The 54,376-nt window shown below is 59.5% G+C and carries 63 protein-coding genes and 3 tRNA genes (1 of these 66 cut by a window edge); 30 read left to right on the top strand and 36 right to left on the bottom strand.

Going from position 1 to position 54,376, the window contains the following annotated elements; translation table 11 throughout:
- From HAT86_RS08885 to HAT86_RS08865, 5 genes are all read left to right on the top strand, one after another.
- A protein-coding gene (locus tag HAT86_RS08885; RefSeq protein WP_167196043.1) for a type I restriction-modification system subunit M crosses the window boundary here: on the top strand, positions 1-562 show its final stretch. It extends 1,448 nt beyond the left edge of the window; 562 of the gene's 2,010 nt are visible here — the last part of the coding sequence; its start codon lies beyond the left edge, outside the window; it ends in the stop codon at positions 560-562.
- A complete protein-coding gene (locus tag HAT86_RS08880; RefSeq protein ID WP_167196040.1) occupies positions 559-1,821 on the top strand; it encodes a restriction endonuclease subunit S domain-containing protein in 1,263 nt (420 codons plus the stop codon). The genes HAT86_RS08885 and HAT86_RS08880 overlap by 4 nt, the downstream gene beginning before the upstream one ends.
- Positions 1,818-5,051, top strand: coding sequence for a type I restriction endonuclease subunit R (locus HAT86_RS08875; protein WP_167196037.1), 3,234 nt, complete (start codon positions 1,818-1,820; stop codon positions 5,049-5,051). The genes HAT86_RS08880 and HAT86_RS08875 overlap by 4 nt, the downstream gene beginning before the upstream one ends.
- A gap of 90 nt (positions 5,052-5,141) precedes the next feature.
- Positions 5,142-5,414, top strand: coding sequence for a DUF4236 domain-containing protein (locus HAT86_RS08870; protein WP_167196033.1), 273 nt, complete (start codon positions 5,142-5,144; stop codon positions 5,412-5,414).
- Positions 5,415-5,831: 417 nt separating this feature from the next.
- A complete protein-coding gene (locus HAT86_RS08865; protein WP_167196030.1) occupies positions 5,832-6,365 on the top strand; it encodes a hypothetical protein in 534 nt (177 codons plus the stop codon).
- A gap of 22 nt (positions 6,366-6,387) precedes the next feature.
- On the opposite strand, the gene HAT86_RS08860 is transcribed toward HAT86_RS08865, so the two are convergent.
- The 19 genes from HAT86_RS08860 to HAT86_RS08770 form a co-directional block, all read right to left on the bottom strand.
- Positions 6,388-6,588 (bottom strand): hypothetical protein, encoded by a 201-nt coding sequence (locus HAT86_RS08860; protein ID WP_167196027.1) that lies wholly within the window; start codon positions 6,586-6,588, stop codon positions 6,388-6,390.
- Positions 6,551-6,736: a hypothetical protein gene (locus HAT86_RS08855; RefSeq protein ID WP_331272521.1), complete on the bottom strand. Its 186-nt coding sequence runs from the start codon at positions 6,734-6,736 to the stop codon at positions 6,551-6,553. The genes HAT86_RS08860 and HAT86_RS08855 overlap by 38 nt, the downstream gene beginning before the upstream one ends.
- A 71-nt stretch (positions 6,737-6,807) precedes the next feature.
- On the bottom strand, positions 6,808-7,488 hold the full coding sequence (locus HAT86_RS08850; protein ID WP_167196021.1) for a YcbK family protein: 681 nt from the start codon (positions 7,486-7,488) through the stop codon (positions 6,808-6,810).
- Positions 7,489-7,571: 83 nt separating this feature from the next.
- Positions 7,572-7,886, bottom strand: coding sequence for a hypothetical protein (locus HAT86_RS08845; RefSeq protein ID WP_167196018.1), 315 nt, complete (start codon positions 7,884-7,886; stop codon positions 7,572-7,574).
- Between the two features lie 49 nt (positions 7,887-7,935).
- Complete coding sequence (locus tag HAT86_RS08840; RefSeq protein WP_167196016.1) at positions 7,936-8,265, bottom strand: hypothetical protein; 330 nt, start codon at positions 8,263-8,265, stop codon at positions 7,936-7,938.
- Between the two features lie 6 nt (positions 8,266-8,271).
- A complete protein-coding gene (locus tag HAT86_RS08835; protein WP_167196013.1) occupies positions 8,272-10,800 on the bottom strand; it encodes a hypothetical protein in 2,529 nt (842 codons plus the stop codon).
- A gap of 6 nt (positions 10,801-10,806) precedes the next feature.
- Positions 10,807-11,274: a tail fiber assembly protein gene (locus tag HAT86_RS08830; protein ID WP_167196009.1), complete on the bottom strand. Its 468-nt coding sequence runs from the start codon at positions 11,272-11,274 to the stop codon at positions 10,807-10,809.
- A 32-nt stretch (positions 11,275-11,306) separates the two neighbouring features.
- Positions 11,307-12,005, bottom strand: coding sequence for a hypothetical protein (locus tag HAT86_RS08825; protein WP_167196006.1), 699 nt, complete (start codon positions 12,003-12,005; stop codon positions 11,307-11,309).
- Positions 12,005-12,637 carry a hyaluronate lyase N-terminal domain-containing protein gene (locus HAT86_RS08820; RefSeq protein ID WP_167196003.1) on the bottom strand — a complete coding sequence of 211 codons (633 nt, stop codon included), beginning with the start codon at positions 12,635-12,637 and terminating at the stop codon, positions 12,005-12,007. The genes HAT86_RS08825 and HAT86_RS08820 overlap by 1 nt, the downstream gene beginning before the upstream one ends.
- Positions 12,637-13,005 carry a hypothetical protein gene (locus HAT86_RS08815; RefSeq protein ID WP_167196000.1) on the bottom strand — a complete coding sequence of 123 codons (369 nt, stop codon included), beginning with the start codon at positions 13,003-13,005 and terminating at the stop codon, positions 12,637-12,639. The genes HAT86_RS08820 and HAT86_RS08815 overlap by 1 nt, the downstream gene beginning before the upstream one ends.
- 3 nt (positions 13,006-13,008) lie before the next feature.
- Complete coding sequence (locus tag HAT86_RS08810; protein WP_167195997.1) at positions 13,009-13,425, bottom strand: hypothetical protein; 417 nt, start codon at positions 13,423-13,425, stop codon at positions 13,009-13,011.
- A gap of 84 nt (positions 13,426-13,509) precedes the next feature.
- Positions 13,510-13,794, bottom strand: a complete 285-nt coding sequence (locus HAT86_RS08805; protein ID WP_167195995.1) for a hypothetical protein — start codon at positions 13,792-13,794, stop codon at positions 13,510-13,512.
- On the bottom strand, positions 13,787-13,978 hold the full coding sequence (locus HAT86_RS08800; protein WP_167195992.1) for a hypothetical protein: 192 nt from the start codon (positions 13,976-13,978) through the stop codon (positions 13,787-13,789). The genes HAT86_RS08805 and HAT86_RS08800 overlap by 8 nt, the downstream gene beginning before the upstream one ends.
- The gene (locus HAT86_RS08795) at positions 13,975-14,826 is read right to left on the bottom strand and encodes a hypothetical protein (protein ID WP_167195989.1); all 852 of its coding nucleotides are present in this window, start codon (positions 14,824-14,826) and stop codon (positions 13,975-13,977) included. Before HAT86_RS08795 ends, HAT86_RS08800 begins: the two co-directional genes overlap by 4 nt.
- Complete coding sequence (locus tag HAT86_RS08790; protein WP_167195986.1) at positions 14,816-15,559, bottom strand: hypothetical protein; 744 nt, start codon at positions 15,557-15,559, stop codon at positions 14,816-14,818. Before HAT86_RS08790 ends, HAT86_RS08795 begins: the two co-directional genes overlap by 11 nt.
- Complete coding sequence (locus tag HAT86_RS08785) at positions 15,559-16,212, bottom strand: NlpC/P60 family protein (protein ID WP_167195983.1); 654 nt, start codon at positions 16,210-16,212, stop codon at positions 15,559-15,561. The genes HAT86_RS08790 and HAT86_RS08785 overlap by 1 nt, the downstream gene beginning before the upstream one ends.
- Positions 16,209-18,710: a phage tail protein gene (locus tag HAT86_RS08780; protein ID WP_167195980.1), complete on the bottom strand. Its 2,502-nt coding sequence runs from the start codon at positions 18,708-18,710 to the stop codon at positions 16,209-16,211. Before HAT86_RS08780 ends, HAT86_RS08785 begins: the two co-directional genes overlap by 4 nt.
- Positions 18,710-19,102, bottom strand: coding sequence for a DUF6950 family protein (locus HAT86_RS08775; RefSeq protein WP_167195977.1), 393 nt, complete (start codon positions 19,100-19,102; stop codon positions 18,710-18,712). The genes HAT86_RS08780 and HAT86_RS08775 overlap by 1 nt, the downstream gene beginning before the upstream one ends.
- Positions 19,102-19,713 carry a hypothetical protein gene (locus HAT86_RS08770; protein WP_167195974.1) on the bottom strand — a complete coding sequence of 204 codons (612 nt, stop codon included), beginning with the start codon at positions 19,711-19,713 and terminating at the stop codon, positions 19,102-19,104. The genes HAT86_RS08775 and HAT86_RS08770 overlap by 1 nt, the downstream gene beginning before the upstream one ends.
- Positions 19,714-19,775: 62 nt before the next feature.
- Between HAT86_RS08770 and HAT86_RS08765 the strand changes: the two genes are divergently transcribed.
- Genes HAT86_RS08765 through HAT86_RS08755 form a run of 3 tightly spaced genes read left to right on the top strand, consistent with a single transcriptional unit; the run spans position 19,776 to position 20,474 of the window.
- Entirely contained in the window at positions 19,776-20,048 is a 273-nt protein-coding gene (locus HAT86_RS08765) for a BrnT family toxin (protein WP_167195971.1), read from the top strand.
- A complete protein-coding gene (locus HAT86_RS08760; RefSeq protein ID WP_167195968.1) occupies positions 20,023-20,283 on the top strand; it encodes a BrnA antitoxin family protein in 261 nt (86 codons plus the stop codon). The genes HAT86_RS08765 and HAT86_RS08760 overlap by 26 nt, the downstream gene beginning before the upstream one ends.
- Positions 20,280-20,474, top strand: a complete 195-nt coding sequence (locus HAT86_RS08755) for a hypothetical protein (protein WP_167195965.1) — start codon at positions 20,280-20,282, stop codon at positions 20,472-20,474. Before HAT86_RS08760 ends, HAT86_RS08755 begins: the two co-directional genes overlap by 4 nt.
- Here the strand turns inward: HAT86_RS08755 and HAT86_RS08750 are convergent.
- Together HAT86_RS08750 and HAT86_RS08745 are read right to left on the bottom strand one after the other, a co-directional pair.
- The gene (locus HAT86_RS08750) at positions 20,467-21,120 is read right to left on the bottom strand and encodes a hypothetical protein (protein WP_167195959.1); all 654 of its coding nucleotides are present in this window, start codon (positions 21,118-21,120) and stop codon (positions 20,467-20,469) included. The genes HAT86_RS08755 and HAT86_RS08750 overlap by 8 nt on opposite strands.
- Positions 21,120-23,618 (bottom strand): phage tail tape measure C-terminal domain-containing protein, encoded by a 2,499-nt coding sequence (locus HAT86_RS08745; protein ID WP_167195957.1) that lies wholly within the window; start codon positions 23,616-23,618, stop codon positions 21,120-21,122. The genes HAT86_RS08750 and HAT86_RS08745 overlap by 1 nt, the downstream gene beginning before the upstream one ends.
- 66 nt (positions 23,619-23,684) lie before the next feature.
- Here HAT86_RS08745 and HAT86_RS08740 point away from each other — a divergent pair, with 66 nt between their 5' ends.
- Together HAT86_RS08740 and HAT86_RS08735 are read left to right on the top strand one after the other, a co-directional pair.
- The gene (locus tag HAT86_RS08740; RefSeq protein WP_196780560.1) at positions 23,685-23,903 is read left to right on the top strand and encodes an AbrB/MazE/SpoVT family DNA-binding domain-containing protein; all 219 of its coding nucleotides are present in this window, start codon (positions 23,685-23,687) and stop codon (positions 23,901-23,903) included.
- A complete protein-coding gene (locus HAT86_RS08735) occupies positions 23,903-24,280 on the top strand; it encodes a type II toxin-antitoxin system VapC family toxin (RefSeq protein ID WP_167195954.1) in 378 nt (125 codons plus the stop codon). The genes HAT86_RS08740 and HAT86_RS08735 overlap by 1 nt, the downstream gene beginning before the upstream one ends.
- Here HAT86_RS08735 and HAT86_RS16845 read toward each other — a convergent pair.
- Together HAT86_RS16845 and HAT86_RS08725 are read right to left on the bottom strand one after the other, a co-directional pair.
- Positions 24,274-24,423 (bottom strand): DUF7697 family protein, encoded by a 150-nt coding sequence (locus HAT86_RS16845; RefSeq protein ID WP_231125861.1) that lies wholly within the window; start codon positions 24,421-24,423, stop codon positions 24,274-24,276. The two genes, HAT86_RS08735 and HAT86_RS16845, sit on opposite strands and share 7 nt — an antisense overlap.
- An 83-nt stretch (positions 24,424-24,506) precedes the next feature.
- A complete protein-coding gene (locus HAT86_RS08725; RefSeq protein WP_167195951.1) occupies positions 24,507-24,983 on the bottom strand; it encodes a hypothetical protein in 477 nt (158 codons plus the stop codon).
- A 122-nt stretch (positions 24,984-25,105) separates the two neighbouring features.
- On the opposite strand from HAT86_RS08725, the gene HAT86_RS08720 reads away from it, so the two are divergent.
- Positions 25,106-25,426, top strand: a complete 321-nt coding sequence (locus HAT86_RS08720; protein ID WP_167195948.1) for a hypothetical protein — start codon at positions 25,106-25,108, stop codon at positions 25,424-25,426.
- On the opposite strand, the gene HAT86_RS08715 is transcribed toward HAT86_RS08720, so the two are convergent.
- Positions 25,420-26,361, bottom strand: coding sequence for a phage tail tube protein (locus HAT86_RS08715; RefSeq protein ID WP_167195945.1), 942 nt, complete (start codon positions 26,359-26,361; stop codon positions 25,420-25,422). The genes HAT86_RS08720 and HAT86_RS08715 overlap by 7 nt on opposite strands.
- Before the next feature lie 32 nt (positions 26,362-26,393).
- Complete coding sequence (locus HAT86_RS08710) at positions 26,394-26,819, bottom strand: acyl-CoA transferase (protein WP_167195942.1); 426 nt, start codon at positions 26,817-26,819, stop codon at positions 26,394-26,396.
- A 44-nt stretch (positions 26,820-26,863) separates the two neighbouring features.
- Here HAT86_RS08710 and HAT86_RS08705 point away from each other — a divergent pair.
- The 3 genes from HAT86_RS08705 (at position 26,864) to HAT86_RS08695 (ending at position 27,121) form a co-directional block, all read left to right on the top strand.
- Positions 26,864-26,939 (top strand) — tRNA-Ile (locus tag HAT86_RS08705).
- A gap of 2 nt (positions 26,940-26,941) precedes the next feature.
- Positions 26,942-27,028, top strand: a tRNA-Leu gene (locus tag HAT86_RS08700).
- A gap of 3 nt (positions 27,029-27,031) precedes the next feature.
- Positions 27,032-27,121: transfer RNA gene (locus HAT86_RS08695), tRNA-Ser, on the top strand.
- Positions 27,122-27,128: 7 nt separating this feature from the next.
- On the opposite strand, the gene HAT86_RS08690 is transcribed toward HAT86_RS08695, so the two are convergent.
- The 5 genes from HAT86_RS08690 to HAT86_RS08670 form a co-directional block, all read right to left on the bottom strand.
- Positions 27,129-27,761 carry a DUF6441 family protein gene (locus HAT86_RS08690; RefSeq protein ID WP_167195939.1) on the bottom strand — a complete coding sequence of 211 codons (633 nt, stop codon included), beginning with the start codon at positions 27,759-27,761 and terminating at the stop codon, positions 27,129-27,131.
- 15 nt (positions 27,762-27,776) lie between these two features.
- Positions 27,777-28,121, bottom strand: a complete 345-nt coding sequence (locus tag HAT86_RS08685; protein ID WP_167195937.1) for a head-tail joining protein — start codon at positions 28,119-28,121, stop codon at positions 27,777-27,779.
- A gap of 6 nt (positions 28,122-28,127) precedes the next feature.
- Positions 28,128-29,150: a major capsid protein gene (locus tag HAT86_RS08680; RefSeq protein ID WP_167195935.1), complete on the bottom strand. Its 1,023-nt coding sequence runs from the start codon at positions 29,148-29,150 to the stop codon at positions 28,128-28,130.
- A gap of 42 nt (positions 29,151-29,192) precedes the next feature.
- Entirely contained in the window at positions 29,193-29,573 is a 381-nt protein-coding gene (locus HAT86_RS08675) for a head decoration protein (protein ID WP_167195932.1), read from the bottom strand.
- A 94-nt stretch (positions 29,574-29,667) separates the two neighbouring features.
- Positions 29,668-31,089, bottom strand: coding sequence for a S49 family peptidase (locus tag HAT86_RS08670; protein WP_167195929.1), 1,422 nt, complete (start codon positions 31,087-31,089; stop codon positions 29,668-29,670).
- An 80-nt stretch (positions 31,090-31,169) separates the two neighbouring features.
- On the opposite strand from HAT86_RS08670, the gene HAT86_RS08665 reads away from it, so the two are divergent.
- Together HAT86_RS08665 and HAT86_RS08660 are read left to right on the top strand one after the other, a co-directional pair.
- On the top strand, positions 31,170-31,421 hold the full coding sequence (locus tag HAT86_RS08665; RefSeq protein WP_167195926.1) for an AbrB/MazE/SpoVT family DNA-binding domain-containing protein: 252 nt from the start codon (positions 31,170-31,172) through the stop codon (positions 31,419-31,421).
- The gene (locus HAT86_RS08660) at positions 31,418-31,816 is read left to right on the top strand and encodes a PIN domain-containing protein (RefSeq protein WP_167195923.1); all 399 of its coding nucleotides are present in this window, start codon (positions 31,418-31,420) and stop codon (positions 31,814-31,816) included. The genes HAT86_RS08665 and HAT86_RS08660 overlap by 4 nt, the downstream gene beginning before the upstream one ends.
- 6 nt (positions 31,817-31,822) lie before the next feature.
- Here the strand turns inward: HAT86_RS08660 and HAT86_RS08655 are convergent, their stop codons facing one another.
- The 4 genes from HAT86_RS08655 to HAT86_RS08640 are packed head-to-tail and all read right to left on the bottom strand — an operon-like array spanning position 31,823 to position 36,073.
- Positions 31,823-33,313, bottom strand: coding sequence for a phage portal protein (locus HAT86_RS08655; RefSeq protein WP_167195920.1), 1,491 nt, complete (start codon positions 33,311-33,313; stop codon positions 31,823-31,825).
- The gene (locus HAT86_RS08650; RefSeq protein ID WP_167195917.1) at positions 33,313-33,522 is read right to left on the bottom strand and encodes a phage head-tail joining protein; all 210 of its coding nucleotides are present in this window, start codon (positions 33,520-33,522) and stop codon (positions 33,313-33,315) included. The genes HAT86_RS08655 and HAT86_RS08650 overlap by 1 nt, the downstream gene beginning before the upstream one ends.
- Before the next feature lie 3 nt (positions 33,523-33,525).
- Positions 33,526-35,565: a phage terminase large subunit family protein gene (locus tag HAT86_RS08645; RefSeq protein ID WP_167195914.1), complete on the bottom strand. Its 2,040-nt coding sequence runs from the start codon at positions 35,563-35,565 to the stop codon at positions 33,526-33,528.
- Entirely contained in the window at positions 35,513-36,073 is a 561-nt protein-coding gene (locus tag HAT86_RS08640) for a hypothetical protein (RefSeq protein WP_167195911.1), read from the bottom strand. Before HAT86_RS08640 ends, HAT86_RS08645 begins: the two co-directional genes overlap by 53 nt.
- A 121-nt stretch (positions 36,074-36,194) precedes the next feature.
- On the opposite strand from HAT86_RS08640, the gene HAT86_RS08635 reads away from it, so the two are divergent.
- The 4 genes from HAT86_RS08635 (at position 36,195) to HAT86_RS08620 (ending at position 37,781) form a co-directional block, all read left to right on the top strand.
- On the top strand, positions 36,195-36,377 hold the full coding sequence (locus HAT86_RS08635) for a hypothetical protein (RefSeq protein WP_167195908.1): 183 nt from the start codon (positions 36,195-36,197) through the stop codon (positions 36,375-36,377).
- A 10-nt stretch (positions 36,378-36,387) separates the two neighbouring features.
- Positions 36,388-36,672 (top strand): hypothetical protein, encoded by a 285-nt coding sequence (locus HAT86_RS08630; RefSeq protein WP_167195905.1) that lies wholly within the window; start codon positions 36,388-36,390, stop codon positions 36,670-36,672.
- A 102-nt stretch (positions 36,673-36,774) separates the two neighbouring features.
- Positions 36,775-37,176 carry a hypothetical protein gene (locus HAT86_RS08625; RefSeq protein ID WP_167195902.1) on the top strand — a complete coding sequence of 134 codons (402 nt, stop codon included), beginning with the start codon at positions 36,775-36,777 and terminating at the stop codon, positions 37,174-37,176.
- Positions 37,177-37,211: 35 nt separating this feature from the next.
- Positions 37,212-37,781: a DUF3489 domain-containing protein gene (locus tag HAT86_RS08620; protein WP_167195899.1), complete on the top strand. Its 570-nt coding sequence runs from the start codon at positions 37,212-37,214 to the stop codon at positions 37,779-37,781.
- A 9-nt stretch (positions 37,782-37,790) separates the two neighbouring features.
- Here the strand turns inward: HAT86_RS08620 and HAT86_RS08615 are convergent, their stop codons facing one another.
- Positions 37,791-37,997, bottom strand: a complete 207-nt coding sequence (locus HAT86_RS08615) for a DUF7220 family protein (RefSeq protein WP_196780559.1) — start codon at positions 37,995-37,997, stop codon at positions 37,791-37,793.
- Complete coding sequence (locus HAT86_RS08610) at positions 37,997-39,259, bottom strand: site-specific DNA-methyltransferase (protein ID WP_167195894.1); 1,263 nt, start codon at positions 39,257-39,259, stop codon at positions 37,997-37,999. Before HAT86_RS08610 ends, HAT86_RS08615 begins: the two co-directional genes overlap by 1 nt.
- A 706-nt stretch (positions 39,260-39,965) precedes the next feature.
- Between HAT86_RS08610 and dndB the strand changes: the two genes are divergently transcribed.
- The 10 genes from dndB (at position 39,966) to HAT86_RS08560 (ending at position 54,028) form a co-directional block, all read left to right on the top strand.
- Entirely contained in the window at positions 39,966-41,072 is a 1,107-nt protein-coding gene (gene dndB / locus HAT86_RS08605; protein ID WP_167195892.1) for a DNA sulfur modification protein DndB, read from the top strand.
- Positions 41,069-42,532: a DNA phosphorothioation system sulfurtransferase DndC gene (gene dndC / locus HAT86_RS08600; RefSeq protein WP_167195889.1), complete on the top strand. Its 1,464-nt coding sequence runs from the start codon at positions 41,069-41,071 to the stop codon at positions 42,530-42,532. The genes dndB and dndC overlap by 4 nt, the downstream gene beginning before the upstream one ends.
- The gene (gene dndD, locus HAT86_RS08595) at positions 42,529-44,481 is read left to right on the top strand and encodes a DNA sulfur modification protein DndD (protein WP_167195886.1); all 1,953 of its coding nucleotides are present in this window, start codon (positions 42,529-42,531) and stop codon (positions 44,479-44,481) included. Before dndC ends, dndD begins: the two co-directional genes overlap by 4 nt.
- The gene (gene dndE, locus HAT86_RS08590; protein ID WP_331272520.1) at positions 44,447-44,845 is read left to right on the top strand and encodes a DNA sulfur modification protein DndE; all 399 of its coding nucleotides are present in this window, start codon (positions 44,447-44,449) and stop codon (positions 44,843-44,845) included. The genes dndD and dndE overlap by 35 nt, the downstream gene beginning before the upstream one ends.
- A 4-nt stretch (positions 44,846-44,849) precedes the next feature.
- Entirely contained in the window at positions 44,850-46,013 is a 1,164-nt protein-coding gene (locus tag HAT86_RS08585) for a cysteine desulfurase family protein (RefSeq protein ID WP_167195880.1), read from the top strand.
- 390 nt (positions 46,014-46,403) lie between these two features.
- On the top strand, positions 46,404-49,244 hold the full coding sequence (locus tag HAT86_RS08580) for a sigma factor-like helix-turn-helix DNA-binding protein (RefSeq protein ID WP_167195877.1): 2,841 nt from the start codon (positions 46,404-46,406) through the stop codon (positions 49,242-49,244).
- The gene (locus HAT86_RS08575; RefSeq protein ID WP_167195874.1) at positions 49,244-51,328 is read left to right on the top strand and encodes a DNA phosphorothioation system restriction enzyme; all 2,085 of its coding nucleotides are present in this window, start codon (positions 49,244-49,246) and stop codon (positions 51,326-51,328) included. Before HAT86_RS08580 ends, HAT86_RS08575 begins: the two co-directional genes overlap by 1 nt.
- Before the next feature lie 39 nt (positions 51,329-51,367).
- Positions 51,368-51,559 carry a hypothetical protein gene (locus tag HAT86_RS08570; RefSeq protein ID WP_166195120.1) on the top strand — a complete coding sequence of 64 codons (192 nt, stop codon included), beginning with the start codon at positions 51,368-51,370 and terminating at the stop codon, positions 51,557-51,559.
- A complete protein-coding gene (locus HAT86_RS08565) occupies positions 51,556-53,607 on the top strand; it encodes an AAA family ATPase (RefSeq protein WP_167195871.1) in 2,052 nt (683 codons plus the stop codon). Before HAT86_RS08570 ends, HAT86_RS08565 begins: the two co-directional genes overlap by 4 nt.
- Positions 53,597-54,028 (top strand): DNA phosphorothioation-associated protein 4, encoded by a 432-nt coding sequence (locus tag HAT86_RS08560; protein ID WP_167195868.1) that lies wholly within the window; start codon positions 53,597-53,599, stop codon positions 54,026-54,028. Before HAT86_RS08565 ends, HAT86_RS08560 begins: the two co-directional genes overlap by 11 nt.
- Positions 54,029-54,376 lie beyond the last annotated feature (348 nt).

The raw sequence follows: 54,376 nt of genomic DNA, 5'->3' as shown, positions 1-54,376 counted from the left end.
GCGCAAGAAGATCGTGATCTCCGAGGACGGGCTGGCCAAGCTCGACGAAGAGAACGCCTGGGCCAAGCTGACCGACGATCAGCGCGCGGGGTGGCGCGCCCTGCTGCACGATCAGATGGGCGCGGAGCATGGCTGGCACTGGGTCGATGGCTGGATGAAGGGCGCGGCCAAAAAGGATGCCGGGCTGGGCAAGGTAACCGCGACGCATGTGAAGATGCTCCAGCGCGTCTTTGGCGTGCGCGACCCAGAGCTTGATCCCGTCACCGACAAGAAGGGCAACATCCTGCCCGATGACGATCTGACGGATTACGAAAACGTGCCGATGGGCACGGACATCCACGACTATCTGGCGACAGAGGTCCTGCCCCATGCCGAGGACGCCTATATCGACGAGACATACCGCGACGAGATCGATGGCGAGGTCGGGATCGTAGGCTACGAGATCAATTTCAACCGGTATTTCTATGAGTACCAGCCGCCCCGCGACCTCGAAGAAATCGACGCCGACCTGAACGCCGTTGAGGCAGAGATCGCCGCGATCCTCGCGGAGGTGACGGAATGAGCGTCGAAGTCATCAACGGCCAACAAACGAAGCTGAGCGGTCTCCCTGCGCACTGGAAACAAACCCGGATGGGATCGGCCGTTGGCGAGTATCAGCTTGAAAAGAACGAAGACCCAAACCCAGTGGTGCTCTCCCTCACGAAGGAGGGGGTGAAGGTCAAGACCGACCTCAGCTTTGGCAAATCCACTGAGAATTACGTCGGCCACCAGATTGTGGAAGAGGGACAATTCGTATTCACGCCGCGGGACTTTGACGCGACGCCCATTCTGTGTGGCATCGGCCAAACACGGGGCTGCATCAGCAACTTGTATATGGTTTTCGATGTTGCGGAAGACTTCGATACGCAGTTTTTGGAATACTATTTCTGGGGTCTGAAATGGGGCTACGACTATTTCGCTCAGCTCAGCTACGGAATGCGCTACTCGTTCAATCGCGAGCAGTTCGAGCGCATTCCACTAGCTTGGCCGGATCTTGAGGAACAGAAGCAAATTGTCGCCTACCTCGACCGCGAGACCGCGCGGATTGACGGGTTGATCGAGAAGAAGAACCGGTTCATCGCGCTGCTGAAGGAAAAGCGCGTCGCCGTGATCGCCCATGCCGTCACCAAGGGCTTGAACCGCAACGCACCGATGAAGGCGGGCGACTTCAAGGCGATAGGTGCGGTTCCGGCTCACTGGGACATCAGCCCAGTAAGTCGTGCCCTCATGCTTTCAAAGTCGACGGTTGGCAAGCGGTCCGACGAGTTCAAGCTGTTGTCCCTGACTACTAGAGGAGTGATCGAACGAGACATCAGCGAGAATTTTGGTAAATTCCCTGAGTCCTTCGACACGTATCAACAGGTTCAGCCGGGCAATTTCGTGTTTTGCCTGTTCGATATCGATGAAACACCCCGAACCGTAGGCCGCTCTGATCTACATGGCATGATCACGGGCGCATACGCTGTTTTCGAGTGCATCGCTCCGGCTTATTCTGATTTTCTCTACTACTTGTTCCTGCATCTTGATAACTTCAAAGGGCTGAAGCCCTTCTACACAGGCCTGCGTAAGACGATTAGACCACCGCGGTTCACCTCGATCCGGGTTCCGTTTCCACCTGAAGACGAGGCTAAACGGATCGTCGAACACATCGAACATGAGACGGCGAAAATCGACACCCTCATCACCAAGACCGAGCAAAGCATCGCCCTGCTCAAGGAAAAGCGCGCGGCGCTGATCACCGCCGCCGTCACGGGCAAGATCGACGTCAGGACAGCGGCATGAGCGACCTGCACCACGAAAAGCATCTCGAAGCCTACGTGGTGCAGAAGCTCGCCGCGGCGGGCTGGCTGGTCGGTGCGTCCGATGCCTACGACGCCGACCGCGCGATGTATCCCGAAGACCTGGAGGCATGGCTGCGCGCCACCCAGCCCAAGAAGTGGGACCGGCTGCAGGCCATGAACGGCGACAAGACCCTCAAGGTCGTCATGGACCGGCTGGAAACCGCGCTGGAAAAGCAGGGCATGGTCCAGACGCTCCGGCGCGGGTTCTCGATTGCCGGGGCGGGTCACCTCGACCTGTCCGAAGCCGCGCCCGAGGATCGGCGCAACGACGCAGTCCTGCACCGCTACGCGTCGAACCGGCTCCGGGTCGTGCCGCAGCTGAAGTACCACCCCGGGCGCGAGCTCGCGCTCGACCTCGGCCTGTTCCTGAACGGCCTGCCGCTCGCCACCGTCGAGCTGAAGACCGACTTCACCCAATCGATCGAGCACGCCAAGGCGCAGTACCGCCGTGACCGCCTGCCCGTGGACCCAGTCACTAAGCGCAAGCATCCGCTGCTGACCTTCAAGCGCGGGGCCGTGGTCCATTTCGCGATGTCCGACAGCGAGATCTGGATGACCACCAGGCTCGCCGGGGAGGACACCGTCTTCCTGCCCTTCAACAAGGGCAACGAGGGCCGCGCGGGGAACCCGCCGCGCGCGGACGGGGAATATCCGGTCGCCTATTTCTGGGAAGAGATATGCCACCCCGACGCCTTCCTGCGGATCTTCCACAGCTTCGTCTATGTCGAGAAGAAGGATGTCGTGGATCTGAAGGGGAACTGGACGGTCAAGGAGACGCTGATCTTCCCCCGGTTTCACCAGTTCGACGCGGTCAACAAGATGATCGCGGACGCCAAGGAACAGGGCCCTGGCTTCCCCTACCTCTGCGAACACAGCGCGGGCTCGGGCAAGACCTCGACGATTGCCTGGACCGCCCATGACCTGGTGAAACTGCGCCGCGACGACGGGACGCCCATCTTCGATACGGTGATCATCGTCACCGACCGGAACGTCCTGGACGGCCAGCTGCAGGACGCGGTTCAGCAGATCGACCACCAGAAGGGACTGATCGCGGCGATCGACCGGGAGACTTCGTCGAAGTCGAAGAGCGAGCAGTTGAGCGAGGCGATGCTGAAGGGCACGCCGATCATCGTGGTGACGATCCAGACCTTCCCTTTCGCGATGGAAGCGATCCTGACTGAGAACTCCCTGCGCGACCGGAACTTCGCGGTGATCATCGACGAAGCACACAACTCGCAGACCGGGAACACCGCCTCGAAGCTCCAGGCGACGCTCGCCTTGTCGGCTCGGAAGGACGCAGAGGAGATGACGGTCGAAGATATCCTGCTGGAAATCCAGCGGGCCCGGAAGCGCCCGTCGAACGTCTCCCATTTCGCCTTCACCGCGACCCCGAAGCACTCGACCATGATGCTCTTCGGGCGCCTGGGCGACCCGACCAGGCCCGCTTCGGACGACAACCTTCCGGTCTCATTTCACAAGTACGAGATGCGTCAGGCGATCGAGGAGGAGTTCATCCTCGACGTTCTGCGCGGCTACGTCCCCTACAAGACCGCCTTCAACCTCGGACAGGAGATCGTCGAGGAGAAGCGTGTCGACGGGAAGGCGGCCAAGCGGGCGCTGGCGAAATGGATGACGCTCCACCCGACCAACGTCACCCAGAAGGTCCGGTTCATCATCGAGCACTTCTCGAGAAACGTCGCCCATCTCCTGGACGGGAAAGCGAAGGCGATGGTGGTGACCAGCTCCCGGGCCTCCGCGGTCCGGTACAAGCGCGCGTTCGACGCCTACATCGCGGCGAACCCTGAATACCAAAACATCCGGGCCCTCGTAGCCTTCTCGGGCAAGCTGACCGGACGCGAGGTGATGCACCCGAACGACGACCTGCTCGAGGGGGACGCTTTCGTCGTCGAGGAGGACGCCGAGTTCACCGAGGCGAACATGAACCCGGACGCGGGCGGCAAGGACCTGCGCCACGTCTTCGACCGTCCCGAATACCGTGTGATGCTGGTGGCGAATAAGTTCCAGACCGGGTTCGACCAGCCCAAGCTGGTAGCGATGTACGTGGACAAGAAGATCGCGAACGCGGTCGAGATCGTCCAGACCTTCTCCCGCCTGAACCGGACCTTCCCGGGGAAGGACCAGACCTTCATCATAGATTTCGTCAACGACCCGGACGCGGTCAGGGCCGCCTTCGCTCGGTATGACCGGGGCGCAAGGATCGAGGAGGTGCAGGACCTCAACGTCATCTACGACCTGAAAGAGTTTCTCGACGATCAGGGGGTCTATGACGAGACCCACGTTCGCGACTTCCAGAGCGCCCGCTTCCGGACCGCTACGGCGGCGGCGACCGGGAAGGACGATGAGGCGGCGCACAAGGCGATGTACGCCGCGACCCAAGAGCCGACCGACGCCTACAATCGGCGCCTGTCCGAACTCCGGGAGCGCGCCACCGCGGCGGAAGACGCGTGGCAGCGCGCGAAGAACGCCGGGAACGAGGACGGGATGAAGCGCGCCGACCACGAACGCGAGCAGGTCGAGGCGGCGATCGCTGGGCTTACCGACTTCAAGTCCGGCTTGTCCCGGTTCGGCCGACTATATGCCTATATCGCCCAGCTGGTCGACCTCGGGGATCCGGACCTGGAAACCTTCGCCGCCTTCTCGAAGCTGCTAGCTAACCGGCTGGATGGGGTGCCGCCCACTGAAATCGACCTGCACGGGATCGCGCTGACCGGATATGATATCGCAGAGCGTGAAACGACCTCCGAAGGCGAGCACGATGAGCCGCCGACGCTCGATCCGGTGAAAGGCGGCGGTGGCGGGTCACGGCCCGGCGCGTTGCCAGTCTACATGCAGGAACTGATTGAGCAGCTGAACAGCCTATTCGGCGAAGCGACCCCGCTCGAGGACCAGGTCGCGTTCGTGAACCAGGTCGCCGCGATCACGCGCGAGAACCCGGTTGTAATGGCCCAGATCGACAAGAACAGCAAAGATCAGGCGATGAAGGGGAACCTGCCCGGCGCCGTCCAGGCAGCCGTGGTTCGCGCCATGTCCTCGCATAGCGCGCTCGCGACGCTTCTCCTCAGCAAAGATCGGCAGGCCCTGCCTGTCTTGGAGGGGGTCATCTACGAAATTCTAAAGCGAGGTGAAGAGCTTAGCGTTCACGATCAGTAATTTAGGACTGAGAAACGAGCCCGGCTTTTCTTGGCCATTTGAAAGCATCCAGCGAAACGCCGACTTTTGATTCAGAAAGACAGCTAAATCATGGCCTTCCGCTTCTGGCGCCGCATCCGCCTTGCCCCGGGCGTGACCCTGAACTTGTCGAAGTCGACGGCTTCGCTGTCTTTTGGGCCGCAGGGTGCGAAATACACCATCAGCCCGCGCGGCAATCGGGCGACGGCCGGCAGCAATCAGGGTGTCCTTAAGCCAGCAGGTCTAACAAGGGCTAATCACCCGAAGCTCGACGCCTGCAGATTCTCGCTGGGACGCGATCTGCTCAAGTGGCGTGTCGAAACATATCGAGGCACCATCGTTTGACCAGCACGTGCCATCGAGGGCCAGCTCGCCGAGAGGCGCGTGGGCATGGCTGGCGCCATAGTATTTATTCCAATGGCCTGTGGCTTTGGTGTCCGACTGCAAGACAAGATGCACCCAGTAACCGGATGATCCATCGTCGGTACACTGTCTAATGTGCCAAACATCGTCACCATCGACCGCCAGCTCACATGCGCCTTCGTGGTAGACCTGCCCATTTACGGCCATAAAGCACGCGCCTGACGCGACGGCGGGCGAGGTTAGGCCGACAAGTGCCAAAGCGATCAGGTGTCTGCTCATACGGTTATCCTGTCAGACAGGCGTTGACATGTCACGTTCCGCAGCGGATTTTCCAAGCACCACTTCAAGGTGTTCAGTGCAACGTGACCACCTTGATATCCATAGAAGGCTCGCTTTTCAGTGTTCGGCCTCGGCAAAAAAGACGAAGACGGAAAACAGGTCCGTGTAGAACACCGCGGCAAGTATACGCGGGCGTCTCGCACTGGTGGTGTGTCTGCTCGCGCCGAGAAAAAACTTGGGCGTGTGAACTTGACGGCAAATACGTCAAAGGGTTTGCGGACATCGACACGGATTGCAAATGGCACGCGTGTCGCTCTTCAAAACGGGCGGTTCCAGCTAATCGGACGCTGGCGGGCGGGTCCTTTCGGTTTGAATCTGTCGAAGACAGGTGTCAGCGCATCTGTGAAGAACAAGGCTGGCACTTTTAATTTTCTGAAGCCGCAATACTCGTCTTTTAAGTTCGCGGGTGTTCAACTGCGGGGCAAGAAGGCGGCTCAGCTTCAGCTGATTTTTATGGCGATCATGGTGGCAGTCTGGCTGGTCACGTTTGGTTTTCGTCTTGCCGTGTTTTTGTTTTGGTTGATCTTCCTGCCGGTCATGGTCTTTTGGGATATGGTTGTTGGGTTTGTGCGTGGATTTCGCGAGACGAGATGAGATGTCTTTGCTGCGTGATCTGCTATCGGTTTGATTGACACACCCTTAACTGCGCCCTGAGCACCGCATAGTCCGCCAACCAGTCCACGATCAGCGCATTCTCTGGCAGCGCGGCAACTTCCTCGGCGACCTGCGCCTGTTCGGCCTTGCTATATTGCACCATCGGCGGGCAGGCCACCTGCGCTTCAAAACCCACCCTCGCGCAACCGTTCAAGAAGATCATCGCGGTTGCGAGGGCGGCGGCTAGCAGCGTCCAGCATCTGGCGTTGGATGGCATGGGTACGCTCCAGGTTTTCGAACCGCTCGGCAGCGCGGCCCGCGCGCTCACCTGCACGGCGGAGGTTGAACAGAAACAGGATGATGGTGAGCATGGCGAGCGCAAGACCAGCCGCTCGCCGCGCCCATGTCCGTGTGAGGATGCCAGAGAAGAAACCGCCCCACATCAGCGCAGTCCTTTTCGCCAGTCATCGAGCCTGGCGTAGACGGCCACCGCAATTCCGGCCAAGGCCAAAGCAATGAACAGCCAACGTAGGCTGTCGAGATAAGGCACGAGCGGCAGGACGGCGCCTTGCGCCTCGGCTAGTACCTCCTGCGCCACTTCGGTGCCGGCCGCGCCCATGGTGGCGGCGCCGGCTGCCCCTGCGCCCCTCAGCGTCCGGCTTGCGGCCAGCACCTCCCGCGCGGGCGACGTTTCCGGCGCAAAAGAGACGGCCCGGACCGGGAACTTCTCACCCCAGCTGCGCGCGGGCCCCAGATCGATATGCATGAAGCCGGAGCGCGGATAATAGCCAATTCCTAGGAACCCAACCTCACGCGCCGCCCCCTCGAACACCACGGGATCGTGGTTGCTCATCTCGATATCAAAGGCGGTGCCATCCATATGTTTGGATCTAGTTGCACCACCCACGGCACGATTGTGTTCCGGGCTGCGATAGGCCGAGCGGACGATCAGCGGCTTGCCCAGCCGATCGCGCAGGGCCTGCAGCTTATCGAGCGCCTCGGGATGGAGCTTCAATTGCCCCGTGCCGCGGCAAGCGATCTCGGCGGGGCTGAAGTTCTGCCAGCGCCAATTGCGCTGAGGCACATCGCGCCAGTGGCGATAGGTTTGGATTGTATCAAGCATTGGGGACTCCATGGCATGCAAAAAACCGCCACGTCGGTGACGGGGGGTGGGGATCGGGTTTTCGGGGGGAGGGCTAGCAGCGGTTAGCTGTCGTTTCGCCGTCCGGCGCTGCTGGGATCAACACGACCGCTGGCGCCTTGCACGGATTGGGCCAGGGCAAAATCCGCGAGCCGCTCATCAAGCCTGAGGATGGCCGCGCGCAGATCGCGCAGGGCCTCTTTCAGCTCGGCACGGTCCTCATCGCGCTGGTCCTTACGCTCGCTCAGTAGCGTCATGATGCGCAGGACTTCCTTTTCATGACCGCCAATCTTCTGGTTGTGGACCCAAAGCACCGCGGCGATGGGGATGATAACCCATTTCATAAGGGCATCGAATAGGGTCCAGAGCTCGATTTCCATCGGAGAGCCTCCTTCGTTTTTTGCGATTTAGAAGTTTTTTGGGCGCGTTTCAGCCGGACAGCCCGGGCACATCCTCGGTCACGAAGACTTCGATGAAGCCGAGATTGGGAAAGGTCTCTGTGCTGCCGTCGAGATAGGTCACGCGGAACTCCGCCTCGTAGCGTCCGGTCGTCTCGGTATCGCCTTGTGCCCAGAGATGGGCCACGACCGCAGGCTCGAAGAGGTTCTGGATGTCCGCCGGCCGATCAATCAGCGTGTCGCCGCCGCGCGCTCGCATTTGGAAGCGCACTGCAGCGCCGGCAAGCGAAACGCTGTCAGGGAGCAATGCAAAGCGCAGCGCAGGCGATGTATCCCCGCGCTTGATCGTGAACTTGAGCATGTGGCTTTAGCCTCTCAGTATGCGGCCGGAATTGCTGGGGGAGAGCCGCCCGCTCAGCCCATATTTTGGGGGCTCGGCGCGGCGCAGCGCGGGTGGTGCCCGATAGGCGATCGAAGTTGCACCCAAATCCCACAGCGCGCGGACCTCCGGAGCTTCCGCCAGACTTGACCCAGCGGCGCGAACGTCTGCCGCAATGGCTTCGGCCGTGAAGTCCAACTGAATGACATTGTCGGCGGACGCGGTGAGACCGGGTGCGAATATCGAATTCGCCGCGGCCAAAGCGGTGATGCGGGCGGCGGACGCCCCGAGTAAGGGCATGCCCCGCAAGGCTGTGCCTGTCAGCAGGACCTCGCCCAACCCCACCCGGGCGACGCCAAATTCGCTTGCGCCCTTTCCCTGCGTTCCGGTGTTGCTCTGCGCAAGCCCAGGCAAGGCTATGCTAGCTGCATAAGGCGATCGGACATGCAGTTGGTTTTTTGCGGTCGCACCTCCTTGAAGAGATGCCATTCCTTCTGCGCTGGTTCCCTGCGCTGCGGTTGCCCCTTCGGCAACCCCCATGAAGGACAGCACGCGTGCGACATCACTGGCAACCTGGACGTCAGCACCACTGGCGCGCGCGACCTTGAATCGCCCCGTCCCTTGGGCTCTGGTGACAAGCCGTGCACGCGTTTCACCGCGGAGACCAAGGTCCGTGGCCAGATCTGCCGCCAGCGCTGTCTTGCCTTCTGACAACGCATTGAGAGGCAGACCTGCGGCACGCGCCGCGCCTCTGGCGACGGCTTCTGCCTGACCTGCCCCTGCAAGGGAGAGCGCGCCACGGATTTGCGCTGATGGCGGTGCCGTAGCCTCAGACCGGATGCTCCAGGCAAGTGTCGTCGCAATGGTAGCAACGCCGGTCACCCGGGATTGGGCGTGGCCGCGCAACGTCATGCTTGCCGCGGCCTCGGCTGCGGCCGTGGCGCGGGTCACGCCCCATCCCGTGACCTCGAGGACAGAATTTGACGTTTCACCTGTGCTCGTGGTCCGCGCAGACGCTGCAGCTCGGAAGCTGATTTGACGGGTGCTGTCACCGAGAACATCCACGTCGCCCGCGAAGTGCCGCGCCACATCGAGGGCCCCGCGTCCTTGGCCAAGAGACGCGATGCCGCCCTTGGCGCCGCCAGACATGGTGAACTGGCTTGTCGTCTTTGCGACTTGGCCAACATCCACAGCAAAGTGACCGAAAATCCCCAAAGGATTGCTTGCAACGGCATATATGCTGTTTGCGCTGAAACTTTCCCCTTGCAGTGACGTCTCTGCCTTGGCAACGGCGCGGGTGCCTGTGGTCGCACCACAGGCCCCGGCCCATTCGAAGGTGGTTTTGGCGTTGCCAAAAACGTCTCTTGCGAGTTGTGTTGTTCCGGACAGCGTCAGCTCAAGGCGGGCTGTTGCGACGCTGAGGCCTTGCGCCTCTGACGCCCCTGAGACCTCCAACCTGATTTCCTGCGCATCCGCCGCAGCGGCTGTGCCTGCGCTGGTTGCCCCAGCAAGACCGATCTGCCGATCAGCTTGTCCGGAGGCCTGCAGGCTGGCCTCCAGGTCCCGCACAAGCGACAGCCCACCGACGATCGTGCTGCGCGTGTTTAGGCTCCCGACCACCTCCTGGCTGGCCGTGAGAGAGACATTGGTGATTGCGTTCGCTATTCCAGCCGCGCTGGCAGTGACGTCCAAGCCGATGCGACCGAAGCCTTGGGCAAAGCGCGCTTCAAGCGTGGTGCCAATTGCAAAGCCGGAGAGTGCTGGCCCAAAGGACGTGGCTCGGCCTGTACTAGCGGTTTTTCCTTGGCCGGACCCACCCAGATCCATTGCGCCGTAAGCCGCAGCGTCCGAGACTGCGCTTGCCAAGCCAAGCCCAGTCAGTGTGACACTGGCCGTGCCGACCCCGCGCGTTTGGGCGACACCCTCGGTTGTGCCACCGAGGCCCATTTTGCGTGCGGCAGCCCCTTCGACGCCGCCCTCCGCCGCAAGCTGGCGCGCAAGCGTGATAGAACCAGCGGCACTCGTTTGTAGGATACCCTCGCCACCTGCGCGCCCCGACATATCGACAAAGCCCAACCCGCTGGCAGCCGTCGTACCCTTTGCCGCCGCGGCACCGCGCAACTCCAAACCTGACAAGACCACGCCGAAGCTGCGGGCGCGAGCATCACCTTGTGCGGCGAGAGCGATGGAGCCATCGCTCGCCACGCGCGTCTCAAGACCGGCCGTCGCGCCTGTGACGACCGCGAAACCCTCCGCTGCGACGACTTTGAGTGGCCCAATGGCCGCCGCGTGACCTGCCATGTCAAAACCACCCGCGCTGTGCGCGTTGATTTTGCTGAAGGTTCCCGCTGCCCCACGAAGCGGTGACGTGACCACAAGCGACACGCCATCCGTGCTCGCACGGGCCTGTGATGTCCCCTCGAGTGCGACAGCCCCAAGTGTGCTGACCTGAATGCGCAGCAAGGGCTTTTTGTCATCGGCAAGCGGTGCTGCGGCAATTGGGGCGAGGCCAAGCATGGGGGGTTACTCCGGCTCTACAGGCCAGGTGAGTGTAAAGGGAAATCCTGGCTGTGCGGGCAGATCCCGCAGGGCCTGACGGTATTCGACCCAGGCGTCCGGGACAGGACTGCCGGCCTCGAGATGTTTGACGATGACCCAGTCGCAGGCAGACAGGGCCGCGTCGCGCGCGGCTCGCTGCTCGGCGGCTGTGCGGTCGCGGTAATGCTGAGCTTCGACCTTGGTCTTGGCCGTGACGTCCCAGTAGAGGGTCCAGGCCCCGGCAATCCGCTCAGGAGCCTGACGCAGGACGGCATTTTGCGTGACGGGATCATGGTCTGGCGCGGGGGCTTCCTCGACTGGGTACACCCCGAACCCCGCCAGCATCTCTGCGCTGAAGGCGCGCGGAAAGCTGACCTGCGGATGGTCCTGAGCGAGAGTGCTGAGACTATAGGGATAGCGGACGACGGTGTCGCCCTCGGCTTTGACATACATCGGGTGGCTCCTGCGGTTTGAAGGGGCGTGGCTCAGAGTGGCGAGATGCGGAAGGCGGAGAAGAACATATCGTCGTCGTCATCGTCAGAGGCGAGACCGCAGTAATAATCTTCGCCAAAGCTTTCATCCCTGAGGGTGTGCGACTTGAGCAGCGGGCTGGTCCGCTCCCAATCTTCAAAGCCTTCCGTGACATCGTAGCGGCACGCACGGCTCGAATGGAAGTGAAACAAGTGCATGGTGACCCAGACGCCATCCAAGGTGAGCGCTTGGTCATAATCTGCTTCTCTATCGGTCTGACCATAGAGTGTCGGGTTTTTGCAGTTATTTTGCGCGGCGATCCGGCCTGGATGTTGGCTCCATTGCCATTCCCATCTGCCGGAGGGTGGCGAGTCGAACAGCGCGATGCCGGCATCACTGCAATAGTTTGACCCGCTTGGGTCCATGTCGATCCGGGTCGAGACCTGAAACAACCAGTCGCCGCTGAAGGCTGCATCAAGCCGGATCGGATAGGCGGCGGCATTGTTTACATCATTGGAGCTTGCGTTCATGACGAGACCGTCGGTGGTGTCCCATCGATGGTCGGGGCCCACGCCTGGGAATTCGATGATGCCGGGCGGGGCCACCCCGAGTTTGAAATCATAAATATGCGGCGCGCTGGCATAGACATACCCGCGCGAGTTTATCACGACGGGGGCTTTGTTATACCCGCCTTTCCATCTACGTGCGAGCATCAGCTGCCATCTCCAAGTAGGGCACCAAAGAGCGTGGTTCCGGCTTTCCAAAGGGCGATTACGGTATAGTCAGTGAGGCTGAGCGTGGGGGCGCTGCCGCCATTGTTGACCCAGGTGAGGCTGGGCCAGGTGACAAGCTCGCCTGCGCCATCATCGATCATCAGCGTCAGGTATTGGCCGGAGAGCATCGCGTCGGAATAGGTGGTGGGTCCGGTCAGCACATGCAGCTGCACTGTGCCTAGGGACGGATCAAGCGTTGGGGCGTTTCCGGAGAGCGTGTAAACGCCTTCGCTGATGGCTCCGGCAAAGCTGGCATCGCCCGTAAAGGCCGGGCTGGCTTTGGGCGCTTTTGCGACCAGGGCCGATTGCAGATCCGTCTGATCTGTCAGGGTGCCGGGGATATTGCCCCAGGCCGTTGCTGGGCCGGGTGGGCCTTCGGGCCCTTGCGGGCCGGGATCACCTTGGGGGCCGTGCATCCCGTTATAGGGCAGCGCGGTATAGGTGGTGGTGCCGTCTCCAATTTTGAACTGTCCGGTATCGTGTTCAAACCCGATCTCGCCATCGGCCAGGATCGGGTTGACGGAGGCCCAATTGGTGGCGGTGTCGCGGCGCAGTTGGATACGATCGGCCATCAGGCATTGCCTCCATTGATCTCTTGAGTGGGAAGAAAGACGGCGCTCGCGGAGCCGCCGTCATAGGTCTTTGCAAACTCGGCTGCTGTGGCGGTGACAAAGACGGCTGCCGATCCCGTGAGGGCGATGGTGCTGCCGTTTGCGCTGCTCTCAGACGGAGTGCGCGTGAGGCTTGGCCCGGCCGCCGCATAGCGGCCGGTCCCGATCTCCCAGGCATCGCCTTCCTCGAGGGCATAGCGCAGGGTGTCGCCATCCACGACGCCGGCGGCGGCGAAACTCTGAAACCCGTCAACCGCGGGTCCCAGGGTGAGGATGCCTGTGCCGATGGTGGGGGTCGTCACCTTGGCGCGGTTGACGAGCTTGACCATGGCTTAGGCGCCCCCGGCGGTCAGTGTGAAGGTGGTGACGGTCACCGACTGGTTCTGGGCGATATTGGGATTGTCGAGCTCCATATCGCCGCCACCGTCGGTAATGGTGATCGTGCCTTGGACATGGGTGATGGTGCCGGCGTTGTTCTTGATCCGGAAATGCCCTGCATTGGTGCCACCACCTGCGGCGGCCGTGCCGGTGCCGGTCCAGATGCCTTTGATGGTCTTGACGCCATCGGCGGCTGTCTCGAGCCAGTCGGATGGCAGATCAATCTCGACCAGCAGATTGCCGGCATCGGCTTCGGCGGTGGTGTCGGGCAGTGTGCCGGAGCGGATCTGCAGCTTGGGGGCGGTGCCAATGGCGGCTTCAATGGCATCAAGCGCGGCGTTGCGGGCGTCGGGTGAGAATTGGAAGGACATGAGGGTGGTCTCCTTGGAACGAGAAAGGCCCGCCTGAGGCGGGCCGGTGGGGTGGTCGCGGTTGTGGTTGGAAGGGTGTGAGGGTCAGCCGGGCAGTGAGGCGGGCATGGTGTCCAGCGCAGCATTGGCTTTGGCGACAAGATCATGTTCGATAACGCGTGCCTTATTCCAGGCTGTGAACGCGTCGATAGACGCGGCTGCGATGCGCGCGGCCTCGTCTGGGCCAACAATCACATCCACGCTTTCTGTGTGCCTTGTATCGCCCTTTTGCATGGCCACGGCCACGGTATAGCCAACGTGAATGCCGTTCTCGTCGAAGATCGGAGGCTGGGCCGCCGAAACAGGTGTGTAGCGGGGCGTCTCAGGCATGATAGGTCTCCTCGATGATGGCGATGATCTGGGCGTCAGTCATGCGGGCCCCGCCTTCGATCTCGATCTCGATCGTGTCCTTGACCCGAAAGTAGGCCCCGGCATCCTCGAGAATCTCGGCGCGGATGGTGGCGGTGTTGCCCACCATGTCGCGGGCGAGGCTGATGAGTTTGATTTTGGTCATGTGGTGAACTTCCCGACATAGAGCTCGAAGGTGATCTCCCAGGTCGAACTGGTGTGGTCTGGGGGCGCTGCCGCGGAGGGGTAGCCATAGCAGGCCTCGGCATAGCCGGTGGCGCGCAGGCTTGTGTATTGCCGGTTCGAGTGTTTGAACTCGGCCTTCACGGCGTCCCCTTCCAGAAACACGGATACGATCCGGCTGAGCCAGGGCGCGCCGCCGGGGATGAAGGCGCTTTCCAAGACCGTTGAGCCATTGGCAGCGATCATCTCGCCATTGGGGACGGCGCTGATAAAGGTCCCAAAATCGCTCTGGTTGCCCGCATTGAGGCGACCCGCGCGCATCAGGACCAGCAGGAAATCCGGATTGGTTCCCGTGGGCGCTGTGCCCAGCGTGTAGGTCTGGCTGTGCTCAAGCGCCGAGACCTGGTTGCCGCTGGAGGTGGCGTAGCCCTCGACATCGACCCAATCGCAGACGCGCTCGAAGTTGCAGCGTTCTTCATAGCCGCAGACATAGACATTGCCGCAAACGTTTTCGTAGCCGCACTGATAGCCGCCGCCGAAGGGGTCGTAATCACAGATGTATTCATAGTTGCACTGGTACTCGTATCCGCAGGTATAGACGTCCTTGCAGATATATTCGGACTGGCATTGGAAGTCGCGGCAGCCTGAGACGACCTTGCTGAGAATGTCGAAGCCGAGCGCTACCGGGGTGTCGCCGCTTTCCGGAAAGGCGTGTGTGACGGTGTGGGTCAGCACGGCGGCGATATGGGGCATCGGCGTGCCGGTATCGAACACCACATCCCCATTGGTGTCGGTGACGCGGATGACGTTATTGCGGGCTTCAAAGCTCATATCCGCACCCCGCGGCGGGCGATCCGGCAAAGCTGCCGGTGTAGGTGGCTGATTGCAGGGCGCGCCTGCCATCGGGCAGCACGACCTTGAGCCCGCCGCTTTGCACATCGGCCGTTTTACCGGCGGTCACGAAGACATCCGGGGTCTCGCTTGTACGCAGATAGCGGTAAGCGGTGCTGAGCTTTCCAAAGCCTGCGCGAAAAAGCGTGGGTGCGATGCGGATGCTCTCGTTGCCGGATCCTTCAAACAGCGTCTCGAAGAGAAACACCCGGTAGCGGCGGGTAATGGCGGGGAGCGTATTGTCGAAGGTCACCCAGTTCTCGAAGGCGCGGATCGTGGTATTGGTCAAATAAATGCTGACCGCGCGGGCGCTTTCGCCGGCCTGCTGGACGACGGTGCCTGAGGGCATTTGGCTCTCACCATAGAACGGGATGAAGGGCACGATACGGCCAAAGTTGTGACCGGCCAGATCGTAGCTTTGGGTACCCTGGCGGGGATTGTAATAGGTGGAGGAGCCAAAGAGCCCCTTGGAGGTCGAGGAGCTGCGGGTCCGCTCGGGATGGGTCAGCGTCACATCGATGACCTGAGCGTTGCCGAGATAGCTCAGGTCCGAGTGGAAATGCAGATCGCCCAGTTGCGGGCCGGTTGGGGTCTCATAGGTCGCGGGCGGCTGATCGTTATTGTAGATATAGACCTTGCCGGTCGTGCCATCGGCGTGAAGGGTGCGGGCCATTAGTTTTTGATCCTCATGAAACTGACCACCCAGGACCGCCAGCGCGCGTCAAAGTCTTGGATGCAGGAGGCACGGTTGGGGAAGTGATGCAGGAAGCGGCCATCGCCAAGATAGACGCCGCAATGGTTGGCGCGGTTCGGGCTTTCTTCGTCGCGGCGCGAGAGAGAGAAGAGAATGCCATCACCAGGTTTGGGCACGATCACTCGCTCCCAGCGGTGCAGTTCCCGGTTGGTCACGAAGACCCCGTCGGTTAGCCATTGGTTCACCAGCCGCTCGGGCGTGTCGGTGAGCATGGCCATCTCGTGGCCGCGCTCGCGGGCCATCCAGTCGCGCAAAATCGTGTAGCAGTCGTATTGGCCCAGAACGTAAGGCCGGCCCTCGTAGGGGGCGGCGGTCTCCCAGGAGGGTGGCAGGTGCAGCCGATGCCGGCCGCTCGGCCATTCGACGAAGACCGTGGGGTCTGCGACCTGCGCTGAAACTGACTCCAGCGAAGGCACGGTACGTAGATGGGCGAACAGGGTTCGTGGCGCGGTCAGCGTCAGGCTGATCCGGCCGGCCTCATGGCGCAACCAGAGGGGGCGGCTGGGGTCTTCGGCCCAGTAGTCGCTGGCCGCGATCAGGGGCGAGAGGTCTTGCAGTTCGTGAATGGTCATACGGTTATCGTGATGGTCTTGGCATTGAGGTTGATCTTGAACTTGCCGTCAGCGCTGCGGATCACGCCGGCGGTGGCGGTGCCGATGTCGGAGGTGATGGCCGACAGCTGGGTGACGCCGATCTTCTCGGCATCAATCGCGCCCGCCGCGATGAGGCCCGCGGTGACGGCGCCTGCGGCGATCTTCTCGGTGGAAATTGCACCAGCCTCGATCGCAGTGGCTGTTACGGATCCAGCGGCAAGTTTGCCGGCGGTCACGGCGCCTGCGGCAAGTTTGGCGGCTGTCACGGCATTTGCCGCGAGTTTGCCGGCATCAATGGCGGCGGCTGCAATCTTGGCGCCGGAAACCGCCCCGTTCGCGATTTGCGCCTCGATGAGGGCACCGGTGATCTTGGCCGCCGCAATCGCTTCAATCTGGTCATCGGAGAGTTTGCCTTCGATCTCACGGGCGGCGAGCCCTGAGCTCCAGGCGCTGCCGGTCCAGCGGTAGAGCTTGGTGTCTGTGGTCAGATAAACGGTGCGGCCGGGGAAGTTGCCACTGCTGGGCAGTGCGGTCAGGATCTCCACCGGGGCCAGATCTGCGTCACTCAAGAGCCCTTTGATGCCGCCGCGCAGGTCGTCCCCCTGCAGGTAAATCCCGGGCGTTGTCACTGAAAGCCAGCTCGACCATTCCGTGGGGCGATCAAGCACATAGCGCCCGCGCACCTCATAGTCCGCCTCGGGCAGTAATCCGTCCGAGACCAGTACGGATCCTGCGGCCCGATCGGCCAGCCCAGAGGCCACGACCTGCGCCGTCGCTTTTAGGCGGATCTCGTAGCGGACAAAGAGCGCGTCCAGCGCGGCGCTGCCGATCCAGGACAAGGTGATGGCGGGGCGTCGGTCGAGGCCAAGCGCGTCCTTGAGGGTGCTCGCGGCGACTGACCAGCCCGCGATAATCTGCGCAGGCCGCGGCGCGAGACCGGTGACCGGCACGACCTCCGGCAGGTCTTGCGCGGAGGTCCAGCCATAGTCGCCGGGATCGCGTTCGCGCAGGACAAGTTCCTGATTGATCGTGCCGGGCTGGTCGGTGATCTCGACCACCTCAAAAATCTTGTTCGTGTAGCCGTTGCGGGCGCTGGTCCAGGCGATCGTGTCCAGCGGCTCGAGGTGAAAAGTCTCGGGCGGCAGGACCAGGCGGTGGGTGCGGAAGCGTCGTGCATCCTTGATATAGGACGTCATCAGCTGGGCGACCTGGGAGACAACCGAGCAGGCCGGGAAGTTGAGGCTTGTCGAGAGGCGTCGGCCGCCGTCTTCGGCCTCCCAGGCCGGGTTGAACAGGGGCGGGGCGGCCCGCGAGGTCCAGAGGCTGGCGGGTTCGGGGTATTCCGAGGCAATGGCATTGGCGCTGGCAGCAAGGCCTGGGAACGGGTCCAGCTCTTGCGGCGCTGAAATCACGATATCCTCGTTCGTGATGAACTGCACAGGCGCAGCCGGCGCGCCCACGCGCATCCGAAACACCCCGCCCATCTCGCTCACTTGCCCGAGGCAGGTCTTGGCCAGCTCGTCGATGACTTCAGCCGGTTCCATCTCGAGTTTGACCTCAAGGCCAGCGACAAAGCTGGGGCGGCTGCCGATCGGCGCATCGCAGGCATTCATGGCCGTGACCCAGTTATCAAGCGGCAAATCCTCGGCGGGCACATCGCCGCCCCAGATCTCGCCGGTGGGCAGCCGGATGCCGCGCAGGATATTGTAGATCATCACCGCCGGGTTCGCGGAGCGCGCCCAGGTCGATGGATCAATCCAGCGCTGTGGTCCAGATCCGCCGACGGAGCTGTCAAAGCGCGGGTCATAAAGCGGGACACCGTCGAGCTCAAAGCGCACCTTGGGCAGGCTGTTGAAGACCTCGCGGTTATACCGGAAGGTCACGATGGCATAGGCGGTGCCGTGGCCGACAAAGCTGCTGCTCCAAGGCCGGTCCGGATAGCTTGAATATTTGGCGACCAGCATCGGATCGGCGGCGGTCTGGGCTCCATCGTAGATCTTGATCCAGGCGTGATCCGTGCCATTCACCCGTTGCCCCAGCAGCGGGAAACCATAGTCAGCATGCGCGGTTGCGCCCAACTCGGAATAGCCGTCGTTCAAAATGACGCGGCTGAGGCCAATGCCCGGCAGATCGCTGAGCTCGATCACATAGGTCAAAAACCCGTTTGGCGTGCCGCCATCGTCATGGCTCATGGGCGGGCAGACATGGTGCCCGGCGGTGGCCGTGCGCCCAAGGATAAAGCCCTGCGGTTCGGTCCCGCCGGTGGTGGTGACGGCGGTTTGGATGCCGTGCTGCTCCACAGAGCTGGGGGCGGCTTTGGGCGCCAAGGCGCGTGAGAGCAAGGACAGGCCGACGGATACGGCGGTATTAACCAAGAGCGAGCCAACAAAGGAGCTCGCAGCAAAGGCTGAGACAGCCGAGACCGCCCCGCCGATGGCGGTGCCCACGGCGGCAATGGCTGCACCAACAGGGGGCATTACGCGGACCTCACCTGAAACGTTCGGCGCATCTGGCCGCGCGGGACAAGCCCGAGGCCCTCAGGCTTCAGGCAATAGATCATCTCGCCGGCGACAATCCCGAAAGCCTGATCGTCGAGGACGGCGAGGTCCCCGAGCTGGGCAAAGGCCGGGGCGATCTCGGGCAGATGGGCGGCCGCGAATGCCATATGATCGGCAAACCCCGCCTCCTCAAGAAGCCGCTGGCCGCGCTTGAGGCTGCGATAGGTGCTGCGCCAGCCGCGAGCGAGGTCCTGGCCGGTGGCAAGCTTCACCCAGCCCGCTGCAAAGAGGGCGCAGTCATGGCGCCCGGGGCGAAACGGCCGGGTACCGGCCTCAGCGGCATAGGCGATGAGCAAAGACAGCCGGTCCATCAGGCGCGCTCCCGTGTCTCGCCCCACCAGACGCCGACCTCGCCTGCGATGTCCGTGTAGCGGCGAAACGCATCGCCCGCGTTCCGGCGGCGCATCTCGGCGTCCGAGCGGGTGAGCGTCAGGGCACGGGTCAGCCCTCGGGCCGCGCTGGCCAGGGTCACCGTGGCCTCGCCAGTGCCACCCACTTCGCCGGTGCGGATCTTCACCTCGTCAACCCAGCCGCGGAAGACGCGGATCGGCTCGGCGATGAGCTGGCCGGTCTCGAGCGAGAGCAGCCCGCGGTGGACCTCGGCCGGGGCCAGGCGGGCGTCGTATCCACGCAGCAGTTGGGCCACCTCTGGGGTCAGGGGGCTCAGCGCCAGTTGCAGCATGCGCACCTCAAGCCCGATGCCGGCCCGGATCGGTTCGACGCCGATCAAGCCGCCCGCGCCATAATAGGTGCGGTTGGCGCCACCGATGGCGATCGTCAGGTGGTCGTCGCCTTGCCAGAGGCCGAGCGCTTCTTGTGCGTCGGTTTCGCGGTTGCGGGCGATGATATGCACCATGTGGCGGCTGGCCACGCCAGTGCGGGCGGAGAGATACTCCGCAGAGGTCGAGTCGAGGAGGCGCATGCGAGGGTTCCTTGTTCCCGCCATCTTGACGAACAGGTAGGCAAATCGTATATACATTTTTATTGGATCTGGAGTTTGACGCCGAAAGGAACGCGGCTAACCGCGCCAAACACGGTGTCTCACTGGCAGAGGCCGTAAAACTTGAGATGTTGGCCGTTCTGGAAGACGACCGGTTCGACTACGGCGAACCAAGATATCGGGCCTGGGGCGTGATCGACGGCGTGTATTTTGCGCTGGCCTTTACAATCCGGGGCGAGAAAATCCGCCCAATCAGCCTGCGCCGAGCCCATGCAAAGGAGATCAAGCGCTATGTCACAGACCAAGAAGAACGCTGACCACGATAATCCCGAATGGACCAAGGCCGATTTTGACAAGGCGACGCAGCCTGAAGCCGTGCTGCCAGCCGAGGTGTTGGCGGCCTTTCCGCGTACGCGCGGCGCGCAGAAAGCTCCTAAGAAAGTTCATCTCTCTATCCGCCTGAGCCCGGACGTGGTCGAACATTACAAGGCCACAGGGCCCGGCTGGCAAGCCCGGATGGATGAGGACCTCAAGAAGGCTGCGGGACTGTGAAGGTGCGCGATACCCCAGTCAAAACATCTCCCTGGGACCCCATAGATCGTCTCAAGACTGACGAAGCCCGTGCCGCCTATCGCGAAGCGGCACAGGAGTTCGGTGATGAGGCGCTCATTGCTGTGGTCGAGGCCGATATCGCCCGCGCCATCAAGAAAGCTGACGCACCTCTGGATGAAAACCTCACCTGAGGGTCTGTATGAAATCGAAACTGGCCCCGCGGCTCAACGCCTGCCGGCCGGAACCGTAACTCGGCTCGGGCAGCAATCTTGCCTTGCAGGCTGGCTGGAGCACCGACACCGTCAGCCCTGCCACTGCGCCCGCGCGAAGGTTGGGCACCAGTTCGAGCATCGACGTGAGCCCGGTGCTCGAGGCCGTCCCGCCGACCACGATACGGTGCAGCGCATAGCGCACAGGGGTCGACCCATACTGAAATCCCAGCATGTCGCCAGCCGATAGCAAATATCCCGAGGGCAACCCTGTCAGGCGCAGCTCGCGCATGGTGCTGGCCACCGAATGGATGGTCACTGTTCGGTTGCCCAGAATCGACCCTGTTGGATCACTGGCAGGCCCAAGATATCGCGGATCATGGCACAGAAACGTTGCCCCTGGCTGATCCATGAGCCCTATCAGCGCCTCCATTTGCGCATGACGGGGATGATTGGCCTGAGCCAGCCGGATCGTCCCGGTCCAGAGCGACGCGCCAAGGCTCGCGCTGATCACCGTGCCGTCGCCGAGCCGTGTGTGCTCCTGCGGATGGGAGAGCCGAAATGTCACCTCTTCGACGCGCAGGGCGCCGAGGAACTGGATGTAGGAAAGCGGATAACTCAGCGCCATCAGCCTCTCCGCCGTGGATCTTGGCTGACGCGCGCGAGCGTGCGGGGTGCGACCAGCCGATCATATTCCTGCAGCGCGCCAGAGACGCCTGCATTCACCATTTCTTCGATCTCGCGGTTGCCACGCGCGCCCTCGACATTGACCGAAATCTCCAGTCGCTGTGGCCCAGAACTTTGGGTGCTGGCGGCAACTTCGCGGCGCGACAGCACCCGCTCCCCGCGTTGCAGGATGGTTGGCACCTCGTCTGGCCGTAGTCCGGCCCAGCCACCGCTATGCATCCGCGGCGCCCCGGCAAAGGTCAGCGCCGGCACCTGCCGGGAATGTCCAGAAATCCCCACCATGCCACCGGCATGCGATACGGCCGCTGTCACATTACCGCCGCCCCAACCGCCAAAGGCGCTGGAGAGCGCATTGGCGATCGGACCAAGAACGGCGTTCCTAAACTGCAGCACAGCCAGGTCCTCAAGGATCGAGGCCACCAGCCCTTTGAAATCGAGCTTGCCGGTGCGCACGAACTCCCGAAATGCAGTCTCCGCCCCACGAAACGCCCCCACCAGCGTCTCGCCAAGGCCTTTGCCCCAATCCATGGCGTCGCTGGCGTAGGAGGCGAGCGTATCGCTGACCGCAGCCCAGCCGCTGGCGGCCACGTCGCCCGCATCACGGATCTGCTCAGCGGCAGATTGGGCCGCGGCACCGGCGCGCGCCGCCTCTGCTGCGACCTCCTTGCTCGAAAACTGCTCCTCAGCCCCGGCCAGCGCCGTGCCCAACCGATCGGCAGAGGTCGCCGCGTCATTGAGGGCCGCCGCCCCGTCTTCCGCGCTACCTGTCATGGCCGCGCGCAATGTCTGCCAAGCGGTCAGCGGGCGCGCGGCTGCGTCCGACAGCATCCGTGCTGCCTCGGCGTAACCGGCTGAGCGCCCGCGGGCGTCCTCGGCCATGCCGCCAAAGAGCTGTGGCGCCTGAAACGGGTTGTCCTCAAACGCCCGGCCATAGGCGTCTGCGGCGCGTTCACCAAGCTGCACGGCTTCCGGGACGGTAGTCTTCCATTCCGAGAGATCCGGTGCCGGGATAGCCCAGTCGGGACGGCGTCCGCCCAGGGTGAGGACGGCATTGACCGCCTCGGTAATGCCCCCGAGACCGGTTTCCATAGCGGAAACGAGCCCATTGATCGCCAGCGCGCCGATCCGGTCGAAGACCTCAGGCAGCGCATTCCAGATGGCCTGTACGGCCAGGAAGGTCCCCTCGAAGGTATTGACCGTGGCATTGGCCCAGCCGGTTACCGCGTCCGTAGCACTCTGAAACCCGTCCAGAATGACGGCCTGCGCCGCCGCCCAGCTGCTTTCCACCCGCGCCCAGGAGGCCTGGGCCGACAAGGAGACCCGGGTCCAGACCTGGGACGCCACATCCTTCAGAAGCCCCATCGCTTTACCAAACCCGCCAGCCCCTTCCACGAGCCGTGAAAACCAGTAGACCAGCTCGCCGGCGCCCACGATCAGTGCCCCAATCCCGGTGCGAATAAGAGCGCCCTTAAGCACCACCAGCGTGGTCGCCAACCCGCGAACCGAAAAAGCGGCGGCCGCCATGGCCGCGACCCAGCGGCCGACGATAAACGTCACAAAAGTCCCGGCGTAGATCGCCAGCCGGTCGAGGTTTCCGAGCACCGTATCAAAGGCCCGTGACAGCGGGCTTGTAGACGAGGCAAGTGCAACAAAGGCATTGGCCATGGCCTCAAACGAGGGGGCCAGCGCCACGGCGACCTTGTTGCGGATGCCGGTGAAGACCTGACCCATACTGACCAGCGCGAGTTCCGAGCGCCGCATGGCGGCGATGGCGTCGCTGTCGAGTACCGCGCCCAGCTGTTCGGCCTGCTCACCGAGGCGGCCCATCTCGGCGCCGCCGTTTGCCAGAAGGGGGATGAGCCGTGTGGCATCCGAGGCCATCGCCTCGAGATAGAAGGTCATCTCCTGGCTATTGACGCCAGCCTTTTCCAGACTGGAGACATAAAGCTGCAGCGCCTCAGGCCCGGAGAGGCGGGCGAATTGCTCCGCCGTGACACCCACCTGCGGCGCGATGTTCTCGAAGAAATCCGCCATCGGGCCGCCGCCCGTCTGCAGGAAATCCCCCACCCGGTCGTTCACGTCCTTGAGGATATCGGCAAGCTTCTCCTGTTCGATGCCCACGGTGCTGGACGCGGCTGACCAGCGCTGAAACACCTCTGGCGTTGCATTGGCCACCTGGCTGAGCTGGCTGATCTCATTGGCCGCCGTCACCGTGGAGCGCGTTATCGAGAGCGCGGCCCCCGCCAGCGCCGTGGCCGCAGCGGTGGCAGCAATCTTAGCACGGCGCGCAAAACTGGCCAAACGGGCATTGGCGGCCTGCATTTCGCTGGACAGCCGCCCGAAGCCGCGGCTGCCGGCCTCGCCCACGCCTTCCAGCTCGGCGCGCACCTGCCGCCCGCCCGTGGCGGACAGGCGGACGGAGACTTGTTTGGTGGCCATGGGAGGGGAGGTCCTTGCAAACTTATGCTTGACGTCTTACGTTTTCCTCATCGATCAGATGAGAGTATGAATATGCCTGTAACCGCAACGTTGTCTTCAAAGTTCCAGATCTCGATCCCCAAGGCGATCCGTGCTGCACAGCATTGGGAAGCTGGTCTGACCTTTGCGTTCATTCCAAAGGGCAAGGGCGTGCTCTTGGTGCCCGTGCCGAAGCGTGATGCGCTTAAGGGCATCGCTGCGGGAGCCAAGGCCTCTGATTATCGCGATCGCTCGGATCGGTTCTGATGATCCTTGTTGATACCTCTGCCTGGATTGAATGGCTGATCGGTTCGCCGACAGCGGACCGGATATCCGAGCATTTGCCGGACCAGGAGACATGGTTGGTCCCTAGTATGGTGCAACTTGAGCTGGCCAAATGGCTGACGCGTGAGGTGGGAGAGGAGAAGGCGGATCAGGCCCTTGCCTTCACGCAAGTTTGTCAGGTCGTCCCACTTGACACCGAGATTGCTTTGAATGCGGCAGAGGCTTGTCGCACACATCGTTTGGCCACAGCAGATGCGGTTATTTTTGCCACGGCACAGTCCCATGGTGCGCAGGTCCTGACCTGTGATGCGCATTTTGAAGGGTTGCCCTCAGTGCTCTACGTCCCAAAGCATCAATGAGTCTTCGGGGTCGCTCGTAACTCGTCATTGACCTTGCGCACCATCACCGCCTCGATCGGCGGCAGCAGCTCGGCGATGGCAATAGAAGAAACCCCAAGGCCCGCCCCGAGTTGCAGCGCCGCTCCCATATCCCAACCGATCACGGCCGAGTTGGATACCCGCAACTGCCCACCGAGGCGCTGGACGAGGTCCCAGACTCGCCAGCCCTCGAGGGTCTGCGGCGCGTTCAGGCTTTGCGGGCAGTCCGGGCACGACCCTTCGCAGGCTTGGCAGTAGTCTCCGCCCCCGCCGAACTCCCAGTCGGCAAGGGCGGTGAGGCGTTTTTTTCCGCGTCCAGGATCATGGCGCGGGCGACATATTTGGTCTGGAAGGCCTCGAAGATTGGCCAGATATCCAGAAGCGCATCGATGCCTTCAGGGCTGACAGGAATAGGGGCGCCCATCTTGTCTCCAACGCCCGACCAATCCTCGATGGCAATCCGCGCCACGGCTTTGGCCATGGCCAGCGCGACCTCATCAGTATCGAACGCAGCGTCAGGTAATTCTCTCCCCTCCGAGACAGCTTCCTCTGAGAGGGCAATATGGCCCTGCGCCTCCTTGCGCGCAGCTATCATCAGCGCCGTGGTCATGGGGGCGACAAGGATCTCAACGCCATGGCCGAGGTCGAGCCAGTTAGGCTCAGTGGAGAGGTTAAGTTTGAGCATGTCTTGAGGTCTCCTTTATTCATTGGCATAAAAAGTGAAACGATCACGCGGGGCGGGCTGCTCAGGATCTGTTCCCCGTGGGGTCACGCCTGATCCGCGATCGGACAAGAGGAGCGCGCCAAATGGCCGAAGACCCCGACTGGCGTCAGATTTTGGAACTGTCCGTGGCTTTGGAGATCACCAAGTCTGAGCGCGCGAGCTTCAAAGAGCAGGTGGCCCTGCTCCAGGACCAATTGCGCGAGGCCACGCAGCGCGCCGAAAGAGCGGAAGCACGCCTGCACGACACCACCGTCATGATGGCCACCATAAGCCGCGAGGCGATCACAGCCCCGGGCCGTTCCATGGCCACCGAAGTGACGATCAACGGCAGATCGGTCCTGCGCCTGAGCAATCCGATCCCCCATGTTGAACACAAGGCAGTCCGCACCCGGCGCCATCAATAGGCCTCACGCTCATTGACCAACGTGACGGTGCACATGCGCCCCACCACCGAATCGCTGGCCGCCTGCCAGTCGAAAGTAGCCTGTACGCCCTGTGGGCCGGAGATCTCTACACGCGGCCGCGGCAGATAGACAGCATGGGCCGTCAGCGTCAGGCTCTCGCCCGTCGCCAGCGTGTAAGAAAACTCCAGTGCGCAGGCTTCGCCATTGATGGCTTGTTGTACCAGCGTCTGATCGGCGAAGCGCACAACGATATTGCCGGTGAGCGCGGCAATGGACGGGTCCGCCCCGTCGATCTTGCCGTCCGAGCGGATGGTCTCGATCCGGTCGAGGTTGTTTGCATAGGTAAGATCGGCAGAAACAACGTTACCGATGCTCGCGCCGTTGCGGGTCACCGCCCCGTTGAAATGCCCAAAGCGGCTCAGGGCAATCGGCGCCGGAACGCCTGCAGCACTGACCGTATTAACATCCTCGCCTTGCGCCACGATACTGACCGTTGCCGTCAAGAGCCCCGAGCGCGCCATCTGCCAGCTCAAGCTGTCGACCATACATCCCGCATACATGGCATAGCGCGGTACTTCCGGCATGCCGCTCTCCAGAGAGAAGGAAGGCAGCGACCAGTTCCCGGAAGTAAACGTATGGGTGTAGGGCGCTTCAGCACCTGTCGTGCTGGGCGCGCCAAATCCGGCCTTCAGCCAGAAGCCGAAGCCTTCGGCATCAATCGGCACAACCACATTGCCATCGGCCGTCACCGCATCCTTGATCGGCGCCTGCGGATCGCGGCCATAGCCGAGCAGTTCCGAGGCCTGCAGGGGCTGCTCGGCCCCAAGCGTGGTGCTGGCAAAGGGCATCTTGGTAAAACCGCTCTCGGGCGGGCTCCCATAACTCATCTCGAACGCCAGCGCCATTTGCGCCCGCGCCCCTTGGGCTCGTGCCATTGTCTATCTCCCGTGAACGTCAGGTTTTGTCGTCAGGCCAGCGCGTCGCTGGTGGCGTAATGCAGAATGATCGGCACGATCGCCGCCTTGATCGAGGCGGCGCCCTCAACTGGCAGGTCCACGGGTTCTGGCGCCTCCGCCTCGAGCCAGTCACAGCGCCCACGCAGCGTGCGGTCTGCCGCAATGGCCGCGCCGATGCGCCCGATCAGCCGGTCAAAGCGCGCGTCGCGCTCCTCGCCGGTCTGCACAATCACCTCGAGCTCGGCGCGGTGCTGGTAGTGATACATCAGCGGAGAGAGCGTCACGCCGGGCTCGCCTGGATTCCCATCGCGCAGGATCATCAACCCCGAAGGCGGGATCCGTTCAGGCAGGACCTCGCCGCGCAGGACAGGCACGTGGGGGACTGTGCGCAACAGGTCCGCCAGGGCTTCCAAAATGGTCTCGCGGGGCGTGGGCATCTGGTTGCCTTTTTCGAATGAATTCGCCAATAAGCGGGCTTGTCGGGCCCGTAGCTCAGCGGTTAGAGCTGACCGCTCATAACGGTTAGGTCGCAGGTTCGAATCCTGCCGGGCTTACCAATGCCCACGTGGTGGAATGGTAGACACACGAGACTTAAAATCTCCTGGCCAGTTTGGCCGTGCCGGTTCGAGTCCGGCCGTGGGTACCAAGGGGAAGAGTGGCCGAGCGGTCGAAGGCACCGGTCTTGAAAACCGGCGTAGGTGAGAGCCTACCGTGGGTTCGAATCCCACCTCTTCTGCCAGGTCCTGTCACCCCTTCAATCTTGGCTCCACCCAGTTTGCCACGATCGCGCCGGGTATCCGGTCCTGAGCGATTGTCGCAGCCTTCTCCAGATCCAGCCGCTTGCGCAGTTTGACCTGTCGCACCAGCAGGAAGATCGGGACTGTCGCGCGGCCACGCCCGGTTTTTGAGCGTGACGCGACGCCTAGTCCGCGTTTATTGAGGCGTCCATCGGCCACGAGCAGGCTCGGTCCATTGCGGCGATAGACAAACCGCAGACGCAGGCCACGGCGGCGTTCCCAATCGCCAGGGGTGAGCGCTTTCCCCCGCGTGCCCTTGCCAGCAGCTTCAGTGGGGATCGCCAGCCAAAACCCGTCTTTTGAGCGGATCAGCGGTCCGGTGTTGTGCGCGCCGACGATCGCCGGCGCCCGCGACCAGACCAGGGCTGCAGCGTTCAGGCTGGTCTGACCCTTGGGGTAGATTGCTGACCGGATGGTGCGTGCCAAACGCGGGCCAAGGCCTGTGCCGGTAATCTGTGCACGCCAGTCCTGCTTCACACCTGCGCCGGCGTCTGCAACGGCCTTGGTGACCGCTTTTTCGCCAGCGGCGAGTTCGGCTGCCATCACCGCGGTTATGTCACCGTCAATCTTCATGCGGATCATGACATCTTCCTCGCCTCAGTAGTCTGGATCGGCATGCGGGTCCGGCCACCAAGGCAACAGCTCCACCGTCCAGACCAGTCGCTCGCGATCGCGCTGCGGTGCGCCCTGGACGGTGAAGATTTCGCCGGCGATCTCAAACCGATCGCCAGCAGCCAATTCGGGACAGTCACTCACTCGGACATCGAGCACCACACTGTCACTGACCAGCTGAGCTGCGCCGAACTCGACCATGCGGTCTGGATTGCGGCGCATCACGCGGACCTCGCGCTCAGACCCGACGCCGGATTGCTGGTAAAGCGCCGGGGTGGAGAGATTTGGATCCGCGAAGAGCAGATCAGTCGCGATGGCAAAACCGGTCATGCCAGATCAGTTTGAGCTGTGCAGGCGGATCGCCAGCCGTGGGCGCTTGTTCACGGGCAAGATCGAACTTTCTGTCATGAGATCGATCCAGCGACCCTTGCTGTCTATCTGCTGGCGCGCATAGAGCGGTAGTCCCACGGTATTGGCGGTCTCGAGAAGGTTAGCCGGACCGCCATAGGTGGTGAAGGTATCAAAGGTTCCCAGAGGAAACGCGATGCCTTCGCCGGCGGGGATCAGCCGCTCGGTTGTTCCATTCGAAAGGGTAACAGAGCCGTTATATTCCTCGAAAAGCAGGCCCGCGAACGGAAACGCTCGGCGCATGTCTTCGCGTAGCGGCTGGCCGCCATTGGCAGAAAAATATTTATAGGCTTCTTCCGTTTTGGGATGGCCAATCAGCTTATCGAAGAACTCCGAGCTGACCAGCGCATGCGCTGTGGTCATGGTCTCACCAAGCAAGTTGTCTTCGAGGGCCCGTAAAATGGTACGCACTTTCGCTTGGACTTTGGTGCCAGCTGTCCCAAAAACGAAGTCGACGGAGATCTGCTCGAGCCCGAACTCGGTGAAGTAGTTGTAGAGCGTGGTACCAGCCCCGTCTTTCACGATGCCGCGCAGCGCGTTCATTTCCATGTATTCGCGGGTCTGGGCATGCTTGCGGCGCATGAGCGTTAGCTTGCGGTTCATGACATCGACCAGCGGGTCAGCGGCATCCGAGACGCCCAGCGCGGGCATGCCTTGAATATTGGCCGGCAGGATTACGTCGTCATGCGGGATCCACGGGAGCGCAAAGCTGCGCATCGATCGCTGCTCGCGCGTTCCGACGGTGGCCGGCGCGCCCAATGGAACCGAGGGCAAGAGGCTGAGGACGCCTTCGCGCTGTTCGATCACGATCGAGCGTTGCGTGACGCCCTCAAAGCGAAACAGGCCGATCTGGCCGAGGCGGGTGTAAAGATTGGGCAGGATGTTGATGGCCTGCGTCATTTCAGCGAGCGAATAGCCGCCCGCGTCAAACGGGTTGCGCGTGATGGTCATGGAAAAACTCCGAGAAAAGGGGGGAAGACTGTGGCGGCTGGATCAGGCGGCGTCGCGTGGGATGATACCGAGCACCACAAGCTGATTGTGTTTCGTGGTGATCTTCGCCGCGTCATCGACGCTGGCGTCAAAGACGAGCGCGGCCTTAGAGACGAGAGCGGGCCCGCGCAGGATCACGACGGCCTCTTGGTCGACTGCACTGGCGTCGGTGGCATAGAGCAGGACGGCGGCAGCATTCTGCGCGCCATCGGTGCCACCCGAGGTGGCAAGCTTGTATTTACCGCTCGCGGTGATGCGGCCGAGCACGGCGCCGACGGGATAATTGGTGCCGGCCAGAAGCGTCACGGTCTCGCGGGTGAAGTTGGGGTTCAGTTCGTATTTGAGGACATCGCCCATGGTGGGCGGTTGGGTCAGCACGGACATGGGCAATCTCCAAAAGATTGGGGGTCAAAAAGAAATCCCCCGCCGGGGAGGAGCGGCGGGGATCAGGTAGGCGGCAGCTTTTGGGGAGAGTGGTTCAGTCCCTATGGCCCGCCGAGGCAGCCTTCTTTGCGGCGGCCACGATGGGGCTTTCAGCGGATTTGGGCAGCACGGGCGAAGGTGGGGCGGCCACGATGTCACGGGCGTCCGCGGCGGCAGAGGCACGCTGAAGGACCAGTTTGCGCAGGGCTTCCGGCGCCGTGCCGTCTCGCAGCGCTTTCGCCGCATCGATCGCGATGCCGAGGCGGCCGGCTTGGGCTGCGATGTCTGTGATTTCAGCGGCTTCTTGGCGCAGCTTCGCAGAGACCTCTGCCAGATTGGATGGTTGCGTTGCGGTTGGCACCGGCGCAGGTGATACCGCTGAGGCGGACGTCGGGTTCTCTTGGTCCACGTCTCCTTCGTCTTCCTGCGTATCTTCTTCACTCACGCCCTCCAGGACGGTGTCTTCGGTGTCAGTGGGCTCAGTATTTGCCTCAGTGGCATCTGTTTTGGCGCTCATGGCGGCCTCCTTTGCTCGGGGATAGGTTGCGCGCGGCAGCCGCGCGGTGGGTGAAGGACTCGATAGGCTATCGCGAAAGCGGGCAAATCCCCGGGTGAGGTCAATGACTTCATCGGCAAGGCCCGCATTTACGGCCTCCGTTCCGCGATAGGTTGCTGCTTCGGTCGCCAGCGCCGCCTCCTGGCTCAGACGCCCAGCGCGACCTGCTGCGACAGTCTCGGCGAAGAGAAACCGTAAAACGTCGATCTCACGCTGGATGTCATTGCGCACATTGTCGGGCAGTGGCTCATAAGGGTTGCCATCGACCTTGTGGGCGCCAGAATGGATCATGGTCACCTGTACGCCATCCTGATCCAGCTGACCGCTGAGATCGGCATGCATGACCACCACGCCGATGCTGCCGACGGCGCCGGTGCGTGGTAGGAGAATCCGATCGGCCTGCGAGGCCAGCGCATAACCTGCCGAAAAGGCGTGCTCGGCGACAAAGGCCCAGACAGGCTTGTCGCGGCGCAGGGCGCGGATTTGGTCGGCGAGGTCAAAGACGCCTGCCACCTCGCCGCCAAAGCTGTCGATCTCGAGCGCCACCGCGCGCACCGCCGGATCACTGGCCGCCGCCTCGATTTGTGCGGCGATCCCCTCATAGCTGGTCTGGCCCGACGACTGCCCAATCCAGCCCCCGCGATGGATCAGCACGCCAGAGATCTCAATCACAGCGATGCCGTCCACGACCGGGTAGGGCGCATTGCCATGTTGCTGCAGCCGTTCGGTGAGGCTCCCGGCGAGAATGCTAGCGCGGGCGGGAAGACTGGCAGCGCCATCTGTGGCGTCGCTACCCTCCGTTAGTTCCACCCGCCGCCCGAGAATGCGCGGCCCGAGGCCCGATAGGAACGCCATGGCCTTGGTGGGTTCAACCAGCAACGGCGTGTTGAAGGCGCGTGCGGCAATGCGGGCGTGAAGCATCAGGGCTGGTCCTTGGCTTGGCTTTGCATTTCTAATCCTCATATGGTAAGGAGAAAAAACAAGATGTAAGGAATTCGCCGATGCATGAATCGACAGTGACAGTAAAAGGCCAGACGACCCTACCGAGGGATGTCCGGGCCGCGCTTGGCCTGACCAGTGGGGACAAGGTGCGCTATCTAATCCTCGATGGTGAGGTGCGGATCCTGAAGGCCTGCTCAGTCAAGGAATTGCGGGGCATATTGTCCAGGTCCGGTCAAAAGCCCGTCTCCCTGGATGAGATGGACGAGGCGATTGCGGCTGGCGCAACTGATAGCGTGGGTCTGGACAAGTGATCGCCCTCGATACGAATGTGCTGGTGCGTTTTCTGGTGCAGGACGACCCCGAACAGGCAGAGCTGGCAACTCGTGTGATCGACCAATTGACCGATGACGCGCAGGGCTTTGTCAGCCGTGAGGTCTTGATCGAGCTCGTTTGGGTGCTTGAGCGTGCCTATCGGCTCGGTCGCCCTGAAATCGCCACTGCGCTTGATGGTTTGCTTTCTGCCACTGAACTGGACATTGAAGGCTCAGATGAGGTTGCGCCTGCGCTTGAACTCTATCGCAACGATGGGTTTGGTTTTGCTGATCTCATGATTGCCGCGGCAGCTAGGCAGGTTGGGGCTATTGAATTGGTGACCTTCGATCGAAAAGCCGCCCGATTGCCCGGGGTGCATCTGATCAAGGCCTGAGCCTGCCTACTTTTCCTCCCGTGTTGGGGGCCCAGTCTCCGCATCTGGTTCTGCTGTTGTAATCTCGTCCTCTTCCTCAATGGCGCCCGCTTCCACGCCCTGCGCGGGCGACCCCGGCCGGCGGAAGTCGAGCCCCAGCGCGCGCTCGCGTTCTCTCTCTGCCGCAACTTCGCGATCGACCTGCTCAGCGTCATAGCCCCGCTCGGCGATGGCTTGGGTGCGGGATTTGAGCCCCGCCTCGATCTGGGCGATTTCGGCATTGGCGTCCTTCAGCGGATCGACCCAGTCCCATTTTGTGGGGAGCCAGTCGGCGGCCAGCATGCGCGGGCGGTTTGCCTCATAGCCGGGCAGGGGCAGCGCGCCAGACAGAACCGCAAGGTCCAACCAGCGCGCGTAGACTGGTCGGCAGAGCTGATAGACCATGACTGAGTGCTGCCAGGCCGAGACCCGGCGGCGGAATTCGATCAGCGCCAGGCGCGAGTTCGAGAAGTTTCCCTTCACCATGTCATTAGCGAGATAGGGGTAAGGAATGCCCAGCGCGGCCGAGATCTGCAGCAACGTCCGGTATTGGAACGGCTCATAGGTTGCCCCGCTGTCTGCCGGCTGGCCGACGGTGACATCCTCACCCGGATCCAGACGGACGATCTGGCCCGGGCTGATCTCAACGCCTGCGGGCATCTCCTCATCGTCCAAGGGGGCGAGCGGGTTCTCTGGCGCAGGAGAGGTCACGAACATTGCATACATCGCCGCGACCTTCTTCCGGTCCAACTCCGCATCATCATATTGATCGAGCAGAAAGAGTTTCACTATAGCAGGCGCCAGCTTCGACACGCCACGTAGCTGTCCACCCTCAACCGGATCGATGACGTGGATCACCTCCGAGGCGGGTACCCGGACAATCTCGCCAGAGAGCCCCGGATCGGTGCTGTCGCCCGGGTGACGTCGCAGGAAGTGATACGCGACCCTCCGACCGATCCGGTCGAACTCGATGCCCTGCCGAATGGCATTGCCGTTCCGTGCCACGCCGGTCTCATGCAGGGGCAGCATTTCCGAGGGCAGCATCTGGAGTTGAAGGGGGACCGTCAGTCCGTCCTCGGCCCGCCGTGGGCGAATCCGCACGAACACTTCGCCCGCCAAGAATACCTCTCGCGCCGCCCGGCGCTGCAACCCATAGAAGTCTGTCAGCCACTCGGCGTCCGCCTCATCGGTCCAGGCGAGCCACAACCGCTGAAGTTCCTCTTTGCGAGCAGCGTCCGCCAGTTTTGAGATCGGCTTGATCCCGTCGCCGACCGTATTGGCTGCCCAGCTTTCCACCGCATTCACGGCATAGCCGTTGTTGCGCACGAGCCAGCGGGCGCGAGCGGTGATGTCAGGCCCCGAGGCGGCGATCAGCGCATTCACATGGGCCCGCGTGGCTTGGAATCCGCGCAGGCGTCGGTGGTGCTGGCCGGCATCAAACCCGCCGATAAACGCCCCGAGGCGCTGCCGCCAGTTCATCACAGATCTTTCACGGCATGTGGGCGCAACACGCGCCCAGCGCTGCGCTCGAGTTTTGCGATACGTCGTTCGACATCACCGGTCGCAGCCGCCAGCTCGGCATCGGTCCCGTAATTCACAGTCTTGCCATCATAGCTGACAGACCGCGTGCCGCTGTAGCGGGCAGCAAGCAGCGCGCTGTGGCGGAGTTTCAGCTCGTCGAGGGTCATCCATCATTCCATGTATTTGGGCGTGCTGATCTTCCAGCCACGCCGCCGGGGCGCTGCGATCCGGCCGGCTTGGGGTTCGGTCGTCTTGTCTGGCGCATTCGTCTCATCACTCACCTTGGTTTCCACGCCCGCCTGCTTCTCCAGCTGGCGCCACATGCGCTCGTCAAAGCGGTCGGCGCCAAGGATCCAAGCCGCGGCCCGCGCATAGACCCGCGTGTCCAGCGCTTCGTTCCGCTCGCGCATCTTCTGCCACTCCTGGCGGGCGTAGCCGCGGCGGTCGCGGATCGTCACGAGCTGCTCGGCTACCAGCTGCTTCAGCCATTCGCTGTCGGCCCAGTCGGGCAGGTGGATCATGCCAGCCGGGTTGGGAACGCCCAGCGCACGATCTTCATCGGATGGCCTTTCGATCCTCAGATACCGATAGGTCTCGGCCTTGAAGGTGGCGGTGGCTACAGTCCAGAGCCGCGCCCCGCGTTTGAGCTTCCGTCCGTTCACCGTGGCATCCACAAAGGTCGGCCCCGATACCGGCGTTGTGCGGTTGAACCCTTCCAAGCCTTTGACTGGTGCCACTTGGGCAATGCCCTGCGCCCGTGCCCAGGCATAGACAGCAGAGGTCTCATAGCCGGTGTCGATGGCCAGTTTGGCCAGCGGCATCACGGCCCCATTCTCGTGCACCCAGGTCTGATCGAGCAGGGACGTGATGGTATCCCAGCATGCCGGATCACCCGGCCCACCTGGAATCACGATGTGCTCGACCAGCCAGCTTTCCAGCCCTCGGCCCCAAGCCCAAACATCGACCTCAATACGATCCTTCTGCACGTCGGCCCCGGCGGTGAGGAACAGCCCACCCATTGGGATCTGTGCCTCAAAGACTTCGCGCCGATCGGCCAGCCGCTGCCATTCCGGGGCGTCTCCGTTTTCAACCCAGGTCTCGCCAAGAAGCGTATTACGCGCGGCGCGCAGCATCTCGTCCGAGCCTTGGGCCGCCAGCCAGTCCCGTGCGATTTGCTCCCAGCTTTTCCATCCGATCGGCGAATAAAGCGCCGAGAGGTGAAAGCCGATCGCGTTTGGATCTGCGCTGCTCGCGGTGGCCCTCCATTCGCCGCGCTCAAGCATCTGCGTTTTATGGTGCTCGGCAACCGGCTGCTCGCATCCCTCGCATGCGTAGGCCGCGGTCTCTGGCTTCCCTTTGTCCCAGCGTAACCGCTCGAACTGTAGCCATTGCATATGGCCGCAATGCGGGCAGGGCACGAAGTAGCGCCGCTGGTCGCTGGCCTCAAACTCCCGCTCGATGCGCGAGAGCCCTCGAATGGTCGGTGTCGACACCATGAACACTTTGCGCCGATGGGCAAAGGTTGTGGTCCGAGCCTCGGCGAGACTTACTGGGTCACCTTCCTCATCGGCTGAGGCCGGATAAGCGTCCACCTCATCCAAAAACACGTAGCGCGCCGGCATTGACCGGAGGCCCGTGGCTGAGTTGGCCCCAGTCAGCACGAGGAGGCCGCCCGGGAACTCCTTGGACAGCATCGAATTACCGGCATCGCGCGATCGCGCCGGCTGCACGCGCTCTTTCAGCGCCGGGCTGTCCTCGATCAGCGGGTCAATCCTCCCGCGCGACGTACGCTTGGCCATCTCCACGGTGGGCAGCACTGCGAGCATGGGGCCGGGCGCATGATGGATGACGAACCCGATCCAGTTGTTGCCCGCTTCGGTCGCCCCGACCTGGGCTGCTTTCATAAAGCTGATCCGCTGGGCTGGGTGGTTTGGTGACAGTGCATCCATGATGTCTCGCAGATATGGGGTCCGGGCGGTTCTGTATTGCCCGGGTTCCGCTGACGCTCGCGAGGACAGTTTCCGGTGCTTGTCGGCCCATTCCGACACAGTCAGGTCTGGATCAGGCCGCATCCCCCGGCGCCAGGCGCGCAGGATATCCTCGGCGCCGTCAAAAGCGAGATCGAGGTCTTCGGTCAGATCAGATGTGTTCTCCTCATCATTCAAGCGAGACCCTGAGGTCGGCCAGGGCGTCGAGCTGCTCTCGGACATGGGTTTCCAGCACCCTTTGCAGAATAGCCGTCTCGATCGTCACCGCTTGGCCGGATGCTATCTCCATTTCTGCGGACAATTGTGCAGCCATCAGGGCCGCGACACGGGTGGGCCATGTGACCCAAAGATCGCGCTCTTGGCGCGCCAAGCGAAACACCAGCGTTTCAGCGCGTGCGCGATCCACCAGCACGCCCTTCTTCTTCTGGATCGACAGCTGGCGCTCCTGCGCCTGATAAACGGTCAGCGCGGTGCGGGCCTTGATGTAGGACGTGCTGTCGCCGGAGCCTGAGACTGCAGGCGCAGGCCCTTCACTTGCGGCACTGATGCCACCCCGTGAGCGCATCTGTTGATCCGGATCGGTAGCCGAACCGCGCCGTGCATCCGAGGCCGCAGCATTGATCGAACCATCGGCGAAAAGCACTAGCCGTCCGTTTTTGCGGGCCTTTTGGACGGCCCCACGGGAGATCCCCGCATGCTCGGCATAGGCGCGTTCAGATAGACCTTCCATGGCGATTGGTTTAGCCTCAATATATTGTAAATAAAAAGAAAAACCTGCCTATTTGAGTTGATTGCACTGCCGCCAAGAGCGATTCTCACATCAAGCAAATTGCCTGATCGGAGACACGCCCATGACCTTAGCCGACCGCTACAATGCCGAAGCCAAACGCCTGATGCCGCATATGGAAGACGACCTCGTGGTGGATGCCGCGATCGACAACGCTGGCCACATCGACGAGATCGTGTTCCGCCGCAGCGAATACCTCGGCGGCATGGCGGCGGTCCTCCTCGCGCTGATTGAACAGCACAAGTGAGGAACAGCTCATGAGCACCCGCGCACAGATCGCCATCCAGATAGGACCCGAAGAATGGGCCCACATTTATTGCCACTATGACGGCTACCCGGCGCACATGTTGCCCGCGCTGGCCACCTGGACCCCCGAGGACATCCTTGCCGCCCGGGAAATCCGTCAGGTTCGCGCTGATGAACTCGACTGCTTCAACCCGCCGCGGCCGCCCCGGATCCTGCCGCGCCCCACCTGCGAGCTTTGCCATCTCTATATTTGGCACGACGGGGGCTGGATCGATGTGACGGATCAGGGAGGGTGATCAAATAGCAACTATAGTGCTCTGATTTTACTACGCTAATCGGCGTCACAGAGCGATTGTGATCGTACCAAAACGATGCAACTCACCTGAAAGGCCTACGCCATGACCAACCACGCCACGCTGCCCAGCCAAAATGAAACCTTCGGCTTCTTTGGCACGGTGACCAATTGCCCGCGCCGCGACCGCCCAAGTGCGGAGATCTGGACCCTGGCCTTCAGCCTTATCGCGGACGCAACCCACGGTGACAGCGAGGACGAGATGATCGGCATCCGCGATTTCCTCGACAGCAGAATGGGCCGGCATTTCGCCGATGATGTGGTGGATGCCTTGCAGAGCGGTGCTTGCGACAGCGTGGCGGCGATCACCGCAGCCATCGCCAAATGGCAGGACTGGCGCATCAGCCGGCGAACTCAGCGCGAAGAGGGCATCCCCGCAGGGCTGCCTTACCTCACCGGCTGGGTGCAGCATTTTGCGATCACGGCAGCGATGGAAAACGCCGACTGACCCAAGATTATCACCCCAAACTTAGCAAGGCTCCGATGCCCAAGATTACCGACACCCAGTCCATCATTCTTACCCGCGCCGCCTCTCGCCCCGGTAACTTGGCCATGCCGCTGCCTGATGGGCTGGCTGGCGCTGCGGCCAAGATGGCGGTAGCCAAGATGATCGAGCGCGGCTGGCTCGAAGAGGTTGATGCCAACCTCCGACGCAATGAGCCGCTCTGGCGCGAGACCGGCGATGGTCATGGCACCACGCTGATCGCCACGAACGCGGGGCTTGAGGCCATCGGGATCGACCCTGTTGTGGCGAGCACGGTCAGCAATGTCCGCAAGGCAGCGCCGGCGGAGAAGGCCGCTGGCGTCGCGGCGGACGACACTCCCGGTCTGAAGCTGGCGTCCATCCGACAAGGCACCAAGCAGGCGCTGTTGATCGAGATGCTTCAGCGACCCGGTGGCGTTTCGATACAAGAGATCGTCAACGAGCTTGGCTGGTTGCCGCATACCGCGAGAGGTGTGATTTCAGGCGCGCTCAAAAAGAAGCTGGGACTGGCAATCACGTCCGAGAAACACTCTGAGCGCGGCACCGTATACAAATTGGACGTGGCCTGAGCCCGTCAGTCATCGCCAGCGCTCGCATATCCGGCGTAGCGCATAGCTGCGCAGGAGTGAGATCCCGGTGAACAGGCCGCCAATGGCGAGGTTCTCGCCGAGGCTGACCTGCAGCCCGAACCACGGAAATACCACAATCTGGGTGATGACGGCCAGCGCATAGCCGACCACGACATTTGTGATCGCCTCAATCAGCGATTGGCGACGCGACTGCATCACGCGGCCAACCGCTTGGATTTGAGCGCAGAGAAGCTCTCGCCGCTGTCCGCCAACACGGCGTCTTCACCGGTGAAGGCCTGCCAGCGCTCAATGGCCACATCAACGTAAACCGGATTTAATTCCACACCGTAGCAGGTACGCCCCGTGGTCTCAGCCGCGATCAGCGTCGTGCCCGATCCCATGAAAGGCTCATAGACTGCTTGGCCTGGGTTTGAGTTATTCAAGATCGGGCGGCGCATGCATTCGACAGGCTTTTGGGTGCCGTGGACGGTCTCGGTGTCCTGGTCCTTGTTTGCAATCTGCCAGAGCGTGGTCTGTTTGCGATCGCCAGCCCAGTGACCTTTGCCCTTAGCGCGCACGGCATACCAGCAGGGCTCATGCTGCCAATGGTAATCCCCGCGGCTAAGTACCAGCCGGTCTTTGGCCCAGATGATCTGGGAGCGGATGGCGAAACCCGCGCCCACCAAGCTATCGGCCACAGTCGCCGCATGCAGCGCGCCATGCCAGATATAGGCAACATCGCCCGGGAACAGCGACCAGGCCTCGCGCCAGTCCGCACGGTCGTCGTTCAGGACCTTGCCCGTTCGTTTGGTTTTGGCCGCGCCTGCCTGGTTGCGCCAAGACGGGTCGTATTCGACGCCGTAAGGTGGATCGGTCACCATGAGGAGCGGCTTTATGCTGCCGAGGAGCCGCCCGACCACATCGGCGCTGGTGCTATCCCCACAGATCAGCCGATGGGGTCCAAGGTGCCAGATGTCCCCAGCTACCGACACCGGCGTGACCGGTGGCTCCGGGATATCATCCTCACCATCGACACCGTCGTCGTCGCCCAGGGCCTCCGGATCCTGAAGCAGCGCGTCCAGATCCTCATCCGAGAAACCCAGCAAATCGAGGTCGAAATCTTCGGTCAGCAGCCCAGCGATTTCGTCGCGCAGGACAGCCTCATCCCATTCGCCGAGCTCGGTCAGCTTGTTATCGGCGATCCGATAGGCGCGCCGCTCCGCTTCATCGAGATGGCCAAGCCGAATAACCGGGGCCTCTGTCAGGCCCAGCGCGCCAGCAGCCAGCACGCGACCATGGCCTGCAATCAACTCGCCGTCGTCAGCGACCAAGCAGGGGACGGTCCAGCCGAACTTCGCCATGCTGGCCGCGATTTTCGCCACCTGCGCTTCGCCATGGACCTTCGCGTTCTTGGCGTAAGGGCGCAGCTTCTCGATCGGCCAGAGTTCGATCTGGCGCGGCGCAAAGACAAGATCCATGGGCTGGACGACTCACAGGGCAGGGACGACGCATAGTAGACCGCACCCATGCATAAGAGCGCGTCAGCGATCGCGATGTCAGAAAAACAAAAGCGCTCGCGAGGGGTATCCTCCGAGCGCAATCCTTCGATGATCAAGGGGTACGTCAAGGGGGCTAGAAAAGTCAATCCAAAATGTGAATCGGACTCACATTTTGGCGTGGGTGGCTTCCCGCTGGATTCCGCGGATCCAAAACTGACTTGGGTGGATTCTTGACTAAAATAGTAAAATCCATCTTCAGGATCTCTAACGCACGTGTAAGCGTTTGTTATTTCGATGTATTTTTTCTGGAGAAGTTAAGGATGGCTTCAAGGTGGATTCCCCGGTGAAAATCCAAGTCGCTAGGAAACTTGCGCGCTAAGCCCCCCCGTATACGAATTGGGCCGTGGAGGAACCATGGGAGGGGGATCAGGCTCCTTTGCCGTTGGCTTCGAGATAGTAGGTCGCGATAAAAGGCGCTTAAGGGATTTTCCAGCTGCTGTTCATCTTTTGTGACTTGCGGCCACAGAGCCGAACCATTCGAAAGGAGAGGCTGTGCTCGATGTCGAGTTGCGCTGATGACTGCGAAAGTTAACCCAAAGATAAACAGCTTCAAACGGCACTCTTTCAAAGTTGACTTCCATAAAGACTTCCGTAGACTTCTCTTAACTTCAGACGGAGATTTAAAATGAGTGGTAATTTCTACAATTTTGCAGCTATACGCGGCGTCCAGGCTGGAACCGAATATTATGTGATCATGGTGCCGCTCAAGATGGTGCCAAAGATTTTCGAATTCGACGGCCAAAACCTGCCCGCTGACCTGCGCGCTCAACGCGTTTTGTCAAATGTGCGCGTTCCTCAGATCGCATCCTACCTTTCAGAAAATTTCGAAGAATACACCCTCTCGTCACTTTGTGCATCAGTGGACGGTGATCCGGAGTTTTCCCCGGCCAGCGACAGCCTGCAGTTCCGCAATGTTGGAGAGCTACGCCTCTCGATGGCAGCTCGCATAGTTTTAAATGACGGTCAACATCGCAGCGCGGCAATTAAAGAGGCCTTGAAAGCGCGGCCCAAGCTCGAAAATGAGACAATCTCGATTGTGCTCTTTCTGGATGAGGGCTTGGAACGTTGCCAGCAAATGTTTGCAGACCTCAACAAGAATGCAGTGCGCCCATCCGGGTCCTTGAACGTGCTTTATGATCGCAGAAACCCCTTGGCGCGTTTGAGCACGCGAGTGCTGGAGGGCATTCCGTTCTTTCAGGAATTCATTGAGCTAGAAAAAACGTCGCTCTCGAACCGAGCCAGAAAGCTCTTCACCTTGTCCAGTCTGAATCAAGCCAACAAATGGCTGGCAGGACAAGACGCGGACCGGTTTGGTGACAGCACCGCAAGCACTGTTATCGCGTATTGGCGTCGGGTTTCTGAAGTGATCCCAGACTGGCAGGCACTAATGCGGGGCGCGACAACGGCGGGTGATTTGCGCAAAGAAACGGTCCATGCCCATGGCGTCATGCTGCAAGCCTTTGGCGCTTTGGGCGCGCGACTGATAGCAGCAAAGCCAGATGGATGGGCGGACAGTCTGGCGCCTCTTGCAGAGATCAATTGGAGCAAGCGCAATACGCAACTGTGGCGCCCTCGCGTGATGGGGGCGCGCGGCATGGATGGCAGTGTAAGATCGGTGCATCTGGCGACAAACGTCCTGATTGGGGCGGTCGGCTTGCCGCTGACCGAAAAAGAACAAGCTAATGAAGACCACTACCTGGCGTCATTGGCTGAGGAGAAAGTGGTCGCATGACAGCAAACAAAGCTACAAATTTTGCAAAAAAGACAGGCCTCGACCTAGTCGCGCTGCAAGAGCACATCCGCGCCGTCTATACGGCAGACGACCGGCCATGGGTAATTGGATACAGTGGCGGAAAAGATTCGACTTGCGCCCTGCAGCTGATCTGGGGTGCTGTCCGCGCGCTTCCAGAGAATGAACGACGCAAGCCAATCTTCGTCTTAAGCTCCGACACGCTTGTCGAGACGCCGGTCATCGTAAACTACATCGATGGGACCTTGGCTGCGATCAACGCGGCAGCGGCAGATCAGAATATGCCGATCACCGCGCAAAAGGTGGTTCCAGAGACGTCCGACAGTTTCTGGGTCAATTTGATCGGACGAGGATATCCCGCACCTTCGAAACGCTTCCGATGGTGCACGGAGCGGCTGAAGATCGACCCGGCTAATGCTTTTATCAAGAACCGCGTTGCAGAATACGGTGAGGTCGTGATGGTTTTGGGGGTGAGGTCCGCTGAAAGTGCAACCCGTGCTCAGGTGATGTCGCTGCACAAGATTGATGGAACGGCTTTGTCTCGTCACTCGACCTTGCCGGGAGCTTTTGTGTTCACGCCGATCGAAGCTTTCAGTGTGGATGATGTCTGGGCCTTCCTCCTGCAAAACCCCTCGCCCTGGGGTTCTGACAACCGAGACCTGCTCGCTATGTACCGGAATGCTCATGCCGGCGAATGCCCGCTTGTGGTCGACAAGCAAACCGAAAGCTGCGGGAATTCCCGTTTCGGCTGTTGGGTCTGTACCGTCGTGACCAAAGACAAGGCGATGGAAGCGATGATCGACAATGGCGAAGAGTGGCTCGAACCACTTCTCGATTTGCGTGACGAGCTGGCGGAAACGCAAAACCCGGAAAGAAAAAGGGAATTCCGAGACTTCAAGAGGCGGAACGGTTCCGTGACGTTCGTTGGCGACTCGGAGACATCAATTCCTGGTCCTTACCTCTTTGCCTACAGAAAGGCACTACTCCGCAAGGTCCTCGAAGCCCAAGAGCAGGTGAACGCCAAGGCACCACCTGGGGAAAAGACGGTTCTCATTCAAGTCGAAGAGCTTCGGGAAATCCGCCGCATCTGGCGTAGTGAGCAAGGTGACTGGGGCGATGCTGTTTCTGAGACCGTGAAAGTGGTAACGGGCAAGGAGCTTCCTGCGGAGGCCACTGATGGATTTGAGTTTCAAGCTGACGACGCGAAAGTCTTGGCAGATGTTTGCAACACTCATGACCTGCCGCCACGTCTAATGGCCCAGCTCCTGGAGGCAGAACGTTCTGTACGTGGACTCAAGCGCCGCACCCTCATTCACAGAAAAATCGCTTCCATTCTTGAGCAGGAATGGCGTGACGAAACAACAGTTCTAAACGAACGCAAAAAGCGGCTGGAAATGAACAAATCAACATCGTCCAATCCGCTATTCGAGACTGAATCATGATCCTCCAACACCTACGTCTTGTGAATTTTGGTCTCTACGGCGGTGAGCACTGTTTTGAACTGGCTCCAGAGCCGGACGGCAAGAAGCCCGTGGTTTTAGTGGTTGGACATAATGGAGCGGGAAAGACAACGTTCTTGGAATCTGTCCGTTTGGCGCTCTACGGCAAGCGCGCACTCGGTGCGCGGGTTAGCCAAGTCGAATATGAGCGACATCTGCTCCAACGGATCAACAACTTTACCACGGATCGCAGCGCCTCTGTCGAACTGGCCTTCAAGAGCCAACACCTAGGCAATGAGGTTATTTATAAAGTGCGTCGTTCTTGGGCCGCCCGCGGTACGAGTGTGGTCGAAAGCCTCGATTTTGAACGCAATGGCGCGCCGGTCGACGATATCCCAACAGAGGATTGGAACCACTATCTCGAGGACATCATCCCCGCTGGAGTGTCGCAGCTCTTCTTTTTCGATGGAGAAAAGATACAAGACATTGCCGATGATCAAGAAAGCACCGGTCTGACCGATGCCATCAAGTCCCTGCTGGGGATCGACATTCTTGATCAGCTTCGGGGGGACTTGGCGCTCTACAAGTCACGTAGCATGGACCGGGAAGGAGATAGTGATCTTGAAGGTCTCGGACGCGATCTGGAGATCGCCAAGTCTGATCTGGTCTTGGCTGAAGAAAATATTGGATCTCTGTCGGCAAAACGCACGCGGCTCGCACGCCGAAGTGAAGCTTCACAGAAGGTCTTTGAGCAAGAGGGAGGCCGCATCGCGTTGAGCCGCGCTACGCTGTCGGAGGAACTCAAGCGCGTCGAAACTGACTTGACCAAGCAAACCAATGCGCTCAAATCGCTTGTAAACGGCGTTGCCCCGTTCGCCATGGCTCCAAAACTCTTGGCAAGGTTCTCATACGATATGGAGCAGGCCCGCGGGCCGCAGTCCGCTCCTGCGATCGAATCCTTTGTCTCCAGTTTTCAGGAGGCTGTGGGTAAAGAGGACGCACAATGGACGAAGGCCCATTTTGCGCGACTTCGTGATTTCGCCGATCGCTTCCAAAGCTCCGGTTCAAAAATGGCCTTGAGCACGGAACCAGACTGGGTCATTTCGAAACTCACGCAGGTCTCTAATGAACGGGTCAAGGTGGCCACGCTTGCTGCACAACTGGCAGAGCTACAGAAGCAACGTACGATCTTGAAGGACCAGTTGAAGAACTTCCGGCCAGGCGCGGCGTCTGGTGCTTTTGAGGACCTGAAGAGAGCCGAATTTGAGCTCGGCGCTGTCGAAACAGAACTCACTCGCAAACATGCTGAGGCAAAGCAGGCGCGTGCGCTGGTCGAACGTCTGGAACGCGAGTTGCGAAAGTCGCAAGAGGCTGTCTTTGCTTTGGCCAAGGCAGAAGAAAAGCGAGACTTGGCGACGCGGGCGCAGGCCGCACTCAACGATTACGAAGAACGGATTGTTGAATTGCGCCTCGCCTCTCTTTCCAAACACTTCATCGACGCTTTTGGCGGGCTTGTTACGCGTAAGTCTCTAGTGCGCGATGTCATTGTTGACCCCAACACGTTTCAGCTGAAGCTCTTGGGCGAAGAGGGCAGGGAGATTACGCCGGCAGAACTCTCCGCCGGCGAGCGGCAGCTTTTTGCAATCTCTATGCTTTGGGCGCTTGGTCGAACAAGCGGAAGAGAACTGCCGATGATTATCGACACGCCATTGTCACGTCTGGACCGGGAGCACCGGAAAAACCTGATGGCAAATTACGTACCGCGCAGTTCTGCCCAGGTCATCATGCTGTGCACTGATACAGAGCTGACACCAGGTCTATCTGATATCATCATGCCTTATGTGAGCCGTCGCTTTGAGATCGGTTCGGTGGGCGGCGGACAGCGAACGGAGATCACTGTGCTGGACCCAGATCAGGATGCACAGGTTTTGGAGGCGACCGATGCACATTAACAAGTTTCGGATTTCATCGACGGCCACAGGCCAGGTCAGGATTATCTCACAAAGATCAGGTCTCACACCGAACCTAGTGTGTCGTATGGCGATGTTGTCATCCTTTGAAGCCGGGCCCATTTCCGGCGCGGCTGATGACACAAGCGAGGGCCAAGAATTTAATGCATACACGCTTTTTGGGGACTTCCAGCCTCTCTTCATTGACCTCTTGAAGTATGTTGAGTTTGGCCTCGAAGAGTTCGAGACAGACGATACCGATTTGCTGGAGCGCCTTCGGCTCCACATTGATCGCGGTGTTCGGCAACTCTCGGTACGCCTGAAATCCCCTGCTGATGCAGCCGAGCTGATCGCTGGAAGTGCGTAACACGATGTCCGCACCAATTTATCTCGATCATAATGCTTCAACACCAATTGATCCCGATGTCTTGGAAACGGTTGTACGGGTCAGTCGGGACAGCTACGCCAACCCCTCTAGTGTTGAACACAGCCAAGGATCGGCAGCGGCTCGGATTGTCGACACTGCGCGCGCGCAAATTGCGGCCCAAATCAACTGCAAGGAAACCGAGCTTGTCTTCACGGCTGGCTCTACCGAGGCAAACAACCTTGCTATCCTAGGGGCGTTTTCAACGCTGCAGGAAGCGGGACGGCCTCATTTAATCACTACGAAAATTGAGCACCCATCGGTGCTGGCCTGTTTCGACCATCTCGAAGGGCAGGGCGCGCGGGTGACGCGATTGGGTGTTAATGAAGGTGGTCAAATCTCGCTTGACGAGCTGGCAGAGGTTTTGACCGATGAGACTGGCCTGGTCTCCATCATGGCTGCCAACAATGAGACGGGTGTGCTACAACCTATCCTTCAGGCAGGTCAGATTGCTGAGAATGCAGGGGCGCTGTTTCACACGGACTTCTCACAGGCCTCGGCACTGGTGCCGCTTGATCTAAAGAATTCACCAATTCATCTGGCAAGTTTCTCCGGACACAAGGCCTATGGCCCAAAGGGAGTAGGGGCCCTTTACCGTTCGATCAGAAAGCCACGGGTGAATTTGGCCCCTGTGATGTTTGGTGGCGGGCAGGAAAAGGGCTTGAGGGCAGGGACCCTGAACACGCCTGGGATTGCGGGACTTGGACATGCATTTGAGCTCATCTCAAAGCACATAAAACGTGACCGGGAATGGATTGGTGCTCTTCGAGATCAACTCGAAAGGGAACTCAAAGAGACCCTCCAAGTGCAGATTAATGGGAACACCCAGGCTCGGTTGCCCAACACGATGTCCATCACAATTAATGGTGTTGTCCCGCAGGCATTGATGCAAAAGCTCAGGAACGATATTTGCTTCTCCGCATCGAGCGCCTGCGCAACAGAACATGTTGAAACCTCGCATGTTCTGCTTGCTATGTTCGGGGATACCCCGAGAGCAAGCAACGCCTTTCGTTTAGGTCTAGGGCGGCAAACTCGCCGAGCAGACATCTCTCAGGTAGCTGATCTCTTTGGTCAAGCGGCGGCCGAGCTTTTGCTTTTGCGAAGTGCATAGAGCAGTAAGCACCGCAATTGCTTCCAGACGTCGTGAATGAACTTCTGATACTTGAACAAGCATTCTTATTATGCTCAAATCCATAGCGTGTGGAAGATTAATTTTGTAAATTGAAGAGATAGGGGACACTTTAGGGGGCGTTTCCAGTGAGTTATTGGGGAGCCGTAAGCGGACAACATGCTTTCAAGACTAGGCAAGAAACTCAAAGCTCTTGTGAGCAGAGAAGCAGTAAAGACTGTGCCAACGACTTCGGCCGCCGCAACAGCTGGGCAAAGTCGCTTGGCCGCAGCCGACGCTGAGCACGCTCCGAAAATCGGGTCAGCTGAACCTGAACCAAGCGGAGCCCCAACGGAATCTCGTCAGGATCTGAAACCGGTCCCCGTGCTTGTCTTGGAGAGCGTTTCTAGAACGCTTGACCAAACTGAAAGCATCCAGCTTGAAGAAATTACTGAAGCAAGCCAGACAGAAACAGCTGAGGCGAAGGTTGACGACACAGCGCCCGATGAGCGGCTAGAAGCTAGGGCAAATTCTGATGACGATGTGACCGTCTTGAGGCTTGGCTTGGCCATCGATGAACCTTTTCATGGCATCTATTCCAAGAAGCCGGCTACGTACACTTCTAGCAGCCGGTCGCGCCAGTTAGAACGGCCCACTTCTCAAAATATTCCAGAAGAAGAACAACTTCTGGACTTGGCAATACAGAGTTTCGCATCAACCCGGCTGATCAATGTGTTGCGTAATGCCGAAGTTGAGCTGCCTGCAAATACGGTCGCTTCGTACATGCGAGCGCCTGACGCAGCGCGAGACGCTTTCATGCAACTCGAAAACTTTGGCGAAAAGACCGCAATGGAACTCGATGACCTTGTCAGAAAGTTCGCGCGCGAAGCCGATCAGAACAGGCAAGCCGCGGCTGACAGCATCGTCGATGTCGTTCGCGGAGCCGATTGCTCCGTTCGCCTATTAAATGCAATCGCAGCACACTCGCATCGTCTGCCAGTCAACACTGTATGCGAGTACATGAGAGCCCCGGAACACTCCCGGCAAGCATTTCTTGAACTGCCGAACCTCGGGCGCAAGTCGGCAGATGAACTCGATCAAATTTTGCGCAGTTTCGTGCCAAGCGTAACTGATCCTGAAGGTGACCAAGAACTGATCTCAAACGAGGATGGACACTTCCAACGAGCGATCCGCGCCGCCGAAATATTCTTTTCTGGAATGCTGTATCCTGATGAACTGTTTGAGTGGTCACCGCCGACCAGGCTCGCGAACCTCCTCAAAATTGATCAGTTGGAACACCAAAAGAGTTTTGTAGAGTTCCTGAAGACATATGACGAAACCGCCTCACGTATCCGTTCGCTGCCCGGCTGCGGACGAAAGAGCATCGAACAACTCGACGAAATCGTGTCTAAGTTGATGGATGCGCGACTTTCAATTTGTGGTGCAGGTAGCGAGATTGCACCCGACCTTAGACGTTTGTTGCGAGGCGAATTTGTGTCGCGCACATCGCTTGAGAGCATTGTTGAACTCGGGAGCATCAAACCTGAAGACATAAAGGCTTCCGAGACGGCCTCAATCGAAGATTTGACAGTAGCCGAAATCATCGCGGCATCCGTCTCTTCACTCGACGAAAGGCAGCGGGACATCCTGAAACGACGGTACGGTATCAATAGTGATGAGGCCGAAACGCTCGAACAGGTTGCACCCCGCTATGACGTGACTCGAGAGCGCATTCGTCAGATCGAGAAGAAGGCAAAGCAAAAGTTCGAGACGAAGCGCACGAAGAAGATTCTGGTTGCTGCGTTAGAGAAAGAAGGTACGCTGGAAAGGTTCTTCAAGAACCGGAAAGTTGTCTCTGAGGAACAGATAGGTGCTGTAAGCAAGTTGCTGACTGCAGAGGAACGTCTTGCGGTCGACTTGGCGTACGGTGACTTGAGGTCGTTCCTCGACGCTGAAAGTGTTCGAACCCAAGCAGGTTGGGTGCAAGAACAAGATCTGCTCTTGATGAGCCACGAACCGGAAGACTTGTCTGGTTCACTTCGGCAGCGGATTGTGTCCGCAATCCGTGACCAACACCTTCCAATCCGCTTGTCACAGATTGCGTCTTTATTGCCTGACTATCCGCTTTCAGAGATTAAAGCCGAGTTGTCGGGCCGCTTCGGTGCAACCTTCGACAGCGATATTGTTGAGTCAGCCGCGATTCTGCCAATTTCCGTTCGATGCGTACTGATTCTTCGGGAGGCTGGGCATGCCATGCACTGCGATGAAGTCAGAGCCAGAATGTATGAGATTTTTTCTAAAGACGAGAGCATTCAGCACATCGGAAGCACTCTAGCAAGGCTGGAGGAAGTTCTCATCGTTGAGAGAGGAACATACGATCTATATGAAAACCTGAGCCTTACAGACAACGATCTTCAAGAGATTCGAGACCGCACGCTTCGTCACCTGGAAAGTGTCGGTGGGTTTGTAAGCGCTAAAGTTCTGTTCTCCGGCTTATTTCAGGGAGAGACTGAACGTTTTGGGATCGCGTTTGGACCTTACATGCTCCTTGGCATTGTGCAGGACGACAAGCGCTTCGAGACCAAGCGGGGTCTGATGATCGGTCTAGCATCTGGTGATAACAAGTCAGAGTTCAGGGGCCTCGGTGAAGATGTTCTAGCCGTTCTAACAGAAGCAAAACGGTCGATGACGCTCGTTGAGATTGCCGAGGAGCTTGAAGGCCGGAGAGATGTTTTGACAACGTCGATATCAATTGGCCTCGAAAATTCGCCTGAGGTGGTTTCGGTCGGTCGAGGGCGCTTTGACTTGACTGTACGGGCAATCGGGCAAGAAGAGCGCCAAGCAGACTTAATACTTGCTTGCGCAATCGCTTTGGTAAACGGCCCAAAGACGGCATTTGCTCTTTCAGAAGTTCTGAGCCCCGTTTGGGGCGAGATTCAGACAAGACCGCTACTGAGCTTTCTGAAAAACCGTGCTATTTTCGACGTCGATCAAAAGATCGTTTCAATTATTGAGTTGCCCGAAGCGGTTGCGAAATACGTAGCAATTCGTGATCGAGTTCTAGAGGTTGGAGGTATGGGCGTGCCAGACGCTGAAGCCCTGCAAGATGCTCTCGAATCGCGCGGTGCGCCCGACCTGACTCGGCTCGACCACTTGTTCGCAAGCAAGGAAGACGAGCAGGGAGAAGGAGAAGAATTGCTTGGGATGATACTCGGGGATTTTGGTATTGATTGATGTCCCTTGAGACCCTGAAACTCCCTTTTTACGTCACAACGAGCGAGCATGATCCCGTAGCGGATTTCTTCGATCCTGTTCTTGAGCGCGCGCAACAGTATGACATAGCAGTCGGATATTTTAGCAGCGCGTGGTTGCGCGATGCAGCTCATGGCATGGCAACCTTCGCAGTCAACGGCGGTAAAGCTAGGTGGGTGATCTCACCCGAAATATCTGTCGAAGACTTCAAAAGCCTTCAGGTTGACGGCCAACTGTCAGATGAGCGTGTCCAAGTCTTCATTTCTCAATCGTATGAAGATCTCTACGACCATCTTACGCAACATACGCGAGAAGCGCTTGGGTGGCTACTCCTTGATGGCGTACTGACCTTTAAAGTCGGCATTCCCAAGAATAGGCTGTCCGGAATCATGCATGCCAAACAGGGCATCTTCACTGATGAGTTCGGAAGCCGAGTCGGCTTCCAAGGATCGTACAATTTGACCGGCGGAGCTGGTACAAATTGGGAAGCTTTCAGTGTTTTTTGTGATTGGACATCAAGCGAAAGCCTAGAAAGAAACAACCGTATTGCGGCTTCCTTTGATCGAATGTGGAGAGGGCTCGATCCGAACTTGGCGCTGTTTGAACCTTCTTCAGCCGATCTTGAGAGGTTCGTCAGCGCGGCCCGAGATAGCTCCAGACACTACGAATTGTTTCCGCCTGAAAAACCAAGTTCTCCTCGTGTGCCTGAGCACTTCCTGACTGACGGTCGCCTACGTGGCTACCAAGAAGAGGGGATACGTAAATGGTTCAAGAATAATGGTCGCGGGATTCTCCACATGGCAACGGGAACCGGCAAGACAGTGACTGCTTTGACGGCAGTGACGAGGTTGAATGATTTTGTCGCCCAGAAGAACGGCCAGCTTTGCATCGTTGTTACGGTTCCTTATCAACATCTTGCAGAACAATGGGCCCGAGAAGCTGAAGAGTTCGGATTCGAACCAGTTTTGTGCTACGGCGGCGTCAACCGCTGGATGGAAGAATGCCAAAGGCGCCTGAATGAGCTGCGATCAAAAGTAAAGCAGCACGTAATGCTCATCGCGGTCAATGCCTCTATGGCAGACGAGCCATTCCAGTCTGTTCTAGGCTCTTTTGATGGCAACGTCCTATTTGTTGGCGATGAAGCGCATAATTTGGGTGCTCCATCGAACCTACAAGCGCTCCCAGAGGGCGCTGCATTTCGACTTGGATTGACGGCGACTCCTGATCGCTACGGCGATGAAGAAGGTACCGACGGTCTCAAGAGGTATTTCGGCGAGATTGTCTTGGACTACGGCTTGGACAAGGCGATCAGCGGAGGGCACCTCTGCCGATATCTCTACTACCCGATCCTTGTGCACTTGGACGAAGATGAACAAGACGAGTACGCGGAGCTATCCACGCGTATTGGAAGACTTTTTGGCCAAGCAGCCAAGCCTGATAGCGATAAAGGCGAACAGCTGAACCGATTGTTGATCAAACGAGCCCGTTTGGTAGGGAAAGCGCGAAACAAGCTGCCGGAGCTAATCAAGCTTCTGAAGCAACAGGGAGACGTCTCACATACTCTGATCTATTGCGGCGACAGCAAGGAAAATGGTCAGCGCTACATTGATACGGCGCTTGCGCGGGTAGGAAGCGAACTAGGGTTGAGGGCAAGCCCCTTCACTTCAGAAGAAAATAATGACGAGAGGTCGAGATTGCTGAAGCAGTTCGCGGCTGGAGGCATACAAGCGCTACTCGCTATCCGATGCCTAGATGAAGGCGTCGACGTACCAATGACGCGAACTGCTTACATCTTGGCTTCATCTGCAAACCCAAAAGAGTTTGTCCAAAGACGAGGTAGAGTACTTCGGCGCTCTGAAGGGAAGACCAGAGCATACATCTATGACTTTATCGTTGTGCCGGATCTAGAAAAATTGTCAAATCAGGCTCCATCCAACGTAGAGCGATCCCTGATGAAACGCGAACTGGCGAGGTTCAATGAATTTGCTACGCTTGCAGAAAACCATGGCGAAGCGCTCTCAGCGATCACCGAGATTAAGAAGAGCCTTAACCTCCTGGACCATTAACGGACATAATGCACAAAATTTCAAAAGGACGCATTTAGAATGAGCGAGCGCACCAAGTCCCCAAAGCAAATTCTCGAAGCCGCCTCCCCAAAAGCGAGAAAAGTCGTGAACGAGATACTATCCATTGAGCATGAGTATCAGAGCTATCGAAACATTGGGGCAGCTGGTAGCGTTGAAAAAGAGATTGCTGCGCGGATCAAGCAACTCATTGAGCGTGAGGTAAAGCGGTGAGGATACTTCGTCTAAAACTCAAGAACTTTCGTCAATTCTATGGCGAGTGTGAACTCAGGTTCCTTTCCGACGATACATCAAGAATCACCGTTATTCATGGCGAAAACGGATCTGGAAAAACCTCGCTACTGAACGCATTCAAGTGGGTTCTCTACGGAAAGACGGATTTTGATACCGGCGAGCAAACAATCCTTAACGAACTTGCTTTGTCTGAAATCGCTCCTGGATCGGTAACGGAGCTAAGTCTTGAGGTTGAATTCGAGCATGAAGGGGCTACTTACACTGTTCACCGAAAACAGGAATTCAAGCGGAGCGGCGAAGCGCTAGAAGCAGAACCAATCGGAAAATCAGTTCCAACCCTGTCTTGGATAGATGAACGTGGCAAGTACGATACAGCCAAGAATCCAGCCAATCGCATCAATCAATTGATACCAGAGCAGATGCATTCGTATTTCTTCTTCAACGGGGAGCGGATCGAAAAACTGGCGAATGTTTCTGCTTCTGGTGAAATCCGAGATGCCATTAAGACCTTAATGGGTTTGGAGATAATCGACCGTGCGAGTGATCACCTTGGTCGTTTGGTAATCAAGGACCTGCGCAAAGAAGCAAGCGAAACGGCTTCAGCTGATTACCATGAGCTTCTTGAGAAAGAGGCAAAGATCAATTCGGAGATAGATCACTTCAAACAGGATCGGGAGACTGCGACGACATCGAGTAAAGGCTTTCAGACGGAACTGGATGCCATCAATGCGTCATACGAGCAGATTACCGATGTCAAGGCAAAGGCAGAACTAAGACGAAGTCTCGAGACCGAAAGAGGCACTGTCGAAGACGAACTTGAGAGCCTAAGCCAAGAGAGAATGGAACTGGTCTCGCAAACTGGCGCCTTGGCTTTTCTTAACGACACCGTGACCTCAGTTTCCAGCGTTCTGGAGGAGTGCCGTAAGAAGGGTGAACTGCCGTACAAGATCAGGCGAACCTTCATCGACGACTTGCTGCACGATGCGAAGTGCATTTGCGGCACAGAGCTACAGGAGGGCTCACAGGCTAGAGCTGCTCTCGAAGGTTACCGAGATCAGGCAACCGGTGAGGATCTAGAGGCCGCGTTTACAGATATCGTCAGCAACCTAAGAGCAATGCCACGTGAGAGAAACCGTCTGTATGCACAGCTCTCAACTTGGTCGGCAAAGGAAAGCGACTACAACAAGCGCATAAAAGCGATCGCAGAAGAGCTCGACGAGATCAGCAGTAGTTTGGGGTCTTCTGATATTGAAGATGTAAAACGCCTTGAGGAGCGGAGGAACGAATTGACTCGATTGCAAGCGGATGAGCGCTTAAAAGTCATCAAGGCGAAAGATGCGATCGAACTGCTGAACGACGACTTGGCCAAGATCAAAAAAGAGATCGAAAAAGTCCAATCCAAATCTCAAAAAGAAGACTTGGCAAGACAGAAGCTTGAGTTTGCTGAAGCCTGTAAAAATCTCGTGGACAATCTGCATGGGGCACTGGCCGAAGAGACGCGACACCATCTCTCCTCGAAGGTCAATGATACCTTCCAGAGTATCTTACGGAAAGACTTCTATGCGGAGATTGATCCCGATTACACCTTGAGAATATTCAAAGACGTCCCGGGGGTAGGGAAGCAACCCGTTTCTGAGAAGTCGACGGGTGAGAACCAAGTCATCAGCCTGAGCTTCATTGCGAGCTTGGTGAACCTCGCAAAGGAACGCAATAAAGCAAAAACGACCTTCTTCAAAGGCGGCGTGTATCCACTGATTATGGATTCACCATTTGGCGCTCTGGATCGCGAATATCGAGAGAAGATCGCTCGGCACATTCCCGATCTCGCCGATCAAGTGATTATCTTTGCATCTAACTCTCAGTGGAGCAAAGAAGTCGACGATAAGTGTCGCCCATTTATCGGGAAAGAGTACAGCTTGGTCTATCACGCCCCAAAGTCGAAGGGCCGTGAAGAAGATAGTGACTACGTTAAGCGTACCGATGGGCCTGAATTCACGAAGATTGAGGAGGGCTATCTTGGCCACTAGAGTAAGACGACCCGCCGAATTCGAAGAAATTCTGAGCGAGTTACGGGACGAAGGTATTTTCCCAACCTTCAAGGATGCGCTTGTCTTCGCGGCTGCTCTTGGTTTCCGGAGGGGTAATCGGAAATCTTTCCAGAAGAGTTCTGAACCGATCGATATTGAAATATTCAGAGGCGATTTTGATCGCGCGATCATGAGCATGATTGCCATCGAGGAAAATAGTGATTCTAAGATGCTTGCGCCTTCGAACGAAGCCGAGCGTGTCTTGTGCTTTGAAGAATATGCGAACGGTGGTCTTGAGATCATGAAGCGCGAGATCTCGGATGGCAAACAAGACTGGCAGGAAGGGCTACTTTCTCTGATTCACAGGGAACAGAGTGATCAGACCATACTTGACGACATCACAGAGCTGGCAAAATTTTAATATCACGTACAAACAAAGCGCAGTCAGCGCTGCAAAAATGGTAACCGCGCCACTGCCACCGCCTGGCTGAGGCTGTGCCGATGATCTAAGAGACGTCGCTAATGACGTTATTACTGACGTCTCTTATGCGGGGCCTGTCATGCGTAGCGAAATTCTTAGGGCGGAGCGACGATGCTTTTGGCGCAATGGAGATAAGCTTGAGACTGTCGCATCGGTTGGGGTTGGCGGCGCAAGCGTAACGCAGATTGCGCAGCGCCATGAGATTAGGGGAGTAAGCATCCGCTGGCGGCCGTCTTGCTTCACCAGCTCTTCTCGTTAGCCATGATGCTCTCGATGACTTTGGGATCG

Origin of the sequence: Roseovarius gahaiensis (assembly GCF_011601345.1) — a bacterium.
Taxonomy (GTDB): Bacteria; Pseudomonadota; Alphaproteobacteria; order Rhodobacterales; family Rhodobacteraceae; genus Roseovarius; species Roseovarius gahaiensis.
This window is presented reverse-complemented; position numbering and strand designations above follow the sequence as displayed.

Coding starts and splice junctions, on each gene's coding strand:
- HAT86_RS08880 (WP_167196040.1), top strand. CDS start 559: ATGAGCGTCGAAGTCATCAACGGCCAACAAACGAAGCTGAGCGGTCTC.
- HAT86_RS08875 (WP_167196037.1), top strand. CDS start 1,818: ATGAGCGACCTGCACCACGAAAAGCATCTCGAAGCCTACGTGGTGCAG.
- HAT86_RS08870 (WP_167196033.1), top strand. CDS start 5,142: ATGGCCTTCCGCTTCTGGCGCCGCATCCGCCTTGCCCCGGGCGTGACC.
- HAT86_RS08860 (WP_167196027.1), bottom strand. CDS start 6,588: ATGATCTTCTTGAACGGTTGCGCGAGGGTGGGTTTTGAAGCGCAGGTG.
- HAT86_RS08855 (WP_331272521.1), bottom strand. CDS start 6,736: ATGCTCACCATCATCCTGTTTCTGTTCAACCTCCGCCGTGCAGGTGAG.
- HAT86_RS08850 (WP_167196021.1), bottom strand. CDS start 7,488: ATGCTTGATACAATCCAAACCTATCGCCACTGGCGCGATGTGCCTCAG.
- HAT86_RS08845 (WP_167196018.1), bottom strand. CDS start 7,886: ATGGAAATCGAGCTCTGGACCCTATTCGATGCCCTTATGAAATGGGTT.
- HAT86_RS08840 (WP_167196016.1), bottom strand. CDS start 8,265: ATGCTCAAGTTCACGATCAAGCGCGGGGATACATCGCCTGCGCTGCGC.
- HAT86_RS08835 (WP_167196013.1), bottom strand. CDS start 10,800: ATGCTTGGCCTCGCCCCAATTGCCGCAGCACCGCTTGCCGATGACAAA.
- HAT86_RS08830 (WP_167196009.1), bottom strand. CDS start 11,274: ATGTATGTCAAAGCCGAGGGCGACACCGTCGTCCGCTATCCCTATAGT.
- HAT86_RS08825 (WP_167196006.1), bottom strand. CDS start 12,005: ATGCTCGCACGTAGATGGAAAGGCGGGTATAACAAAGCCCCCGTCGTG.
- HAT86_RS08820 (WP_167196003.1), bottom strand. CDS start 12,637: ATGGCCGATCGTATCCAACTGCGCCGCGACACCGCCACCAATTGGGCC.
- HAT86_RS08815 (WP_167196000.1), bottom strand. CDS start 13,005: ATGGTCAAGCTCGTCAACCGCGCCAAGGTGACGACCCCCACCATCGGC.
- HAT86_RS08810 (WP_167195997.1), bottom strand. CDS start 13,425: ATGTCCTTCCAATTCTCACCCGACGCCCGCAACGCCGCGCTTGATGCC.
- HAT86_RS08805 (WP_167195995.1), bottom strand. CDS start 13,794: ATGCCTGAGACGCCCCGCTACACACCTGTTTCGGCGGCCCAGCCTCCG.
- HAT86_RS08800 (WP_167195992.1), bottom strand. CDS start 13,978: ATGACCAAAATCAAACTCATCAGCCTCGCCCGCGACATGGTGGGCAAC.
- HAT86_RS08795 (WP_167195989.1), bottom strand. CDS start 14,826: ATGAGCTTTGAAGCCCGCAATAACGTCATCCGCGTCACCGACACCAAT.
- HAT86_RS08790 (WP_167195986.1), bottom strand. CDS start 15,559: ATGGCCCGCACCCTTCACGCCGATGGCACGACCGGCAAGGTCTATATC.
- HAT86_RS08785 (WP_167195983.1), bottom strand. CDS start 16,212: ATGACCATTCACGAACTGCAAGACCTCTCGCCCCTGATCGCGGCCAGC.
- HAT86_RS08780 (WP_167195980.1), bottom strand. CDS start 18,710: ATGCCCCCTGTTGGTGCAGCCATTGCCGCCGTGGGCACCGCCATCGGC.
- HAT86_RS08775 (WP_167195977.1), bottom strand. CDS start 19,102: ATGGACCGGCTGTCTTTGCTCATCGCCTATGCCGCTGAGGCCGGTACC.
- HAT86_RS08770 (WP_167195974.1), bottom strand. CDS start 19,713: ATGCGCCTCCTCGACTCGACCTCTGCGGAGTATCTCTCCGCCCGCACT.
- HAT86_RS08760 (WP_167195968.1), top strand. CDS start 20,023: ATGTCACAGACCAAGAAGAACGCTGACCACGATAATCCCGAATGGACC.
- HAT86_RS08750 (WP_167195959.1), bottom strand. CDS start 21,120: ATGGCGCTGAGTTATCCGCTTTCCTACATCCAGTTCCTCGGCGCCCTG.
- HAT86_RS08745 (WP_167195957.1), bottom strand. CDS start 23,618: ATGGCCACCAAACAAGTCTCCGTCCGCCTGTCCGCCACGGGCGGGCGG.
- HAT86_RS08740 (WP_196780560.1), top strand. CDS start 23,685: ATGAATATGCCTGTAACCGCAACGTTGTCTTCAAAGTTCCAGATCTCG.
- HAT86_RS08735 (WP_167195954.1), top strand. CDS start 23,903: ATGATCCTTGTTGATACCTCTGCCTGGATTGAATGGCTGATCGGTTCG.
- HAT86_RS08725 (WP_167195951.1), bottom strand. CDS start 24,983: ATGCTCAAACTTAACCTCTCCACTGAGCCTAACTGGCTCGACCTCGGC.
- HAT86_RS08720 (WP_167195948.1), top strand. CDS start 25,106: ATGGCCGAAGACCCCGACTGGCGTCAGATTTTGGAACTGTCCGTGGCT.
- HAT86_RS08715 (WP_167195945.1), bottom strand. CDS start 26,361: ATGGCACGAGCCCAAGGGGCGCGGGCGCAAATGGCGCTGGCGTTCGAG.
- HAT86_RS08710 (WP_167195942.1), bottom strand. CDS start 26,819: ATGCCCACGCCCCGCGAGACCATTTTGGAAGCCCTGGCGGACCTGTTG.
- HAT86_RS08690 (WP_167195939.1), bottom strand. CDS start 27,761: ATGATCCGCATGAAGATTGACGGTGACATAACCGCGGTGATGGCAGCC.
- HAT86_RS08685 (WP_167195937.1), bottom strand. CDS start 28,121: ATGACCGGTTTTGCCATCGCGACTGATCTGCTCTTCGCGGATCCAAAT.
- HAT86_RS08680 (WP_167195935.1), bottom strand. CDS start 29,150: ATGACCATCACGCGCAACCCGTTTGACGCGGGCGGCTATTCGCTCGCT.
- HAT86_RS08675 (WP_167195932.1), bottom strand. CDS start 29,573: ATGTCCGTGCTGACCCAACCGCCCACCATGGGCGATGTCCTCAAATAC.
- HAT86_RS08670 (WP_167195929.1), bottom strand. CDS start 31,089: ATGCTTCACGCCCGCATTGCCGCACGCGCCTTCAACACGCCGTTGCTG.
- HAT86_RS08665 (WP_167195926.1), top strand. CDS start 31,170: ATGCATGAATCGACAGTGACAGTAAAAGGCCAGACGACCCTACCGAGG.
- HAT86_RS08655 (WP_167195920.1), bottom strand. CDS start 33,313: ATGAACTGGCGGCAGCGCCTCGGGGCGTTTATCGGCGGGTTTGATGCC.
- HAT86_RS08650 (WP_167195917.1), bottom strand. CDS start 33,522: ATGACCCTCGACGAGCTGAAACTCCGCCACAGCGCGCTGCTTGCTGCC.
- HAT86_RS08645 (WP_167195914.1), bottom strand. CDS start 35,565: ATGTCCGAGAGCAGCTCGACGCCCTGGCCGACCTCAGGGTCTCGCTTG.
- HAT86_RS08640 (WP_167195911.1), bottom strand. CDS start 36,073: ATGGAAGGTCTATCTGAACGCGCCTATGCCGAGCATGCGGGGATCTCC.
- HAT86_RS08635 (WP_167195908.1), top strand. CDS start 36,195: ATGACCTTAGCCGACCGCTACAATGCCGAAGCCAAACGCCTGATGCCG.
- HAT86_RS08630 (WP_167195905.1), top strand. CDS start 36,388: ATGAGCACCCGCGCACAGATCGCCATCCAGATAGGACCCGAAGAATGG.
- HAT86_RS08625 (WP_167195902.1), top strand. CDS start 36,775: ATGACCAACCACGCCACGCTGCCCAGCCAAAATGAAACCTTCGGCTTC.
- HAT86_RS08620 (WP_167195899.1), top strand. CDS start 37,212: ATGCCCAAGATTACCGACACCCAGTCCATCATTCTTACCCGCGCCGCC.
- HAT86_RS08615 (WP_196780559.1), bottom strand. CDS start 37,997: ATGCAGTCGCGTCGCCAATCGCTGATTGAGGCGATCACAAATGTCGTG.
- HAT86_RS08610 (WP_167195894.1), bottom strand. CDS start 39,259: ATGGATCTTGTCTTTGCGCCGCGCCAGATCGAACTCTGGCCGATCGAG.
- dndB (WP_167195892.1), top strand. CDS start 39,966: ATGAGTGGTAATTTCTACAATTTTGCAGCTATACGCGGCGTCCAGGCT.
- dndC (WP_167195889.1), top strand. CDS start 41,069: ATGACAGCAAACAAAGCTACAAATTTTGCAAAAAAGACAGGCCTCGAC.
- dndD (WP_167195886.1), top strand. CDS start 42,529: ATGATCCTCCAACACCTACGTCTTGTGAATTTTGGTCTCTACGGCGGT.
- dndE (WP_331272520.1), top strand. CDS start 44,447: ATGCACAGGTTTTGGAGGCGACCGATGCACATTAACAAGTTTCGGATT.
- HAT86_RS08585 (WP_167195880.1), top strand. CDS start 44,850: ATGTCCGCACCAATTTATCTCGATCATAATGCTTCAACACCAATTGAT.
- HAT86_RS08575 (WP_167195874.1), top strand. CDS start 49,244: ATGTCCCTTGAGACCCTGAAACTCCCTTTTTACGTCACAACGAGCGAG.
- HAT86_RS08570 (WP_166195120.1), top strand. CDS start 51,368: ATGAGCGAGCGCACCAAGTCCCCAAAGCAAATTCTCGAAGCCGCCTCC.